This is a genomic window from Sphingobacterium sp. UBA7855 (assembly GCA_002500745.1).
Taxonomy (GTDB): domain Bacteria; phylum Bacteroidota; class Bacteroidia; order Sphingobacteriales; family Sphingobacteriaceae; genus Sphingobacterium.
Genome location: DLST01000021.1, coordinates 57,672 through 115,342, shown reverse-complemented (window position 1 = coordinate 115,342; position 57,671 = coordinate 57,672). Strand labels below are relative to the sequence as shown.

Sequence of the window (57,671 nt, the reverse complement as noted above, 5' to 3'; positions counted from 1 at the left end):
TTGTCGTCATCAAAAGGCGGCTTTGAGTAAATTATTTATGCAGGAAAATTGGCTGGCATTCTTTGACGCCAATAGGTATAATGTTCTCCTAAAAAAAGTTGCGGCACAATATGGACTGGAAGATGAACCGGCTCTGGAAAATTATTTTTCTGCACATATCAAAGCGGATAAACTTGATTTTGTCTTGAAAAACAAACAGTTAACTTCCATCGATGACTTTGACCTGGTGGAAGAATCTATTGCACCCAAAACCAAAACTCCGATCGAACAGCAGCATCATTTTGTTGTATTAACACGCAATCGGTATTACAAAAATCTGCAGGTGCTCCTCTGCCGGGCTTCATTAACAAAATCCGGTATGCTCAAAAACCCGATTTCCGATGGTGATATCCAAACATGTCTCTGGCGGAGCAGCTCAATAGAGGAAATGCAATTTTATACGGCTGTGCTTCAGCTTTCCCAAGTAGTACAACAAGATCTGGAAATTATTTCCAGCCTGAAGGCAATTGCAAAAAACCCGCTACGTATGGATTTTTATCTACATAATTATGAACAATATGAAAATATAACAGCCTCCTCCCTATCGTCCGTTCAGCTTAGTCTGAAGAAAGGTGATGTTAAGCTCTTTATTACAAAAAAAGGCTCATTTTATGCTATTCAGGGAGAAATTCATATCCATACCATAGCCTACAGTTTACAGGATTTAGTTATTCTTTTGGATCATTTCATCTCCATCAGAAATCAGCTTTTTCTGATTGAAAATAAGCTTCACCTGAAGTTGATACGTTTGTTTACCAACAAGGGTGAGCAGTTGTTGATTCATCAGCGGAAATTCAAAGAATTCAACAGCTTATTTTTGGAACCGCTCGCGCACTCGGTGGATTTGCATTTCCAGGATATTCCTAAAGCGAAAAAGCCGCAGTTGAAGGAAAATCTTTATTATGAGGACATGCAGCCACTTTTGTTTCTGGAGGAATCGGAAGATTTTGTCAACCTTATTCCTGTCATGCGCTATGGTGAAGTCGAAATTCCTATTTTAAGCAAACGAAACATATTTGGAACGGATAGTAAAGGCAACCAGTTTTTGGTAGATCGGAGGCACGGAGCGGAAACTAACATAATTTCGCTTTTACTAAAGCAACATCCGTATTTTAAGGAACAGATGGACGATGGAAGCTTCCAACATTTTTATCTCCATCGCCGTTATTTTCTAGATAAAGACTGGTTTTTAGATGCTTTTGATGCGTGGCAGCATCATGGCATACAGATTATTGGGTTTAATGCCCTTCGGGGCAATAAATTAAGTCGTTTTAAAGGCAAAATACACGTTGAGGTACTGAGTGGTCAAAATTGGTTCAATGCTCATATACAGGTTAAATTCGGACCTAAAAGTGTTTCCCTTAAAAAACTTGAAAAGGCCGTACGGAACCGTTCGCAGTTCATCACTTTGGATGATGGCACCCAAGGAATCTTACCGCAGGAGTGGCTCGATAAATTTGAGGCTTATTTTACTGCTGCCGAAACGATCACCGATGATTTCATTGAAATTCCAAAATATAAGTTTAATGAGATTGACCATCTTTTTGATCAATCTGAAATAGATCCTACCGTAGCCGCTGAGCTTAGCATGCTAAGAAATCGACTTACTAATTTTTCTTCGTTCTCCAAACTTCAGATTCCTTCATCCTTTGTGGGAAATTTACGCCCCTATCAGCAAGAGGGTGTACAATGGTTACATTTTTTGGATGGGCTTAACTTTGGCGGCTGCCTTGCCGATGACATGGGGCTTGGAAAAACAATCCAAATTTTAGCATTCTTGGCCACTCAAAAAGAATGGGGACAAAGTGCCGCAACTTTACTGGTACTTCCCACCACCTTAATCTTTAACTGGCAGCATGAAATTCAGCAATTTCTTCCGTCTTTTAAAACACTCGTCTTAGATGGTTCAAATGGCCTACAGAAAGCGCTGCAACCTGAGTCCTATGACCTGATTTTAATTTCTTATCACAACCTATTGACAGCGATCAATAGGCTGAAAAATTTAAAGTTCAATTATGTGATTTTGGATGAATCGCAACAAATAAAAAATCCAGATTCGCAGCGCTATAAAGCAGTAAACTTACTAAAATCAAGAAATCGTATTATTTTAACAGGAACCCCTATCGAAAATAATACCATGGATCTCTATGCGCAGATTTCCTTTATTGCGCCCGGTTTACTAGGAAATAAAAAATACTTCAAAGATGTTTACACCACTCCTGTAGATGCCTTCCACAACCGCAAGAGAAAAGAAATGCTGAAAGAAAAAATAAGGCCTTTTATTTTGCGCCGAACAAAGCAGGATGTATTACGTGATCTTCCAGCGAAGAATGAACTGGTTCTTTACTGTGAAATGAAAAGTGCTCAACGGCGAATTTATGATCTTTATGAAAAGGAGTTTAGAGAATTTATCTCGGCCAAGGATGGGGATGAGATCAGAAAAAGCCCTATGCATGTATTGAAAGGTTTAACGAGATTGCGTCAGATATGCAATTCTAGCAAACTGCTCCAAAATGAAGAGTTGACATCCACAGAGGACTCTGCCAAAATTGAAGTACTTATGGATCAGATTCTGCATAAAAAAGAACAGCATAAAATGATCGTATTTTCACAATTCGTAACGATGCTCAATCTGATTAAAGAGGCTTTGGATAAACAGGGTATCCGTTCATTGATGCTCACTGGGAAGTCCAAAAATCGAGGTCAGCTGGTTAGCGATTTCCAAAACGATAAGGATATACCTGTTTTCCTGGTGAGCCTAAAAGCAGGGGGCACTGGACTCAATCTTGTGGCTGCCGATGTAGTGTATCTGGTTGATCCTTGGTGGAATCCGGCAGTCGAACAACAAGCCATTGACAGGATTTATCGCATGGGGCAGCAAAAAATGGTCACTGCAGTTCGGTTGATCAGCCCAAATACCGTTGAAGATAAAATTCAAGCCTTACAGCGACACAAAAAGGAAATAAGCAAAAGTATTTTGGATGAAGGCGGGAGTTTGGGCAACTTTTATCTGGATAAAAGCTATTTAATGGATTTGCTGCGATAATTTAAGCTTTCACTTGTTATCTTAAGCTCTTTTATTCATTTATATGGTTTCTTTATCGTATATCACACAGCAACGAACTAACTATTAACGTTATTCAGCATCATTCTACGATCTGTTTCCTATACTTCGAATCAATTATATATTTTATTCCCCTAGCATCTACAAAGACAGGTTTGCCGAGGTATTGTTCGTCGATACGTCGATCGATAGCGACGCGATACCGGGTGGTTGAACTGGACGAACTGTATGTGATATTTCCAACTGATTTTGAGGGGTTACTGATTACTTCCGAACCCTGATATACCTGGTCACTTACCCTACCCTTAAAATGCTTTTTTTCCGTTGAACGTATTGCTTTATTGTGATTTTCTGTATAATCGTCCTCTATTACATCAAGATTCTCCTTGGCGGCGACCTTTGGGTTTATAGGGAAAAATGGATCTAACCAGCGATATACTCCATGAAATTCAGGTACTGACTGATAAAAAGCATGCATCTGTTGCGCTATTACACTATGGATCCCACCCACTCCTATCATCACCAACAGCAAGCAACGTCTAAAAATTATTAATTCGGCTCCTAACATATCTCTTTTTTCTTTCGTCGAAATACGTCCAAATAAAATGCCATCCCCTCCTTAGCACTACATGTTTAACACATTTTTAACTAAAGTAAATTTCAATTTACAGTTCCTACGCTATTACAAAGGCCTTACAGATTCTGGAGTCTGAGTTAACTGATATAAATTTCAGTTATATACTTGAATATGATACGATCGGAGATTGCGTACTTATCAAAGAGAATACGAAGATCATCATACAACGTTTTATTTTTGTCTTGTTCTTTTGGGAAATAGGAAGATGAACGCACTCTTCCCAAAAAAGATCGGAGATCAAAGATCTGTTGGTTTGGCAAAGTAACCTTCTTCATTGCCCGGGGTCCAAAAAAGTGTTTAAGATCGTCATCACTTATATTTTTGTGGCTGACCGGTTGATAACTGGGGATATGACTGCGTAAAAATTGTTCATACTCTTGCTGGAAGGCATCCGCGGGATCGCGCCGGTTCCAGACAATTACCATATGTCCATTTTCAGCTAAAATACGGTCAAACTCTTTTCGACATGCTTGCTGGTCGAACCAATGGAACGATTGTCCGGCAAAAATAAGATCAACACATCCGGACTCAATGGTTGTATCTTCTGCGGTGGCATTCACTGCAATTAGATTCCTGTAGGTTTTAAAATGGTGCAACATAGATTCACGCATTTCACGATTGGGTTCAACGGCAAAAACGTTATTTCCATTTTCGAGAAAGAGTTGAGTAGAGAGACCGGTGCCGCTGCCAATATCGGCGACTAACCATTGCTTATGTAACCCGATCTGTTCTTTTAGCACCTGAATAATCTCTTTAGGATAATTAGGTCTAAATTTTTCGTAATCAACAACCCGGTCTGTGAATCTATCAATACTATTTCTATCCATACTAAGCATACTATAACTAATCGATGATACCCTCATCCTTAAAACTGTAATATCCGTTATCGGTAAAGATTAAATGATCGGCAACTCTAATATCCATAATTTTAGAGGCTTCGACAATTTTTTGCGTCAGGATTTTGTCAGCATTGCTCGGATACAACGTACCTGAAGGATGATTGTGAATAAGTATAATGGCGTGAGCTTTGAGGCTGATTGCCGTTCGTAAGATTATCCGGACATCAACTGGCGTAAAATCATTACCGCCACGGCCAATGAGCTGCTTGTCCAATATTTTATATGCAGTATTCAAATACATTGCCCAAAATTCCTCATGCGGGAGGTCTTGTAATATTGGTTTCATAAGAGTATATACGTAGCGACTGCTGGCCACCTGTTTACGCTCTTCGGCGGGCAGTTCGTTTTTGCGACGAGCGAGCTCCAAGGCGGCAAGAATGGAAATGGCTTTTGCTTCTCCTATGCCTCTATACCTGCTCAGCTCTGCGACATCCATTGTGGAAAGTGTCTGCAGGCTGTTATTGGCATCAGCTAATATACGCCGACACAGTTCTACGGCACTTTCATTTTTAGATCCAGAGCCAATCAAGATCGCTAATAATTCGGCATCTGTAAGTGCCCTACGACCTTGCTTCAAAAGTTTCTCCCTCGGGCGATCAGCCTCAGCCCAATCCCGAATGACTAGTTTGTACGAGTTTGACATTTTTAATTAAGTTATAAAAGGCTAGCGTACATAAATATACAAAAAAAGCTACTTAATATGCTGAGAAATAAACAATGCATCAATTAAAAAAAATTGGCAATGGGGATTTACTTCACATTTCACTCTGAAACGTTATCTTTGTACTTCATAAAAATTTTTGAATATGAGTAAAGCGATCATTAAAACAGAAAAAGGCGACATGACTGTGGAGTTCTACACAGCCGATGCTCCAAATACAGTAGCCAATTTTATCAAACTTGCTAAATCAGGATATTATGATGGATTAGCATTTCACCGTGTGATTCCTGATTTCGTGATCCAGGGCGGTTGTCCAAATTCACGAGAAGGTGCGGCAGGAACACCGGGAACAGGTGGCCCAGGTTATAAAATTGATTGTGAACTGACTGGCGAAAATCAATATCACGATAGAGGTGTATTATCTATGGCACATGCTGGCCGTAATACAGGTGGTTCACAATTTTTCATCTGTCATAGCCGCAACAACACTGCGCACTTAGATCGTAACCATACTTGTTTTGGAAAAGTAATCGAAAACGTAGACATCGTTGACGATATCAGACAGGGTGACCGTATCTTATCAATTGAAGTTATCGAAGATTAATTCTTGGAGATTTAAATATAGTTAAAATGAATTTAAGAGCATTAGTATCCGTAACTGGTAAACCAGGATTGTTCAAATTGGTTGGACAAAATAAAGGAGGTTTTATTTTAGAAACCCTGGATCAGGCAAAAATAAAAACTGTAGTCAGTTTATCTTCGACAAAAATGGCTACTTTGGAAGACATCACAATTTATGGTGAAGAAGAAGAAATTCGATTATTGAATATTTTTGAAACTATCAAAGAGAAAGGAATTGCTTTACCGGATACGAAATCCGATGGCGAAACGTTGAGAAATTTCTTCCGTGAAGTAGCTCCCGGCCATGATGAATCACGTGTTTATTCATCGGATATTAAAAAGGTGATTACTTGGTATAATATTATCAAAGAATTTCCTTTATTTGAAGAAGAAGCTCCTGCTCCTTTAATGTAGTTTTTACCTACGTCAAATAAAAAACGGAGTTGATTATTGATCAACTCCGTTTTTTATTTGACGTACTAATGAAACACGACATCAAGCACTCTCTGTTCAATGCTATTTTGACCAGTGGGACCGTCAGCCCCATTACGCGTTTTTGTCACTTCAAATTCTTTGGGCCCGAATTGCTTTTCAACGACAGCTGTTGTTGTAAAACGCAGTAGGGAATTTTCGTCATTCTTAAGATAGGCATCGATTTCGAGGATCCCTTCGTTTTCATCAAACACATAAGGATGCAGCATATTAATTCCTTTTGGAATCCGTGGACTTTTCCAAATGACAAATTTAGGAAGTACTTTATCCTTTGGATCAATTTTATTGTAAATGGCCTGTTGGCAGGTGATGCCGGCAATTACTTTTGTTTTCCCCGTCTTGTCGATCATATAGTCTTTGGGATTTATCCGTATCTGCACCTTGGCAAATCCATGGGAATTTCCTTCTGGAAAATTAAGGGCAATATGCATGTTCTCATTTTCTCGATTTGCTAAAAAGCCCTCTCCTGAACCTTTACTGTAATTCACATAATTTTGCAACCGATAGGTTAAACCTTCAGCAATGGATATTGCTTGTTGTTGATCAAATCTAATTTCCATCTTGCGTAAGGGAACAAGCATAAGTTGCATGCGTTGGAAGGGATTTCCAATATCAAAGCTATCTGCTTCCTCTTTTTGGGATTCGGGCAGTGCGGATATCGTTTTCCACAAAACGGCAGGTGAGCTATCGTTATTCAGATTCATCAACCTGAGGAGTTCAGCAAAAGGCAAATTCGGAAAGGTAACTTTTTGTTCGATTACTGCAGCATTGATACGTTTTGAAGAACGAATGTCAGTTGTTGTATTTGATTCTTCGTGTAATTTAACTTCTTTAGGGGTAGAAGACTGACAATTGTAAAAGAGTAGCGATAGGCCAAATAAAGGGAGAGATAGGCCATACTTTATTAGATATTTTTTCATATCTATTTTTGTTTAAATGTATTTTATACAAATTTACCTTATTTGGGGCATATATCACAAAAAAGCTCCAGTAATAATATCTGGAGCTCTTTTTCTTCAATTTACCATTCGGGCTGATAAGATTATTTAATGTCCCTTTGGTTCGGCGTCGATACGCTTAATATCTGCACCTAATTTCCGTAAGCGCTCTTCGATATCTTGATAGCCGCGTTCAATTTGTTCGATGTTGTGGATCACAGACTTGCCTTTTGCCGATAAGGCTGCAATGAGTAAGGATACTCCGGCGCGGATATCAGGGGAAGTCATTTCAATACCTCTCAGGTGGTGCGATTTGTTCAATCCAATAACAGTGGCGCGGTGCGGATCGCACAAGATAATCTGAGCTCCCATATCAATCAGTTTGTCGACGAAGAACAAACGGCTCTCAAACATTTTTTGGTGAATCAATACATTACCTTTAGCCTGCGTTGCCACCACGAGCACTATACTCAATAAATCTGGTGTAAAACCTGGCCAAGGTGCATCCGAGATGGTCAGAATAGATCCATCTATAAATGTATCAATTTCATAAGAGTCTTGTGCAGGAATAAAAATATCGTCACCACGCAGTTCAAACTTGATACCCAAGCGCGAAAATACAGATGGGATAACACCAAGTTCTTCAAAACAGACGTCTTTAATGGTGATTTCAGAACCTGTCATTGCTGCCAATCCGATGAAAGAACCAATTTCGATCATGTCGGGCAACATACGGTGTGAAGTACCGCCAAGACGTTCTACACCTTCAATGGTCAACAAATTAGATCCAATACCGGATATTTTTGCTCCCATGCGGTTTAGCATCTTACATAATTGCTGTAAATAAGGCTCACAAGCCGCGTTGTATATTGTTGTTGTGCCTTTGGCCAATACGGCAGCCATTACAATGTTGGCAGTACCGGTCACTGAGGCCTCGTCCAATAAGATATAGCTTCCTTTAAGCTCTGTTGCATCAACATTAAAAAAATGATTGGTAGGATCGTAAATAAATTTGGCCCCCAGTTTTTCAAAGCCCAAAAAATGTGTATCCAATCGTCTACGGCCAATTTTATCGCCCCCCGGTTTTGGGATAGCTGCTTTACCGAATCGAGCCAACAAAGGTCCAACAATCATAATTGAGCCCCGCAACCCCCCCCCTTTTTCTTTAAATTCGGGTGATTGAAAATAGTCTATATTTATATCTTTAGCTTCAAAAACATAGGTATCCTTATCAATGCGATTGATTTTAACACCTAGCGCTCCTAACAGATCGATCAGCTTATTGACATCTTTAATATCTGGGATATTACTGATGGTCATGGGTTCTTCTGTCAGCAAAACTGCTGAAAGAATCTGTAAGGCCTCATTTTTTGCTCCTTGAGGAATAATCTCTCCCTTTAACGGTTTTCCACCGATTATTTCAAATGCGTTCATTTATTCTATAAGTGATATCTTCTTAATACATACTCTCCGCTTGTATTTCCCTTGGGTATTTGGTTTTATTGTTGCGTAAAACACCGCATTTTTTAAAAAAAGCAGGCAATTGTAAAGAAATCTGTTAATCACTTCGCAATTGCCTGCTTCTTTGAACAATTTTAAGAACTAGCCTCGTTTGTTATTATAGTTACCCTGTGGCTTTCTGTTTCTGTTATTATTACTTCCGTAACTATTGTTACTGTTACTTCCGTAGCTATTACTGTTGCTTCCGTAGTTGTTGCGTTTGGTATTATTGTTATTGTTGTTTGCCATACGGGGCTTACCACCACCTTTCGACTGATGACCGGAATTATTGTTATTGTTGTTGTTGTTATTATTTCCGCCCGAATTACTGTTGGCCGGACCTTTAACACGATTGCCTGGAGGCGGCGTTTTAAAGTCAAGTTTCGTCAAAACAGTACCTTCTGGTAAGGTCAATTGATAACCTGACAGCTCTTTGAGATCCTGAATGATCAATTCATCCGAAACAGAATCTTTATTCCAGGTCAGGTAAGCCATTTTCATAAAATTGGCAATACCGATAACCATCTGCTCCCTTTTGGCTTCGTCATTGGCCAATAGCGCCTTCTCAATCATTTTCTCTACGGTAAAACCGTAATGCTTGAATCGGATGGAATGCTGTGGATAGCCGAGGTGCTCCACTTCGTGTTTCACGCTTTTGGCAGTAGCAATTGGATAAGGCGAGTCGATATCCAATTTAAAATCAGAAATAATCTGCAGGTGGTCCCACAGCTTATGTTTGAAATCAGACACATCTCGAAGATGTGGGTTTAACACCCCCATCATATCGATTACAATTTGTGCGTGTTTATTTCTTTCTTCCTTTGTGGGTAAAGTACAGATGTAATCTACCATATTTTGCACATTGCGACCATATTCTGCAAGGATCAATTTTGGTCTAGTGCTGTTGTAGTCAAAGTTCATATAGCTAATATAAGTACCTAAGTAAACGATCAAGATGTCGTTTTGGTATTTTATTATTGAATTATTCTAAGTTTTGCAAATTTAAGCAACAATTGTTTCTGTCCCAACTCTTTAAAGAAAATAGTTGCTTTTATATCTCCTTTATTTCCTTCGAGATTAACAACTTTCCCAAATCCGAAGCGTTCGTGTTCAACTTCCATGCCGACTTGAAGGTTTGATGTATCTGAAGGAGCAAAACCCGCAGTAGGTTTGTGGGCTTTTGGCAGTATTGACGTCGTTTTCACCATCGGCTTAGGCTTAGGTTTAGAAAATGTGTCATCACTGTCCTTTTGTTGCCATGCAATTCGTTCGCCTTGAAAACTTCCGGCTGAGGCAGAAGTTTGTCGTGGTTTAAAATCCAATGCTAGACATGCCGGATTTAATTCATCCAAGAAGCGACTGGGTTCGCAATTATTGAGCGTTCCCCAACGATATCGCGAAGTAGCATACGAAAGTAGTAATTTTTTTTCAGCTCTAGTCACAGCGACATAAAAAAGTCTTCGTTCTTCCTCCAATTCCGACCTGGAATTTAAAGATAACTGCGACGGAAATAAGTTTTCTTCCAAACCAACGATAAAAACAATCGGAAACTCCAGTCCTTTCGAAGAGTGGATGGTCATTAAGGATACGGTATCAGCGTTTGGATCTTTATCATTATCGTCGTTTGTCAACAGAGCGATATCTTGCATGTATACGTCCAGTCCACGCTCTTCAATGTCCTCTCGCTCCGAAAATTCCTTAATACCATTGAGGAGTTCCTGGATATTTTCGTAACGCGCCAACCCCTCTACCGATTTGTCTTCATACAATTCTTTCAGAATACCACAGTGCTGAGCAATGTGCATGGCCGTATCAAAGGCGTTATTATTTTTGGCCAGGGCTTGAAAACTCTGTATCATCTGTGCAAAACCACCGACAGAAGTTGCACTACGTCCGTCTAGAAACTGGGCTGCATTGGCAACAACATCCCAAATGCGGTATTGATTCTGATCTGCAGCGATCATAATCTTCTCGATTGTTGTATCCCCTATCCCTCTGCGCGGGTAATTGATAACGCGCTTTAACGCTTCCTCATCGTTTGGATTGAAGGTAAGCCTAAAATATGCGATTAGATCTTTAATTTCTTTCCGTTGATAGAAAGAAGTACCACCATATATTTTATAGGGAATATTAATTTTGCGTAAGGCCTCCTCCATTGCCCTGGATTGGGCGTTGGTACGATACAGAATAGCAAAATCTTTAAAATTAAGCCCTTTTAACGATTTCTCTTCAATGATCTGGTCGGCGACGATCTTACCTTCTTCATTGTCAGAGAACGCACGTGAAACCCTGATTTTTTCGCCCTCTTCATTATCTGAAAAAACATTTTTCTCCAATTGATTCTGATTGTTGGCGATCACCGAATTAGCTGCATTCACGATCATCTTGGTAGATCGATAATTCTGCTCCAGTTTAAAGATCTTCACATCCGGATAATCTTTTTGGAAATTTAGGATATTCTGAATATTTGCCCCGCGAAATGCATAGATAGACTGTGCGTCATCCCCTACGACACAGATATTTTCGTTGACTGCTGCCAGTCGCTTGACAATAAGGTATTGTGAAAAGTTCGTATCCTGATACTCATCGACCATCAGATAACGAAACTGGTGCTGATATTTATGCAGTACCTCTGGATGTTTATTCAATAATACATTTGTTTTAAACAACAGATCATCAAAATCCATGGCTCCTGCCCTGTAGCAGCGTTGCGCATAGGTCATATAAATTTGTCCCAATTGCCCACGACCGTTGGAAATATCTTCGGCCAAGATGGCTTCATTCTTATTATATTCCTGCGGTGATATGAGGTTGTTTTTTGCCTGCGAGATCCGTCCGTACACATGATTGACGTTATACAGTTTATCGTCAAGATTCATTTCTTTTAAGATGGCACGCAACAAGCTTTTGGTATCGTCGGTATCGTAAATGGTAAAGTTTCTTGGATACCCGATCAATTCAGCTTCTACCCGAAGTATTTTTGCAAATACGGAGTGGAATGTTCCCATCCAAATATTTTTCGCTTCGCTCCCTACGACAGAAACGATACGGGCGCGCATCTCTTTGGCGGCCTTGTTGGTAAATGTCAATACCAAGATATTGAATGGATCAACACCTTTTCGAATCAAGTGTGCTACACGATAGGTAATCACCCGTGTTTTTCCTGAACCAGCCCCTGCAACAATCATCACAGGACCTTCTGTTTGCTCTACGGCTCCTCGTTGTGAAGGGTTTAAACCCGCTAAATAATCCAAATTAACTCCTTAAATTTTATAACCTGAGAATAGGGTATAAAAGTACAAATTTCCTGTCGATCCCTCAGGCTATCTTGCTAATATTTTTACACAAAAAAAACCGATAATAAAGATTATCGGTTTTTATATCAAATAAGTGCTATTTAGCCTCTGCTATTATAATTTGGTGCTTCCTTCGTAATCGAAATATTATGCGGATGAGACTCTCTCAAGCCTGCTCCTGTAATACGGACAAACTGAGCTTCCTGCAACTTTTCAATGGTGGCAGCACCACAGTAACCCATGGAAGCGCGCAATCCACCGACATATTGATAAACGACTTCAGCCAGTGTGCCTTTATAAGGAACACGACCAACAATACCTTCAGGAACCAGTTTTTTAATATCATCTTCCACGTCTTGGAAATAACGATCTTTAGACCCTTTTTCCATGGCTTCAATTGAGCCCATACCGCGGTAAGACTTAAACTTACGTCCTTCGTAGATAATGGTTTCACCTGGGGCTTCTTCCACTCCTGCGAATAAAGAACCGGCCATAATTGTGCTTGCTCCAGCGGCAATTGCTTTTGCAATATCGCCTGTCTGTTTAATACCACCATCAGCAATCAATGGTACGCCAGTTCCTTTCAGTGCTTTCGCGACTTCATATATGGCATAAAGCTGAGGAACACCGACACCTGCGATAATACGTGTTGTACAGATTGATCCGGGACCGATACCAACTTTTACCGCATCTGCACCTGCTTCAGCTAAAGCTGTTGCTGCTGCACCTGTCGCAATATTTCCAACGATTACCTGAAGTTCAGGAAATTGGGCTTTCACTAATTTCAGTTTATCGATCACCCCTTTTGAATGCCCATGTGCCGTATCAATGGTGACCACATCTACTCCTGCCTTCACCAAAGCTTCAACGCGGTCCAACGTATCTGGTGTAACGCCTACAGCAGCGCCCACCAATAAACGTCCATGGCTATCTTTAGCGGCATTGGGGTAATGCTTATATTTTTGAATATCTTTAAATGTAATCAAACCTTTCAAAATCCCTTCACTATTGACGACTGGAAGTTTTTCGATCTTTTCGTTTTGAAGAATCTCTTCAGCTTTTACCAAATCTGTTCCTTCCGGTGCCACGACAAGATTTTCTTTCGTCATCAATTCATTGATTGGGCGAAGCATATCTTTTTGAAAACGAAGGTCACGATTGGTTACAATACCGACTAACTGCCCATTTTCATTCACAACGGGAATACCGCCGATCTTGTGCTCCTTCATAATATTAAAGGCGTCTCCTACTGTTGCTGTTGCCAATAAAGTAACAGGATCCTGAATCATGCCGCTTTCCGAGCGCTTAACTTTGCGTACTTCAGCAGCCTGTTCTGCAATAGTCATGTTCTTATGCAACATACCAATACCGCCAGCTTGTGCAATCGCTATGGCTAAATCAGCACCAGTTACCGTATCCATTGCTGCAGAAACCAATGGGATATTTAATTTGATTTTTTTTGTTAGCGAAGTACTCGTATCAACGTCACGGGGTAAAATTTCAGAATAAGCTGGAATCAATAAGACGTCATCGTAAGTGAGACCTTCTGCTACGAATTTTTGTGGATCTAATTGCATGGCAAATATGTATTGGGTTTTCTATTTGCCAGGCAAATTTAAGAAAAATAAGTAATATTAAAAAATAAAGTATATAAATTACAATCGAAAGACAAATTAGAACCATTATGAATTAAACATTCCATTTTCTTTATTTCAGACGCGATTATTTTTTGGCAAGCTATTTGCTTTCGGTAACACGAAAAGTTATTTTAATTAATGAAAATATAAAGATAAGATAATTATGAAAAAGACACTACTTTCATTAGCTGCAGTCGCAGCATTAGCATTTGGTACACAAGAAGTAAAAGCTCAATCTCCTCAACGCGCTGCTATCGGTGTGGTTTTCGACGGATCGATCGGTGATTTATGGGGGGTTCAATACAAACAATCAATGGGTGGCGCAAACAATGGTCAAGCGCAGGTAATGTTTGATGACCATGTGGTAGCAGTTGGTGCTGATTGGCAACATGCAAGACCTTTCCGTGGCGCTCCAGGTTTAGGCTGGTACGCAGGTGTCGGTGCACAATTAACGTTTGTAGACGCTGGTGATAACATCACTTATGTGGGATTAAGACCGCAATTGGGTCTAGAATTTAAAATTCCATCGGCTCCTATCGGTCTTCACGCTGACTGGAAACCAAATTGGACTTTAAACCATGGTTCTGATTTTGACGCTTCAACATTTTCATTTGGTATCAAATATACATTAAGATAATAGAAGCAGTTCAAATAGCTTAAAAAAAAGGTTCTTCTCATCATGAGGAGGACCTTTTTTTATGAAATAAAATGCATAAGTATTTCTTTTTTTCTTCAATTCTCCTATTTTTATGCCGTTGACCTAATTGGCATAAATAAAACTTTTCATTCTACAAAAATTTTATACCTTTGCCATTCTTGGTAAAATGTGATTAAACAAGAACTAATTATCAATTACATAAACAGTATTTAACATTATAATTAATACAATTAATAACAGACGATGCAAGGTAAAGGGCTGATTAAACTTTTAGTGATAGTGGTGTCATTAGCGTGTCTATACTCCCTATCATTTACTTGGGTGACCCGCAATGTGGAGCGCGATGCTGAGAATTTTGCCAAGGGAGATTTGGCAAAAGAGAAGAGCTATCTAGACTCAATGGCAGGTGAAGTAGTGTACAATTTAGGGTTTGCAAAATACACCTATCGGGAAGCCAAAGCAAATGAACTCGCTTTGGGATTGGATTTGAAAGGTGGTATGAACGTAACCATGGAAATCTCGTTGGACGAATTGATCCGCAATTTGGCAAATAACCCAAAAGATGAGAAATTCAATAAAGCGTTGGAACAGGCCGTAGCAAAAAGCAAAACGAGTGCAAAAACAGTCGTTGCTTTATTTATGGAAGAATACAAATCCATCGGTGCGACAACTCCACTTTCAACATTCTTTTCAACAAAAGATAATGCTGCGCTAATTAAACCTGGTGATTCAGACTCAAAAGTTGAATCGTTCCTTCAAAAAGAAGCGGACAATGCCATCCAAAATTCCTACAAAGTACTTCGTACACGTATTGATAAGTTTGGTGTTGCATCGCCAAACATTCAAATTCAACAAGGTACAAACCGTATTTTGATCGAGTTACCTGGTGTCAAAGATGAAAGCCGTGTGCGTAACCTGCTTCAAGGCTCCGCAAAACTGGAGTTTTATGAGACCTATACTAACCAAGAAGTTTATCCATTACTGGAAAATATCGATAAAACTTTAGCATCAACGTTAAAAGCTGCTCCAGCTGCTACGACAAATGCCACAGCAGATACGAGCAAAAAATCAGATGATTTATTGTCTAATCTAACCGGTGGTAAAAAAGATGCTAAGAAAGACAGTGCTGCTGTAAATCTAGGTCAGAAAAATCCACTATTTGAAGTCTTACGTCCAGCTGTTTATATGGGCGAAAACCAACAAATGGCACTTATGCCAGGTTCAATGGTGGGTATTGCTTCGTTAAAAGATACCGCAAAAGTAAATGCATACTTGCAACGTCCTGAGGTAAAATCAATCCTTCCTGGAAACTTAAAGCTTTTATGGTCTGTTAAACCTGAACAAAAAACACCTGAGCAATTATCCTTATACGCAATTAAAGGCTCAGGACAGGACAATGGAGCAGTATTAACAGGCGATGTGATTACCGATGCTACCGCGAACTTTGATGAGAAAAATCAACCCGTGGTTGGTATGCAAATGAACAGCGAAGGTGCACGTGAATGGAAGAAAATTACCGCAAAAGCGGCTCAAAACAGAGATGCAATTGCGATCGTTCTTGACAATGTGGTGTATTCTGCTCCTTCTGTAAATGGCGAGATTCCGAATGGTAGTTCTTCAATCTCAGGTTCTTTTACGGTAGAAGACACGAAAGATTTGGCAAACGTATTAAAAGCTGGCCGTCTTCCAACAACTGCTAAAATTGTTGAAGAAGCCATCGTGGGTCCTACTTTGGGGCAAGCTGCCATCGACGCCGGTGTTAACTCGGCTGTTATCGGTATTATCGTCGTAATGATCTTTATGATTGCTTACTACAATACAGCAGGTATCGTAGCAAACATCGCGGTGTTATTAAACGTATTTATCATTATGGGGGTATTGGCATCCTTAAATGCTGTACTCACCTTACCGGGTATCGCGGGTATCGTATTGACGATGGGTACCGCAGTGGATGCGAACGTCTTGATCTACGAACGTATCCGTGAAGAACTGGGCTTAGGTAAATCGATCCGTCAGGCGGTAGCAGATGGTTACAAACATGCGTTACCATCCATCCTGGATTCACAGATCACAACCTTCTTAATTGGTATCATTCTATTCTTATTTGGTAGTGGTCCGATCTTAGGTTTCGCAACAACGTTGATGGTGGGTATTATCACTTCATTGTTTACGGCAATCTTAGTGACACGCGTGATCTTTGAATGGATGTTGGCGAAAGATTTCAAAATTAAAGTCTCTTTCCCTTGGTCTGCAAAAACCTTGCAAAATGCAAATTTCAAATTTGTTCAGAAACGTAAAATCTTCTATGCGATCTCTATCGTAGCGGTGTTAATTTCTGCTGCATCTATTTTCACAAAAGGATTTAGTTTAGGCGTAGATTTTCAAGGTGGACGTACCTATACAGTTCGTTACGATAAGCCTGTAGACTTGGAAGCTGTACGTACAAACTTGGATGATATCTTCAAGAAAACAACGGAAGTAAAAGTTTTTGGTGCATCCAATCAGTTACGTATCACAACAACCTACCATATTGAAGAAACTTCTGATGCAGCTGATAAAGAAGTGCTGGACAAATTGAATCAAGGTCTATCGAAAGTAGATGCTTCCAATAAACATGAGATCCTTTCGTCTCAAAAAGTTGGACCAAGTATTGCCACTGATATCAAGTCCAGAGCAACCAGTTCGGCAATATTCTCTATCATCATTGTTGCAGCTTACATCTTGATCCGTTTCCATAAATGGGAATATTCAATTGGGGCAGCTATTGCAACAATCCACGATGCGATTATTTTATTGGGATTATTCTCTCTCTTGGATGGTATCGTACCGTTCTCGCTTGATATTGACCAACACTTTGTAGCAGCGATATTAACTGTAATTGCTTACTCGGTGAATGATACAGTGGTTGTATTTGACCGTTTACGTGAATTCGTATCGAAACCAAATGCACATAATGAAGATCTTGGTGATGTTGTAAACCATGCGATCAACTCGACATTAAGTAGAACAATTATCACATCATTGACAATCGTGTTTGTTCTTGCTGTATTGTTTATATTTGGTGGTGAAGTTATCCGTGGATTCTCATTCGCAATCTTAATCGGTGTTATCGTAGGTACATATTCATCGATTATCTTAGCGGCACCTTCGGTATATGACTTACGTAAAGGAAAGCATTTAGCAGAAGGTAATACAGCTAAAAAAGCTGAGGTTGTAAGACCCTAATAAAGCTCTTTACAGCAAAGCAGGCGTTTAAAATTCAAATGCCCCCAAAAAGTTGAGTACTTTTTGGGGGCATTTTTTATTGCATTCAAATTACTTGTCACACTAAATATTTAAATATATTTGTTGTACTAAATATTTGTATGCTAAACGAAAAATTCGACCGCTATTCTTTTATTCTCGACCAAACAGCCAAGAAGGTAAAGCAATTTGCCCAATCCTCTTTTGCGGAGAAAGGATTTGATATCACTGTGGATCAGTGGACGATTTTAAAGGCTTTGTATGAAACGGATCAGCTTTCGCAAAAGGAACTGGCGAAACGCTGCGGAAAAGACCAGTCGACATTGACACGGATCGTTGATATCCTTCTTAAAAAAAATCTAGCTGAACGGGTCATTGACGAAACAGACCGCCGGAGTCTTTATTTGCACTTGACGGAAGAAGGAAAATTAAAAGTAGCATCGCTTTCGCCAATTGTTGCGGAGATTCGTATGAAGGCATGGGAAAATTTAACAGCGGAAGATTTCGATGCTTTTACAAGGATTCTGAACACTATATATAAAAACTTAAATATAGAATAGTTATGATAAATACGGATATCTGTATCATTGGAGCAGGACCTGTTGGCCTATTCGCTGTTTTCGAAGCTGGGCTTTTAAAAATGCGCTGCCATTTGATTGATGTGTTACCTCAAGTAGGCGGACAGCTGTCGGAGATTTACCCACACAAACCTATCTATGATATACCCGGTTATCCAAGTATAACCGCACAGGAGCTGATCGATAAGCAGCTTGAACAAATTAAACCTTTCGACCCTACTTTCACCTTAGGTGAACGTGTAGAAGAAATTACTAAACAGGACGATGGCTCTTTTATCGTGGCAACTAATGATCATACGGTTGTTCACACACAGGTTATTGTTATCGCCGGGGGCTTGGGCTGTTTTGAGCCGCGTAAACCGGAGATTCCTAATCTTCATTTCTATGAAGGAAAAGGGGTAGACTATATGGTAAAAGATCCCGCCAAGTACCGGGATAAAAAAATTATTATTGCCGGTGGTGGCGACTCTGCGCTTGACTGGACCTTTCACCTCGCAGACATTGCGCAGCAGGTAACTTTAATACATCGGAGCGACTCCTTTCGAGGTGCTCCAGACTCAGCTGAAAAGGTGTTCAAATTGGCCCAACAGGGGAAAATCAATTTATTGCTTTCCCACAGTCTGATCAACATTCATGGCAATGGCAGTTTATCCCATGTTGAAACAACCAATAAAGACAAAGAAGTTATCGCTACAGAGGCAGATTATTTTATTCCTCTATATGGACTTACACCCAAGCTTGGTCCAATCGCAGACTGGGGATTAAATATCGATAAAAATGCGATAGCGGTCAACACTTTTGATTACTCCACCAATGTAGAACGTATTTACGCAATCGGAGACATCAATACGTATCCCGGCAAGCTGAAACTGATTCTTTGTGGATATCATGAAGCTGCCCTGATGTGTCAAAGCGCTTTTAAATTTGTCTACCCAGATCAAAAATTAACATTCAAATACACCACGGTAAACGGTATAAATACATTCTAGCCATGGATAATAATCTAATTAACATTACTGTTATTGATCGGGAGGGAACCGAAAATATGCTGGAGATTCCGACCGACATCAATCTTTCACTGATGGAAATTTTAAGGGCATCAGAATATGAAATATTGGCAACCTGCGGTGGGATGGCTTTATGCGCTACCTGCCATATTGAGGTTATTGAAGGTCTAGAATCGCTGGCTTCAGCGAGCGATCAGGAGCTCGATATGTTAGACACACTCCCCGATGCTGATGATCAAAGTCGGCTCGCCTGTCAGCTTTATCTACAGAATTGCAACAACGGCATAAAGATCAAGATAAAAGGCGCACTGCAGTAGTGAAGCCATGGTGTATTTTATACACCATGGCTTCACTACTAACAGCCTTTTTTTTAGACGGCAGGAGACCGACATAAAAGACTAAAAATCAAACATCTACAAAACATATGATTGAAAGATTTAGCCTTTTCACAATAAAATTCACAACATATCGGCGCAATAAATAAATATTTTTTAGTTTTTTGAACCAAAATTTAAGATATTTGCAGCTTAATTCGATTGTACCGAATTTTTACAACAAACTATTAAAAATATGCCAAGCAATAGTTCAAATAGAAAATTCCCAAGAGTAATCATTATTGGTGCTGGATTTGGAGGAATTGAAGTTGCTAAAAAGCTTAAAAATAAGGAAGTTGATGTTCTGTTGCTGGACAGAAATAACTTTCATACTTTTCAACCTTTGATGTATCAGGTAGCCACGGGTACTCTTTCGGCGGATTCTATTTCTTTCCCTGTCCGCAAAATGTTCAAAGGCCAAGACAACTTTCACTTTAGACTTGCTGACGTAAAGAGTGTAGATAATGCGGCCAAAATTGTAAGGACAGATGTTGGTGATTTTGACTATGATTATTTGATCGTTGCGACAGGCGCTACGACGAACTTCTTCGGCAATCAACAAATCACGAAATATGCTTTGCCAATGAAAAACATACAAGAAGCATTAAACATTCGTAGCTATGTTTTACAGAACCTGGAAGAGGCGGTACGGATAGAAAATCCGGCTGATCGTAAAGCCAATCTGAACTTCGTTATTGTCGGAGGTGGTCCGACAGGTGTAGAACTTTCGGGTGCAATCGCAGAAATCAAAAACAACGTTCTTGAAAAAGACTATCCAGAATTAAAAAAATCTGAGATGTCGGTGTACTTGGTCGAAGGACTTCCGAAAGTATTGGCCAATCTGTCTGAAAAATCTTCCAAAGATTCGGAAAGGTACCTGAAAGATCTAGGTGTAGAAGTGTTATTGAATGTTCAGGTAACGGGATATGATGGTAATTCGATTACTTTCGCCGACGGCAGAAGCATTGAGACAAAAACCGTGATTTGGGGTGCCGGCGTAGCTGGACAATATCCTGATGGCTTCAAGAAAGAAATTATTCAGCGCGGAAATCGTATACAGACGGACGACCAATGTCGCGTTATCGATATGCCAGGTGTTTATGCCATTGGTGATGTTTCGGCGTTTATTACTGATGATCTTCCTCGTGGCTTACCAGGTGTTGCACCGGTAGCTCAACAACAGGGAGCATATGTTGCTAAGCACATCCTTCAAACAATTTCCAACCAACCAACTGAGAAATTCAATTATTTCGACAAAGGCTCAATGGCTACTATAGGCCGTAATAAAGCGGTAGTTGATATGGGAAAAATTCATTTTAATGGATTCTTTGGCTGGATGACCTGGATGTTTGTCCACTTGATGTCCATCTATGGATTCAGAAATAAACTCATTACTTTTGTGAACTGGTCCATTAAATTTTTCACAAAAAACAGCGGTGTACGTTTAATATTCCACAAGTACGATGAACCAATTCCGGAAAAGAATCAGGCAGAAACAGTGCAATAGTCTTTTAACAGTATTTCCCATCTGAAATAAATCAATATCCCCGACAGCGCCATGATCTTACAATCATGGCGCTGTCTTTTTTATCCCCCCTCTAATCAGCTTACCACTGGCCATAATGGTGCACTAGTTGAGTATCTCATCACACCATTAGCCTTCCACTGACTTTTCAAAACCCAACGTTCTTTATTGGATTCTTTGTTTTAACAGCCAACGATTTCAAAAAAAAACCTGTTTTATGCTTCTCTTAGGGGTATCCAATTTAAAATAACTTTGCTTAGCACGTAACATTTACAGATTATATTCGTTAAATTTAAAGACAGTTTTTTCCAGATCGAATTTACTTTCATAATATCTTTTTTTTTGATGTATAACCTCAAAAAGATTAATTTTTTTTGGTAGGTTTGCATATTATTTTAAAATAGCTTAAGGATTAGCAGATGGGCTTATTTAATTGGTTTACGCAAGAAGTTGCGATTGACTTGGGTACTGCAAATACCCTAATAATTCATAATGACAAAGTAGTAGTGGATGAACCTTCTATTGTTGCATTTGACCGCACCACAAATAAAGTGATCGCCATTGGCCGCCAAGCCATGCAGATGGAGGGTAAAACACACGACAATATAAAGACAGTACGTCCTTTACGTGATGGCGTAATTGCCGATTTTACGGCCGCTGAGCATTTGATCAGGGGAATGGTAAAATTAGTAAATAATGGCAAGAGTTGGTTTTTCCCTTCACTTCGTATGGTTGTTTGTATTCCATCCGGTATTACAGAGGTGGAAAAAAGAGCGGTACGCGACTCAGCTGAAATTGCTGGTGCTAAGGAAGTCTATTTGATTCACGAGCCGATGGCCGCTGCTGTAGGTATAGGGATTGATGTGGAAGAACCGATGGGTAATATGATTATTGATATCGGTGGTGGTACTACCGAAATAGCGGTCATTGCTTTGTCGGGTATCGTATGTGACCAATCTATTCGCGTTGCAGGTGATAACTTTGACTCTGATATCGTTCAATACATCAGACGACAACACAACATCATGATCGGTGAACGTACGGCTGAAAAAATAAAAATTGAAGTGGGAGCTGCTCTTCCGGAATTGCAGGAACCACCTGCAGATTTTGCTGTTCAAGGGCGTGATTTGATGACTGGTGTTCCTAAACAGATCACTGTTTCTTATACCGAAATAGCCCATTGTCTGGATAAATCCATCTCGAAAATTGAAGAGGCGATCTTAAAAGCTTTAGAAATTACTCCTCCAGAATTATCAGCAGATATTTATCAAACAGGTATTTACCTAACTGGCGGTGGTGCATTATTACGCGGTTTAGATCGTCGTATACAAGCTAAGACTAAACTTCCGGTGCACATTGCTGAAGATCCATTACGCGCTGTCGTAAGAGGAACTGGTATTGCACTAAAAAATATCGGACGATTTAAATTTCTGATGCAATCCTAACCGTTCGATAATTAATAACAATATTTTATTAAAGAGCGATATAATATGCAAAACTATTATATCGCTTGCTTATTAAATACCCACATTAAAAAATGAGAAACCTTTGGTTATTCCTAAGACGATATAATGCATTCTTTTGGTTTATCCTCTTTTTTGGATTCTCTTTATTTTTGGTCATCACCAATAATTCCTTCCAACGTAATTCGGTCTTAAATTCTTCGAATAGTATCATCGGAGGCCTTTATGCAAAAGTCAATTCCTGGAAAAGCTACCTTCACCTCGATGAAACTAACGATGCGCTCGCAAGAGAAAATGCGCAGTTGAGAAAGGACTTGCAGGCCTATCGGTCAACGGACAGCGTCAACATCGGTCCTGTACCGCCTATTGATAGCAGCGAATTTGGGCGTTATGAATTTATTATTGCGAATGTCATCAACAACAGCATTCACCAAAAAGCAAATACAATTACACTCGATAAAGGTAGTAAAGATGGTATCGAGCGCGGAATGGGTGTGATCGCCCCCAATGGCGTAGTAGGTATTGTCTTAAATGTCTCACCTCATTTCTCGACGGTTCAATCCTTGTTGCATCCTGACACGAGAATATCGGTTACCCTCGGTCATACTGAAGTATTTGGTTCGTTGGTATGGGGAAATAGCATGGACTATCGCGCGGCAATGGTGAAGGAAATCCCAAATCACATTAAAGTCAACAAGGGAGACAAAGTATATACCTCGGGATATTCGGGCCACTTTCCAAAAGGGATTTTTGTTGGGACTGTCATTCAGACGGGTATCTCCTCTGGAGATGCTTTTTTAGATCTTAGAATACTTTTAAGTACCAACTTCTCCAACTTACAGCATGTGTACGTTGTAAAAGACCTGTTAAATAACGAATTAAAAACACTAGAAGAATCGACAAAGGACAATGGCTAGGATTTTAATATTTAATATTATTCGATTTATCGTGTTGATAGGCATGCAAGTTTTCCTATTTCAAAACATTGGTTACTACAATCTGGTCGCGGCATTTCCTTACATTTTATTTGTTTTTTTGCTTCCAACGGGAACGCCTAATTTTTTGGTTTATTTGATCGCATTTCTAACTGGACTTACCGTAGATTCTTTTTATGATACTCTAGGCATCAATACCGCGGCCTGTGTGGCATTAGCTGCTTTCCGAATTTTCTTCATGAAAATTACACTCGAAGTGGAAGAACGCGAGTCTTTTTTCACCCCAATGTTGGGATTCATGAATATCCGTTGGTTCTTTTCTTATATCTTCTTCGGAACATTGATTCATCATACATTTTTGTATCTCTTAGAATCTTTTTCCTTCCAACACCTCCAATACACCTTATTGAGTATCGTTTTAAGTTGTATATTTACGGTAATTATCATGCTATTATTTAGCATATTATTCTATAAAAAGAAAGATCGGTTATAGTAGATCGATGGATAGAAATTTATTTCTATGAACAGTTTTTTTGCGCGCAAGTACGTCGTTTCCGGAATCTTTATCGCCATCACATTGACGCTGATGGCCCGCTTATTTTATTTACAGATCATAGACGATTCGTACATACACTCTGCCAACAGTAATGTGATGCGCAAGGTCATTGTGTACCCTGCGAGAGGCGTTATATTGGACCGGAAAGGAAAGGTGCTGGTTCAGAACGAACCGGTATATGACCTTATGGTCACCCCTCGTGAAGTAAAAGAAATTGATACGGCACTGTTTTGCAAATTGATAGATATCGATAAAGAAGGCTTTATCAAACGGATGGAAAAGGCTAGAATACATTCGCCTTATCGTGCATCTATTTTTGAAAAACAGCTTTCTGTACGGACATGGGCCCAATATCAGGAGTATCAATATCAATTTCGGGGTTTCTATGTGCAGAAGAGAACAATCAGAAGTTATCCCGATAGCATAGCGGCTCAGTTTTTGGGTTATGTCAGTGAGGTAAATGACAAGGATATTGAACGTTCCAATGGATTTTATCGCAGCGGTGACTATATCGGCCGCAGCGGCGTAGAGCGTTCCTATGAAGACCTCATTCGTGGGAAACGCGGTGTTAACAATTTGATGGTCGACGCGCTGAATCGCCCCAAGGGTGTATTTATGGAGGGAAAATACGACACCCTCGCTGTTGCCGGGGAAGGGCTGGTTTCCTCTTTGGATAAAGACCTTCAAATTCTAGGGGAAAACCTGATGAAAAATAAATTGGGATCCATAGTCGCTATCGAGCCTGCAACGGGTGAAATCTTGGCTTATGTCAGCAGCCCGAGCTATAATCCAAACATGATGGTGGGACGACAATCTGGCAATAATTATATGAAATTATTAAAGGATGAAACGAAACCGCTGTTTAACCGTCCTATTCAAGCTTCTTACCCACCCGGATCTGTATTTAAGGTAGTATCTGCATTGACTGCGCAACAAGCGGGTGTGATTGATCGCAATACGGTATTCTTCTGCCCGCATGGATACAGTTATGGTGGTGGACGTGGATGGATGGGCTGTACCCACTATCATGGATCAACGACTTTACAGCGATCGGTAGCCGTATCATGCAATACTTATTATGGTTTTACGTATGCCAAAATGATTGATGGACGTGGCCTTTCGGGACCTAAAGCTTATGATTTATGGCGCAATGCAGTGACGCAGTTTGGAATTGGTCATAAATTGGGCATTGATCTCCCCGGAGAGAAACCAGGTTTATTGCCGACATCAGATTTTTATACCAAACGATACGGTAACGATAAATGGCGTTCAAGTTTTAACATTTCTTTATCCATCGGACAAGGGGAAATGGGAATAACGCCATTGCAAATGGCCAATATCATGGCTATCGTTGCTAATAAAGGATTTTACTACAGACCGCATTTGATTAAAGGAATTGGAGAAAAGAAAATTGCCAAGAAGGAATTCACGGAAAAAATCAGTGCCGGTGTCGATGAAAAATACTATCCTGTAGTTATTCAGGGCATGAGCGATGCTGTCAATACACCTGAAGGAACAGCTTGGTCCAATCGTATTCCGGGTATTGAAATGTGCGGAAAAACAGGTACGGCTCAGAACCCGCATGGAGAAAACCATGCTGTTTTCTTTGCTTTTGCGCCGCGGGAAAATCCTAAAATCGCCATTGCTGTCTTTGTTGAAAATGCAGGTTATGGTGGAACATGGGCAGGACCTATTGCCAGTATGATGGTCGAGAAATATCTCAAAGACACCATCACTGCCCCTAAGTATATCCAGGACCGCATCTATAATGCAAATTTTCTTCCTGCGCCTAAAAAAGTGGTGGATCCAAAGGCTTCTAAGGATGTAAAAAAAACGGACTCAGTTAAATCCAAAACGGACACGTTAAAATCTAAACGGCAGCTGGCCGCTTTGACAAAACCAAAAGAAACAATTGTTCACCATAGCGAGATAAAGAGAAGATATGAATAATCAAAAAACAAGTTTCTTTGGAAAGATAGACTGGCTGACCATAACCCTTTGGCTTGCGCTATGCTTAATCGGCTTATTCAATATCCGCGCTGCTGTGTTTAACCCCGAACTTCCCAATTTCTTTACGTTGGGTACGAATTATGGAAAACAGTCTTTATATCTTGTTTCCGCTATTATCTTGGGGGTGTCCATTTTGATCATAGACGCTAAATTTTTCAGCTCAGCCTCACCAATATTTTACGGTATAACTGCTGTATTGCTTGTGATCGTGTTGGTCGTCGGACGAAATGTTGGTGGAAACCAGGCCTGGATCGACCTCGGTTTTTTCCGCTTACAGCCTTCGGAGTTTGCGAAACTTTCTACCTGCCTGTTGCTGGCCAACTTTTTAAGTTCTCAAAGCAATAAAGCTCCAACGATGCAAACTTTAGCTATGGGAGCCGGTATAGTATTATTTCCTGTATTTCTGGTGATGTTACAACCCGATACTGGATCTGCCCTCGCATTCTTTTCGTTGATTTTTGTGTTCTACCGGGAGGGCTATGTGAATAATGAACTTCTGATATTTGGAGGTCTCTGCATTTTGCTTTTCGTACTTGCTTTATTGGTCAATCCATGGATACTTATTTTGGTTTTGGCATTACTCATTGGCCTCGTGATGTGGAACTACCGCAAGAGAAGGAAATACATTATTAATCTCAGTATACTTTTTGCGGCATGTGCAGTATTTATTCTCTGTGTAGACCTCGTGTATGATCATGTCTTACAATCACATCAACGTGATCGTATTGACATCATTTTAGGCAAAATGGAAGATCCTAAGGGAAAGGGCTATAATTTGAATCAGTCTAAAATTGCAATTGGATCGGGACAGCTTTTGGGAAAAGGTTATTTACAGGGAACCCAGACAAAATATAATTTCGTACCTGAGCAAAGTACAGATTTTATTTTCTGTACGGTTGGAGAGGAATGGGGCTTTGTCGGATCGGTTACCTTATTACTAATCTATCTTACGCTACTGTTACGCATTATTCACATTGCCGAACGACAGCGTTCGGCCTTCGCCAGGATATATGCTTATGGTGTAGCCTCTATTCTATTTTTTCACTTGTTTATCAATATCGGCATGACAATAGGTATTGTACCCGTTATCGGGATACCACTACCTTTTATCAGCTACGGAGGTTCATCTTTGTGGAGTTTCACGATCTTGCTGTTCATCATGCTTAAATTTGATTCAAATCGAAAAGGAATTNNAATTCCTTTTCGATTTGAATCTTGTCTACAACATCCACTCTTTTATTGCATCCGTCACGAACCGTCTATTGCACAAGGTTGTTCTCCAAAAAGAGTTAAATGCGTCCTAGAACGAGCTGTATAGCTTTATCGACTACTTGTTCGGGCGTAGCGGAAAAATGGCCGTTCACCCTATTTGCCAAAATAGCATTGATGGATAAAGCTTGATGTCCAAATAGATTGGCCAATGCATAAATACCGGCGGTTTCCATCTCCAGGTTAGTTAAGCGTAGCGCTTTGTATTGAAAAGAATTTACTAAACTCAAAAAATTAGGAATGCTATTATTCGCCCGCAAATTACGCCCCTGTGGTGCATAAAAACCTGGTGCGGTTAATGTGATGCCCTTGGGAAGATCAAAAGCTATCTGTTCCTGAAGACTTCTACTCCCTTTGGCAACATAAGGCTGCAAGTTCAATGCCGAAAAATGCCTACCTAATTCCGCCTCAAGCTCTTTTTCCTCATCGTTATAAGTACCCTCATAATAGTTCATCAAGGCATCAAGACCTATACCGTAAGAAGAGGCCAAAATAGTTCCCATTTCTACATCTTGTTGTACAGCGCCTGAAGTTCCGATGCGTATTATATCCAGCGAGGTCAGCACGGACTTGACGGTTCTGCTGGCAAAATCAATATTTGCAAGTGCATCCAGTTCATTTAGTACGATGTCTATATTATCCGTACCTATACCGGTGGATATTACGGTCAGCCGTTTATTCCCCAAATACCCGGTATGTGTAATAAATTCACGCTTCCCCTTTTTGAGTTCAATGCGATCAAAGTGCGCCGAAACTTTCGCCACCCGGTCTGGATCGCCTACAGTAATTACGGTATTGGCCAGGTCTTCTGGCAACAAATTCAGATGATAAATACTGCCATCTGCATTCAAAACTAATTCCGATTCGTTAATCATAGCGTATATAAATAAGTTAACTGACAGCCCTCAATTTTAGTGAACCGATCAACAATTCGATTGACCTGCGTTTTTCGGACTTCAAACTCCAAATAACATTGATTGTCAAATTCCTGTTTTTCAACTCCTACGCCTTCTTCCTTAATTATCCGCATAACATCATTCATATGGAGGTAATCGAAGGTAATACCATAATGGTCATTCACTGTACGCTCGATAATTTCTGCTTGGTTCAAAGCGTCTTGGGTGGCCGATTTGTAGGCATTAATCAAACCTGGCACGCCCAACAATGTACCGCCAAAATACCGTACAACAATCACGGTAATGTTGGTGACATCCATAGACAATAGCACATTTAAAATTGGGCGTCCTGCTGTTCCCGACGGTTCTCCATCATCATTCACACGAAAGACAGCACGATCTGGCGTGAGACGATAAGCCCAACAATGGTGTCTCGCTTTCGGATGAATCGCTTTCACTTCCAAAATCAGATCTTTTAATTGCTCTTCGGATTTAAATGGAAAAGCATAAGCAATAAATTTACTGCCCTTATCTCTAAAAATTCCCTCGTATTTTGCATCAATAGTCCGGTAAGTATCTTCAAATAAACTCATAGATATGCTATGATTAAAACTGAAACAATAGAAAGCGCTATGCCTAGATAATTCAATAATGATAACCTTTCTTTAAAAAATAAGACGCCAATTAGAGCGCCCAATGAGATCACACCAATATTCATCCCAGTAAATACGACTGATGGATTGTCTGGTAGGGCACGATGCGCTTTCATATAGAATAGGATGTTACAGAAGTTAAATACGCCCAAAACCAATCCATATCCCACAGCTTGCTTTGAAAAACGTTGCTTTTCCACAAAAAGGAAATACAGCAACAGCACCATTGCAATAAACATCGCCATCACAAAGATAATAAACATGGAACTGATATAAGGTATATTAACATGCAAGGCGACCTGTTTGAAGAGGATATCAATTATGCCCATACCGATAAATACCAATAATGGATAAAGCGCTTTATAACGACTATCTCCCATCGAGCCACTATGCTCATTTTTTTGCCAGCCAATAGAACATAGGATAGCCAATAAACCAAGGGCTATTCCGAGCATCTTATGTCCCTCCATTTTTTCATGAAAGAAGAAAAATGATGCAAGCAAGGGAATAAACAACGATAAGCGTTGTGCAATCTCTGTCTTGACCAAACCACCATAGCGAATGGACAAAGCTATAAAAACAAACATCCCTGGAAGTAATATCGCCAGACTCGTATACAACGTAACCGGCATAGCATCCCATACGAACGATTTTAGATTCGGTTGCAATACAAAATAAGCCAGTGCAACCGCCATGGGGTAATTCCAAACGATAACTTGTTTGGTTTCGACTCCATTTTGTTTTGCCAATTTTAATAAAACAGCAACGGTTACGCTACAGATGACACTGAATAAAACAAAAATCATGATTCAAAATTCATTTATTTCCAAAGGCCACGTTTCTCCTGACGAGCCTGACGTTCCAATTTTACAAATAAATCTGCATATTGTACATTTGGTGCTAGCGTATAGGAACTGCATAACCCTGTTCAACCAAATCCCGATTGACGAATTTCTTTCAAATATACACATAGGCAAGAAGTCTTCCATACCGATCCCGTTTTCCAATGTCAAAGACTAACTTAACACTTTTTCCATTCAACATTGCCGTTAAATACTGCTTTGCTTCTTGACCATAGTAACCGATTTCCTTGCGTGCCGTCCGCCTCGTTTCCGGGGCATCTACCCCTATCAGCCTAACTTTCTCCCCTTTTGAGGTTCCATTTTCAATGACAAAGGTATCGCCATCGATAACGCGCTTTACCCTCGCTTCTTTTTCCTCTCCTTTAAAAGTAAAACCTGTCAATAAAAAACAGATCATACATACACATACATAAAAATTACTTCGTTTTAGCATAAAATCCAGCGTTTGTCCAAAGGTAGTAAAATACTTTTTTAACAAAACAGTCAAAAAAAACGGAAATATTAATATTAAAAACACATAAATTTAATATAAAAAAAACAGTAAAAAATCACATAAAAATAAAGCTATTTTTAACATAAAAAAACAATACAAAAACACAATTTATCATCGAAGAAAAACAACAGAACAAAAATCTAAAACACTAAAAAACAACAATATAACATAATTAAATAGAAATAAACGCTTTAAAAAGAATACAAATAAACCACTAAAATTTAATCATAAAAACCACATAAAAACACATAAAAAAACCATGAAATTAGCTTAATATTTATAATAAAAAATTATTTTTTTCTTTGATATTTCAAAAACATTCGTACATTTGAAATGTCAAACAACAACAGGATGAACAGAACATATACATATTTCTATTTTAACTTCTTTTATTTTAAAAATAAGAGCCGGGATTAGATTGTGTATAAATCATAAAAAATACAAACAAGAAGAGTCCCGGTTCAAATGATCGGGACTCTTTTTTTTGGAGACAACATAGCGAACAAAAAAACAATGAGTTTAAAAATTGCAATACAGGGAGCAAAGGCTTCATTTCATGAAGAGGCCGCATTTAAATTTTTCGGAAGAGAAGTTGAAATTGTAGAATGTGATTCATTTAAAAAAACTTGTGAATTGCTGAAGCAAAGAAAAGTCGACTATATCGTTATGGCGATCGAAAATTCAATTGCAGGAAGTCTATTACCGAATTATAATTTATTAAGAGATTACAAGTTCCATATCACTGGGGAAGTTTACCTAAACATCCAACAGAATCTCATGGTATTGCCAGGCGTTAAATTAAAGGATATTAAACACATCGAATCGCATCCAATTGCCATTCGCCAATGTGAAGAATTTCTTTCAGAGCTGGAAGGAGTACGTATAACCGAGGGATCTGATACCGCTGCAACTGCGAAAATGATTGCGGAGCGAAAATTAACGGATACTGCTGCAATCGCTGGGACATTGGCCGCTGAAATCTATGGTCTTGAAATATTAGAAAAGAGAATCGAAACCAATAAAAAGAACGCAACGCGTTTCCTCGTATTATCTAATGAGGTTGTCGAACATAAGAATGCCAATAAAGCGTCATTATCATTCCAAACAGGAAATACGGTCGGATCTCTGGCGACTATTTTACAATGCTTTGCCGAACAGAATATCAACTTGAGCAAAATTCAGTCAATGCCGGTAATCGGAAAACGCAATGAATATGATTTTTTCGTTGACGTAGAATGGAAGAAACAAACAGACTACGAAGCAGCAATACGTAAAGTACTCAAACATAGTGTCAATTTCAATATTATGGGCGAGTATGTCAAAAACGAAAAACTATAATTAACAATTTACGCATACAATATTAAAATAGATAATCAAACTTAACATGAAAAATACATTAGACATCACTCCTTTAAAATCTTGGTTGGACACAGGAGACAAACCTTTAATTATCGCAGGCCCTTGTAGTGCAGAAACAGAAGAGCAGCTGGTATCAACAGCGCATTTGTTGGCAAATACCGGAAAAGTAAATATTTTACGCGCCGGCATCTGGAAACCACGCACTCGTCCTGGAGAATTTGAAGGTATTGGTTCAATTGGCCTTGAATGGTTAAAAAGAGCGAAAGAAGAAACAGGTTTATTAACAGCTACTGAAGTTGCTACAGCAAAACACGTGGAAGAAGCTTTGGCTGCTGGTGTGGATGTACTATGGGTAGGTGCACGTTCAACTGCCAATCCATTTACCGTGCAAGAAATTGCTGATGCTTTACAAGGTGTAGATATTCCAGTATTTGTTAAAAATCCTGTAAATCCAGATTTATCTTTGTGGATCGGTGCATTGGAACGTATCAATCGTGCTGGTATTAAAAAATTAGGTGCTATCCATAGAGGTTTCTCTTCTTACGAGAAAACAGCATTCCGTAATGAACCAATGTGGGATTTAGCGATTCAGTTAAAAACTGCTTGTCCTAATCTACCGATCATCAACGACCCAAGCCACATTTGTGGAAACCGCGAATTGCTACCGTATATCGCACAAAAAGCAATGGATATGGATATGCAAGGATTGATTATCGAATCGCATATAGACCCATCTGTTGCATGGACTGATGCTAAACAACAAGTGACTCCTGCTGCATTAGCCGACTTGATCGATCACTTAACTTTACGTAAGGCGGCATCCGACAACCCTTCCTTCGAAGACAAATTAGCTGAATTGCGTAGCAACATCGACAAATTAGATGATTTGATCATCCAAAAAATTGGTGAACGCATGAAAATAGCGGAGAAAATAGGTGAATACAAACGCGATAACAACGTGACAATTTTGCAAGTTAACCGTTGGGATGAGATTGTTCAAAAACGCACCAAATTAGCAGAGGCGCTTTCGTTGGGAAGTGAATTTGCGACAAAATTCCTCGAATTGATTCACAACGAATCTATTCGCAAACAAAATGTGGTCATGAATACTCAGGAACAACCAACAGCAGAAGCATAATGAATCAACAAGTCATCACGCTGACGCATCCTTCAAAAAAAATACAGGGTACGGTTCAACTCACAGGTTCAAAATCTGAGAGCAACCGTGCTCTTATTATCCAGTCATTGAGCAAAGGACAAGTTGAAATAGCCAACCTTTCTGAAGCTGCAGATACGGTAACGTTAAACCGTGTGCTACAAATTGCTTCAGATCCGAAACCAGGATTCAACACAATTGACATCGGTCCAGCGGGAACGGCCATGCGATTCTTAACGGCTTACCTCAACCTTGTCAAAGGAAATTTTATCCTTACAGGTACTGAACGCATGCAACAGCGTCCTATAGGTATATTAGTTGATGCCATGAAAGAAATTGGTGCAGACATCCACTATGACAAGAAAGTCGGATACCCTCCTTTGAAAATTGAGGGCGGGCTGTTTCAAGAAAAAGACCGCGTCAAGATTAAAGGTAATATCAGCAGCCAATATATATCAGCCCTCTTATTAATTGCACCTGCATTAAAAAAAGGGCTTACTTTAGAGATTGAGGGTGAATTAACCTCCAGACCTTATGTATCAATGACCTTGGATATGCTGAAAAGTGTCGGGATTCAGCATGAATGGAAAAACAATGCGATTAAAATTGCGCCGCAGGCATTTGAGAAACAAACAATATATGTCGAGCCAGATTGGAGCGCTGCTTCCTATTGGTACGCTATCGTCGCACTAGCAGATGCAAACGCATCGATCGTATTGCCCGGATTAAGAAAAAATAGCTTACAGGGTGATATTGCTATTATAAGCATTATGGAGCATTTTGGTGTACAATCGAGCTTTGAATCGGACGGATTACATTTAAATAAAAAGGTAATCGGTTCGGATGTAAGCTTATTTAACTTTAAAGAATGTCCCGATCTCGCACAAACTGTAGTTGTTGTCGCGGCTGCGTTAAAACGAGATGTATCTTTTACGGGCTTGGAGACCTTAAAAATTAAGGAGACTGACCGTATCGCGGCACTACAAAAGGAAATTGCGAAATTTGGAGCCGAGCTAATTGAAGATGGCGATACCTACCATCTGAAAACAGCGCAGGTATATCAGCCTGAAGAGGTTACTTTCGATACTTACGAAGATCATCGCATGGCGATGGCGTTCGCACCACTGGCATTAGTTTTCGACCAGATTAAGATTGCTGAACCTCAAGTTGTAGAAAAATCATATCCTGATTTTTGGAATCATTTACAGGCGCAAGCTTTTGTCATTGAATAGCATATTAAAACAGGGATTAAATCAACATTAATCCCTGTTTCCACCTATTATACCCCAACAGGCTTTTCGCCTTGAACAAAATAATGAATGCAATCAGTAAGGACTAATAGACGAGAAAAATCCACAAATTTGAATCCCTTCTCAAGCTTTACAATTGCATATAAAAGCAAATTTATCTAAGTTTATTGAAATTTAATTTTTATGGCAGGAAATTCATTTGGCGACTTATTCAGAATCAGCACTTTTGGCGAATCACATGGCAAAGCTATCGGTGTAATTATTGATGGTTGCCCTTCAAATATAACAATAGACGAGGATTTTATCCAGTCTGAGCTCGACAAACGAAAACCAGGTCAATCCAAAATCACGACGCAGAGGAAAGAAAGTGATACAGCACAAATATTATCCGGTGTATTCGAAGGAAAATCAACAGGTACACCTATTGCGATTGTCATTCCAAATGAAGATCAGCGTTCGAAAGATTACACACATATCAAAGATATTTTCAGACCTTCTCATGCTGATTTCACCTACCAGATGAAATATGGTATCCGTGACTATCGTGGTGGAGGACGTTCTTCTGCAAGAGAGACTGCAGCCCGTGTCGCTGCGGGCGCTGTAGCGAAGAGCTTTCTAAAACAATTTGGTATAGAAATCTTTGCCCACGTTTCTGGAGTTGGTACTATTGAAGCTCCAAATGTGGATACAAAAGATCTAAAGAGCCTTCTTGATTTACGGGAATCCAACATCGCACGTTGCGCGGATCCAGCAACAGCGAATGAAATGGTTGAATTTATCGATTCGATCAGAAAAGCTGGTGATACTGTTGGTGGACGGATATCGGCTGTCATCAGACATGTCCCCGTGGGCTTAGGCGAACCAGTCTTTGATAAACTACATGCGGATCTTGCCAAGGCAATGATGAGCATCAATGCTGTACATGGTTTTGAATATGGTTCAGGTTTTGCTGGATCAGAGTTGCGAGGTTCCGAACATAATGATATATTTGTAGCAGATGACCATGATTTAACTCGAGTGCACACGCATACCAACTTCTCTGGAGGTATTCAGGGCGGGATTTCAAATGGTATGGATATTACGTTCAAAGTAGCATTTAAGCCTGTTGCCACTATCATGAGAGATCAAGAAACGGTGGATGTCCATGGCAACCCTGCTATTGCTAGTGGCAAGGGAAGACATGACCCTTGTGTTGTTTCGAGAGCAGTAATTATTGTGGAAGCTATGGCGGCACTTGTAATCGCGGATCATCTACTTAAAAATCAAAGTTACAAACATGCTGCAAGATAATTATGTCGTAGGTGTTGATATTGGAGGCACACATATTTCTGCCTGTATCATTGACACAAAACAATGGAATATATACTTAGAAAACGTGGCCAGAAACCACGTTTTTTCTCAAGGAGATGCTAAAACGATTTTACAAACCTGGGCATCAGCCATCAGTGATACCATAGCCACCTCTCCTGCTCCTGTTCAATTCATCGGAATTGCCATGCCAGGACCATTTGACTACGAAAATGGAATATCAAAGATACAAGGACAAAGCAAATACGACCATCTTTACGACCAAGATATTAAAACTCTGCTAGGTAATGAACTGGGACTTTCCCCTATGTCTATTCACTTTATCAATGATGCAGCGGCTTTCTTACAAGGTGAAATATTCGTACAACAACTTCAAACGAATAAGCGTATACTAGGAATTACATTGGGGACTGGACTTGGATCTGCGGTTTGGAATAAAGGCGAGAAGGCTTTTGATGCGGCTCTATGGAATAGCCCTTATGAAGATTGTATCTTTGAGGAATTTCTGGTCACACGATGGTTCGTAAAACGTTTCAAAGAAATAGCAGGTAAGGATGTGACCGGACTGAAAGAAATTTTAGATCATTATAGGGAAACTGCGGAGTTTCAAATCATCAAAGATGAATATGCTAAACATCTATTTGATTTTATGCAGTTTTTCTCAGAGAAACATTCATCTGAACTATTTATTGTCGGTGGCAATATTGCAAAAGCCCTACCTATTTTTATCGCGGATCGAAAAGAATTTGAAAAGTTCGAAATTTACACGGCCATACTTGGCGAAAAAGCGGCAATGATCGGTGCTGCAAGTATATTCAGCTGATAAGAGATTTCATTCCAACGCTAGGATCAAATAAACCCAGAAAAATATCCATCTNNAGATGGATATTTTTCTGGGTTAGCTTCATGCATAATTGAATAGACCATCTCGACGACATCGTCAGAAGATGGTTTTGAAAAATAATCTCCGTCAGAGCCGTATGGTGGACGATGCGCTTTGGCAGTGAGTGTTCGCGGCTGACTGTCTAATAGATAATAGCCATTTTGCTTCTCTAACACCTCTTGTAAGATAAAGGCTGAAGCCCCACCTGGCACATCCTCATCCACAACAAGTAGTTTATTTGTTTTTTTCAAAGATTCAACACAAAGTTTTCCTTTGTCAAAAGGCTGTAGCGTTTGCGCATCAATAATTTCAATAAATATACCCAAGCGTTCCAATTCCATGGCGGCTTCTTCAACAACACGCAAAGTGGATCCATAGGATACTACCGTGATGTCATGCCCCTCTCTTATACATTCCGCATAGCCAATTGGCACTGTAAATTCACCTACATTCTCAGGCAAGCGTTCTTTAAGACGATACCCATTCAGGCATTCAATAACAATAGCTGGCTCATCTGAGCGGAACAAGGTATTATACATACCAGCTGCCTGGGTCATATTACGCGGCACGCATACATGTAAACCTCTCAGGGCGCCTAAAATTACCGACATCGGTGATCCGGAGTGCCATATACCTTCTAATCGATGGCCGCGTGTACGAATAATTACTGGTGCTTTTTGCCCAGCAAAGGTACGGTAACTTAAAGTTGCCAAATCGTCACTTGCTACTGTAATGCCGTAAATTAGGTAATCTAAATATTGGATTTCCGCTATCGGACGAAACCCGCGGATTGCCAAACCAAGCCCTTTCCCTATAATCGAATTCTCCCGAATACCAGTATCAAATACACGATGTACGCCAAGTTTCTCCTGTAATCCTGCAAAACCTTGATTTACATCTCCAATTTTACCCACATCCTCTCCGAAAGCCAACAGCCTTTCGTCCCGTCTAAAGTTCTCCTCAAAGCACAAATTGAGGACTTCACGGCCGTCGACAACTTTAGCCTCTTCACTGTACAAAGCAGGAACAATCTTTACATGGGCAGGAGAATCGACACCAGCTGTAAACAACTTAGAGTTATAACGTTTCTCATTAACCTTCTGCTTTTCTTTGTACCAACTTAATAATTGCTGACGTTGCTCACTATGCTGTCCTTTCAGTTCATGCAGCACCTTGCGGACCTGACCGTACACCTCTTTTAAAGAAGGTTCAACCATCGATTGCAATTTTTTGGAAGCAAAATCGGCGCGTTCGTTTGGAATACCCTGAAGTAAATCTATGGCTTCCTTTGCCTCCAGGCTCAACGTTTTGATATAATCGGTCCAAGCTCGCTTCTGTTCTTGACGAACATGATCTTTAGCCTGTTGATCCAGTTGTTCCAACTCTTCTAAAGTGGCGATTCCCGAACTTATTATCCAGTCTTTCATTTTTGCAATGCAATCGAAGTCAGTCTCCCATTGTAATCTTTCCTTAGATTTATAACGCTCATGTGAACCTGAAGAAGAATGCCCTTGGGGCTGTGTCAGTTCGGTCACGTGGATCAAACAAGGAATATGTTTCTCGCGGGCAATATGGGCAGCCTTTTCATAAGTTTCACATAATCCCGCATAATCCCATCCTCTCACTTTGAATATTTCAATCCCATTGGTCAATTCTTCCTTCTGAAATCCTTGAAGCACTTCTGAAATATCTCCTTTTGTTGTTTGAATTTCGTTAGGTACAGATATGCCATATCCGTCATCCCAAATGGAAATCACTGTCGGAATCTGGTGAACCCCTACTGCGTTAATGACTTCGAAAAATACACCTTCAGAAGTAGCAGCATTGCCGATCGAGCAAAATGCAACTTCGTTTCCTTTATTTGAAAAATAAGACAGGTAATCCAAATTTCTATTCTGCTTATACAATTTGGAAGCCAACCCCAGCCCTAGCAGCCTTGCCATTTGCCCTCCTGTTGTCGAAATATCTGAAAACGAGTTTTTTTGAGTCATTTGGTTCAACCAGTTTCCCTGATCATCCACAACACGTGTCGAAAAATGGCAATTCATTTGTCTTCCTGCAGAAGAAGGATCTGCCTCTACATCGGGGTGGGCATACAGTTGAGAGAAAAAATGGTATACATCACTGATGCCTGAAGCAAATATAAATGTTTGGTCACGGTAATATCCCGATCGCCAATCTCCATTTCTGAAAACTTTAGCCATCGCGATTTGTGCCAATTCTTTTCCATCGCCAAAAATACCAAACTTAGCCTTACCTGTAAGCACTTCTTTACGTCCCAATAAACTTACGTAACGACTTTCCAAGGCAGTTCGATAATCATTCACAATAATCTTTTTGAACTCATCAAAGCTCAAAGTGGAAATAGATTCATTGTTTTGGTCAAATGTAGTATCAAACATATTCTTTTTTGTTTCAACAAATTTAACAAAAATATTATTCTATATAATTGGTGTTTGTCAAATAAATTGACAATCGACAGTCCTTATTTGAAATAGAATATTCTAATTTATCAAATTAGTACTTTTTAATAAAAATTCCTAATTTACATAGATTTTTTAATACCTATAACGACGTAAAATCAGCTTTGTCCTTTTTAATTTCTATTTTTGGATTTTATATTCATTATTTTGAATTTTTCAACACTAAAACTCGATAAATTCCTTAGCGCTAATCTTGAAAAACGAAAGCTTTTTTCGCTTACACCTGTTCAAGAAAGAGCTATCCCCGCCATTTTAGAGGGCAGGGATTGTTTAGCGATTGCACCGACCGGAACGGGGAAAACTGAGGCTTACGCGATCCCAATTATTCAACGTTTACAAACTAAAGTTACCGCTGCCCGTCCATCTGTACTTGTACTGCTCCCAACACGGGAACTTTGTATTCAAACCCAACAGCGCATAACGAATTTTATCGAAGGTATGGATTTGATCATCGCCAGCTTTTATGGCGGTGGAACTTATGAAAGTCAATTGGACGTTTATCCTCAAGCGCATATGATCCTTGCCACTCCGGGTCGTTTGCTGGACTTTCTGGATCAGGGAATTATTGATTTAGAGAGGATAGATACCTTGGTGATCGATGAATTCGATCAATTGCTTGATCTCGGTTTTGCGGCGGATATCAACAAAATCATCAATAAATTGCCTGCTGAAAGACAATCTATTTTTAGTTCAGCCACAAAAACCGCCGAAATCGAAAAAATTGTTCGAAAAAAGTTAAACAACCCGGTCGAGATCATTATTGATACAGCCTTAAAAAAAGGTCAAATAGAGGAATCTGTATTTTATGTCGACAAGAATGATAAAAAGAGTTTATTGAGCCATCTGCTTGAAAACAGGATTTCACGACAGGTCATCGTTTTCACGCGAACGGTGCAAGGAGTCGAACGGATTGAAACCGCTTTAAACCGAAATGGTGTTTCTTGTTTGGCTTTGTATGGTGATAAGTCGCAGCAAAAACGAGAAGAGATCATTGCTCAGTTTAGACGAAAAGATATACGTGTTTTAATTGCAACAGACCTCTTGGCACGCGGAGTAGATTTTCCTGATCTGGAAGCGATCATCAATTACGAAGTTCCAGATTCGCCAGAGCTATATACCCATCGGATTGGCCGGACTGGTCGTTCTGACGCTGACGGAAAAGCATTCACGTTTTGCGACGCGGAAGACAACGAAAAATGGATCAAATTGCAACTATCCTTAAAACGGCACATTAGAATTGACGATCAGCACCCTTACTTGCTAAGCTGGGAGAAAATGCTCTCCAGTAGTCAAACCAATCCGCGGAAAGGTTCTTCAAAATCGAGAAAACGTCGTTAATTAATAAATATTCTTTTACTTTTACTTGAAAATCATAAAATCACAATTCGAGATGAATACAATACATTTATTTGATGATAGTAACAACGGAGATGATAACCGTCTAGGAGACCTGGAAAAAACTATCATCGTGAATAGTCTGATGGAGATTCCTTTTGAAGATCGGGATGAGGAATGGCGGGATACATTTTTAAAAAATATTGCTGAATGTACATTGAAATTAGCCGAGACAGAAGTGGTTGTTGGTCCGGACGGATTTCCTTATTTCCAACTCGAAAGCGCTCCAAAAGATCAGAACTTTCAAGCGTTCGTCATCAAAAATCGACTAAAAGATTTTGTGTTACCAAGGGGTTTTGGTATTGCAATTAATACACAGCATGAAAATCCAGATTGGGTGTTCACCTATGGCGATTTGGTCAACTTCTTTCTGAATGAAGAATTTTACACGGATGAGAGCATTTTTTCAAAGAAAAACACACCAACAATTATTGGCAAAGATGAGGAAATATTAGTTGGGCAGCCAGCTCAAACTATTCTTCCACAAACAGTACGTACACAAATACGTGAATTTTTGGATTACTATGGTGTAAAGAATGCTAAAATTATGCTGCTGGCACGTAATTATAAAGATGAGGAAAATGCTACACAAGATTTAGCATTCAATATCGTTGCCAACCAATTCAGCACAGAAAAAGAGTTTACGAACATTATGGAAGCGATAGGCTGGTTCCTTCCTAGACATTATTCGTATATCGGATTGGACGAACTTGCTATTGACAACGGCTTTATGCCACTATAAATAAAAAAACTAAATATATACAAACATAATTAACTCATGTTTCCATTTAACGTAAGAGTGTACGGTATATTGATCAATGAAAAACAAGAGGTGTTGATCAGTGATGAAAGGACGGAAAATGTTTCATTTACCAAATTCCCCGGCGGGGGCTTAGAATATGGAGAAGGTTTATTGGACGCTTTGATCCGGGAGTATCAGGAAGAGTGTAATTTTGAAGTTGCTGTCGTTAAGCACATTTATACTACTGACTTTTATGAGAAATCAAGCTTCAATGATAGTCAGATAATATCCATTTACTATCAGGTTAAGAATACTTCACCAATTCAAATCAGAACTACGAACAGCGCTTTCGATTTTGATCCGGATCAAAAATCCGAAGACAATAAACTTCAATCGTTTCGATGGGTGCCAATTGAATCGGTTCTCATTGAAGATCTAACCTTCAAAACAGATCAAATCGCGTGGGAGGAATTCTTGAAAAGGATTAGATAATAATAATTTTTCAATTTTCATGATTTTTATTTGTATTTAAAAAATAAAGATATATCTTTACGTAAACCAATGGAAATGCTTGTTTTTTTTAAAGTATTGACCTCAATAATTACATTTTATTATTTATTTGACATCTCACATGTGATTGGGAATAATGTTGGAAGAGCGTGGGATAAGACAGAAATTGGTTTATTGAATATGTAAATTCCTAGTCCTATAGGGTTTTTAATAGTTAGTGTGATTTTATGGCGATACTCCCCGTATCGCCTTATTTATTAAAGCCCTATTTATACAACCCGCTATTTAAAGGCTACATACGAGGCGAAACATAAATTCTTGTGCAAAACATCCACATTGTTAAAACCAACATCGGTCAATAAATTGAGCTGGTAAACCAGGGATCTCGGCGTATCCTCATGTTTAATATAGTCAAAAACATGATCACGATACTCCTCATCCTTCAATTTAGTTAAATATTCACCATATTTCTCCTTATAAATTAGCTCTTGGAGATAAACGTTATTCTGTTCTATCAAATCAAAAATCCATACACTTCCACCCGATTTTAGCAGACGGAATAACTTTTTAAAAGTGATTAACCAATCCTCGTCATCCCGTAAGTGATGTAATACCGAAGTAGCAATAATGACATCGAATTTTCCCTCTTCCAAGGAAACTTCCCTAAAGTCTCCCTTTATCAACTGTATTTCTCCTTTTGTCAGCGCACTTAAACGCTCTTGTGCTCTATTTAACATGGGTTGACTTAAGTCTACAAGACTAAAATTTGGATTAGATTTCAGTTTTTGTAATAACTTAACATCGTAATTTCCTGCTCCACATCCAATATCCAATATGTTTTTTGCATTTGGATAAACACTTGCAATGGCATCTGTAATCAGCTCCATGTTCCAAACCGCATCAACTGTGGTCGCTTGGCCTGTTTCTAAATTTGAAAAACGTTCTACATCATTGTCAAACCGTGCTTCAATTTCCTGTAAAGTTGCTTTATTCATCTTTAAATTATTGTTTTTTTATTCGGACTAGCCTCATAGAGCATGACCATATGCAGAATCATTGTATTGTGGCCCACCCATTATTTTTTAACAATTTAAAGGTAAGACTAACTGAAATTCATTAAAAATATTTATTTTGTCAAGAATTCATACCAAAAAAGTATCGATGGAAATACGACATCTTATTTATTTCAAAACAGTAGCCGAAGAACTTCATTTTGGCCGAGCAGCAGAACGTCTATTTATGTCCCAACCGCCGTTAAGCCGGCAGATTAAAGACCTTGAAGACGAGTTGGGGGTCATCCTTTTTTTCAGAACCAACAAACGCGTCGAACTAACAGAAGCCGGTAAATACTTTTTGGAGGAGGTTGTGGAAATTCTTCAGAATATAGAGCACAGCAAAACAATCACGAAGCAGATCCACAACAATATTTCTGGAGAATTCAAGTTGGGGTATATTAGTTCAACGCCCAAGAAAATGCTCGCCACAGTATTGAAACACATTCAACAGAAATTTCCATACTTAAGAGTGAGTCTTTTTGAAACGTCGACACACAAACAGAAATTGGCGCTAGAAAATGGTAAACTGGATCTAGGTATAATGCGTTCCCCGATTTATTCGAGTGAATTATTGACCACTCCTCTCTTCGAAGATCCAATGGTAATTGTAGGCCCGACACAGATAGTGTTTAGTGATATTAACTTCTTTAATGAAAGTTTTATCTCTTTCAATCAAAAATATGCGTCCGAATACCATCGCCATGTTATTAATACGTGTAATCGCATGGGGTTCGAACCTAAGATTGTACATCAGAGCAACTCGATATCTTCTATTCTCGAATTGGTTTCACAAGGTCTGGGATTAGCAGTAGTCCCCGCTTCCAGTATCAAACAGTATCCACATTTGAAACTAAAAACCATGAAAATTGAAGACATAGATAGCAAAACAGAAATCATCCTGGTCTCCAATAGAAAAAGTAAAAACAGCGCATTAGGCGAATTTATGGATTGTATCCAAAAAGAATACCGTAAATTTAACGCCTCCTAAAGAATTGTTGGATTGATTATTACATCCCTATCTCTGCTGAATGATCAGTTGCATTAATCGCCCCTTTGTTTATCTGAGCTACCTATGGATAAGGTTTGCATCGTATTGAATCAATAATTATTGCTGTTCATTAGAAAAGATTTCCTTACATGCATACGATTACTAAAATCTCAACAAATCAATTGATGAGAAGCCATCTTCTCTTACTCCTTTTCTTAATTACTCAATTGCTTCCGACATTTTTATCTGCGCAGTTCACATCAGTCGAAATAGGTCTTACAGAAGTGATGCATCGGTATAAAGCAATTGGTCTCCGCGTCGTCGTTGTCAAAAACAGTAAGATTGAGTATGACAAATTATGGATATAAAAATTTTGGAACAGATACTCCGCTTTTAAAAATGACATTTTTAGAATAGCTTCTATTTCAACGTCTTTCACCCAAAGTGGGAATATGGTCTTACAGTCATCACAAATCGTTGCAATATTCCGAATTGTAAAGAAATTCAATCCCTTAGGAAAAGGTTGTATAAATGTGCTTAATGCCTGTATAAAAGGAAAATAAACATATCAATTAAAATGAGCGAATAAAAAGANNTCTTTTTATTCGCTCATTTTATCACTTTTAGTTTTTAACCCAATTTACAATTGCTGGATCGAGTGGATTGGTCGCTGAACGGAAACGGTGTACAAGCTTACCATGCTCATCAATCAGGAATTTTTCAAAATTCCACTTAATCTCCCCCTTAAAATCGGGATTATCCTGTGCGGTTAGATACTTAAATAATGGAGCCATTTGATCACCCTTAACATCCACTTTCTCTGCCATTAGAAAATCAACACCATAATTTTGTTCACAAAACTCTTGAATTTGCGCATTTGAACCTGGCTCTTGTTGTCCGAAATTATTTGCTGGGAACCCTATAATGACCAGCTTATCTCCAAAAGTTTTGTGCAATTCTTGGAGGTCTTTGTACTGTTTTGTAAAACCACATTTAGATGCGGTATTCACAATCAATATTTTTTTACCTTTGAAATCAGACATTTTGACTTCTTTACCGTCAAGCGATGTAAACTTAAAATCATAAAAATTGGGATTGCCAAATAACATTGACATATACACCATAATAGTAGCGATAATCATATTTAATTATTTTAAAGACTTAACAATGAATTACTCTCTCTTTCCAATACTGCGTCGAACAGCTCGTTAATAGGCGATTTTAAAATGGTGCCTACCTTGATCTGATGTGTATCACAGACTTCCCGTAAAATTAGATCAAAACTATATGCAATAGAACCCACAAAGTGACAGTCATATTTATTATAATCTGGATAGGTCAAAATTGATGCCTGAACAAATTCTTCAAATCCGCTCTTAACTAAATCAATAATAAAGGGATGCGTAATATTATCTGACATGAAGGGTGCAAAAGATGCTAGGAATGCATTTGGGCGCTCCTTTTGATACACATTTTTGATGACAATCTCTTTATTGATTCTATACTTGTTCGCAAATTTCTCATTCAGATCCCTGGGCATACGTCCATATAGAAAAAGTCTGACTAAATTTTTCCCGAAGTAAGCTCCAGAACCTTCATCACCTAATACATAGCCATTTCCATTGTGTGAAGGCATCAACTCTTCTCCATCAAAGAAACTGAGATCCGACCCTGTTCCTAAGGTTGCTACATAACCTTTTTTATTACCGCATGTCGCTAAAGCACTTCCAAAAAGATCATTTTCAACCGAAATATAGGCATTTTCAAATAAGGGGGTCAATGCATTAGATACCATTTCCCTACGATCAGGGGTGATGCATCCCGCACCAAAGAAATACAATTCTGTAACTTCATCAGCATATGGAATAATTTCGGGTATTTCCTTAATAACACGTGTAATTTCCTTTTCATTGACAAAAAAAGGATTAAGTCCATTTGTACTGAATGAGATAGGCGCACTATCTGGCAATTCCAACTTCCAATCCGACTTTGAAGAGCCGCTATCAACAACTAAGATCATACAAATTCTTGATTATTTTCCCCAATAAACTATTGTATCAAACTTAGCAAAAATTCTTATAAAAAACAGATTTTTTGCGTCTTTCAACAAACCTCATAAATAGGATTTCAGTCGAAAGCACCACGAATAATTGTTCAATTCATACAATATCTTTAACTGAAAAATAGTATATTGGAGAGAATTTCAATATCTCCCTATAGCGTACTATTTTATGCCTATTGCAGTTATTAAAGAACCATTAATATATTTTTTTGTTTGATTAATCATACGATACTTTCTAGCTTTGTGAGCTCATACTAAATTTATTTTTCATGGATAGTGACCATTTAAACATACCCGAAATACATTTTGAAGTAACATTTTCAGAAGTGCAAGCTCATTATATTGAGGTGAAAATGAGCATAACAAATCTTAGCCAGCCTTATGTCGACCTAAAAATGCCGGTATGGTCTCCTGGATCTTATTTGATTCGCGAATACGCTAAAAATGTAGAACGATTCCGATCACTTGACAAAACGGGAAATACAATCAACTATCAAAAAATTTCTAAAAATACCTGGCGAATACCCACAGAATCGTTGGATCAAATTGAAGTAGTCTATGCCGTCTATGGGTCTGAAGCTTCAGTACGTACTAATTTTTTTGATAGCGACCATGCTTTTATTGTACCGCCAGCGACATTCTTCTATATTGATAACCGGATCGACCATCCGACTACAGTCCGCATAAATTTAAAAGATACTTGGACGAGCATATCAACGGGGCTTGAGCAAATTGAGGAGCATAAATTTTATGCGCCAAATTTTGATATCTTATACGATAGTCCCATCGAAGTTGGTAATCAGGATATCTGGAAATTTCAGGCTGCGGGTGTCGAACATGAATGTGCCATGGTTGGAGGGGGAAGTTATGATAAAGCAAAATTGACAAAAGACATCACCCGTATTGTTGAAGAAGAAACCCGTGTTTGGGGTTCTAACCCGAATAGGCGTTATGTGATTATTACACATAATTATCAGTCTGGAGGTGGCGGGTTAGAACATCTCAATTCCACGGTTTTGGGGGCGTCAAGAAATGCCTATCTTAACGAGACCAGTTACAAAAATTACCTGAGCCTCGTGGCGCATGAGTATTTTCATCTTTGGAATGTAAAACGCTTACGTCCAAAAGCGTTAGGCCCGTTTAATTACGATGCTGAAAACTATACGACGGGACTATGGATTATGGAAGGATTCACTTCGTATTATGATAACCTAATTATTAAACGATGTGGATTCTATAGCGAAAAAGAATATCTCTCTTTGTTAGCTAACGACTTTAATACTATATTGAATCGTCCCGGGCATGCTATACAGTCTGCAGCTGCTTCAAGTTTCGATACTTGGATTAAATATTATAGACCGGATGAAAATTCAATAAATTCAGGTATATCTTACTATAATAAAGGTGCGATGCTGACGGCATTGCTGGATATTAAAATTATTGCAGCTACGGAAGGTAAACTAAAATTGGATGATGTTATTCGCGAAGCTTATGAAGAGTTTTTCCTAAAACTTGATCGAGGATTTGAAGAAAATGAATTTAAAAGTCTTGCTGAACGCATCGCGGGCACTTCCTTAGATGATATTTTCGACGCGGCGCATCAGGATGGCGAACTGGACTATAACGATTATTTTAATCTAGTTGGTTATGAAATTATTGACACAAATATCAATAACAACGCCTTAACATTAGGGATTACCACAAATAAAGTAGAGGGCTTAATCTTAGTAACAACCGTGGAAAAAGATTCTGGCGCATACGAGGCCGGATTGAATGTCAGAGATGAACTCATTGCAATCAACAACATCAGACTCGATGTTAAAGACAAAGAAATTGATTTCATTGTTCAGCACGCCAAAGAGGGGGAACTATTAAACTTTTTGGTGGCACGGGATGGATTGGTGCGTGAGATACCGGTTCAAATCAGAAAGAATACTAAAAAGATTTATGAGATTCGTCCGCTCAAGGAGCAAACCTTCCTACAGGAATTATTGGGTAAAATCTGGATGGCTTAAAACTGACATATTTCTGTGAAAAATAATAGCGGAGTTTTCCGCTATTATTTTTTCATTAAAATTTATACCTTACTGAAAAACCGACCGGGTCAAACAATTTGATACTCGATTCATTTAGAAAATCAAAATAAGGTTTTACATCCAATGAGATCTGAAACGGTGACTGTGGAACGTTAAATTCAATTCCAACAATACCATCAATACTTAGGTTGAGCTGTGAATCAAATGACTGACGTTTACCATCGAAAATTTTATCTTTCTCTTTAAAAGAACCGACGCTACCGCCAAAACCATAATACCAATTGAATCCGGCAGCCAGCGGTTTATATATTTCATATAAACCTACGACACGAAAACGGCGGAAGTCAGAATTGCTCTGAATACTCATGATACCTTCCAATGCATGATCCGAATTAAGCGTATGACGATAAGTAATTCCCTGAGCAGACCCAAATCGTCCGCCAATAGCGCCTCTATTATCCAATTGAGCGACCGCTCTATTGGATATTGCACCAAATATCAACATCCCACTAACGGCTAAAAATATTTTTTTCATAAAAATCGTACGCTTTTTTGCTTTACTTTTTTTTCAAACATAGAAAAAATGCTTTTTATATGCAATATAATTGCATATCCAGAGGGCTATTTATCAGACCTCCTCTTAGAAAGACATTTTAAGTAAAATAAATATTACATCATAGCTATAACGACATAATGTTTGAATTGTTATGAGATTAATCCCAAATTCTCCAACTTTATTTCTGATATTTTTTTTATATTTAAGACAATACAGCATGTAGTAATAACCAATAAACTCAAGTGATATGGGCAGAATTTTTGACTTTATAACCTTATATAAAGAAAATTACGCAAAGGATATTATGGTAGCGGGTCGCGATGGAAATGGCCAATGGAAAACGTATTCTACCAAAGAATACACAGATGCTATAGACTCCTTAAGCAGGGCGCTACTGAAGCTCGGGCTCAAGAAAGGTGAGCGGGTAGGAATTATGTCCGGCAACAGACCTGAATGGAATTTAGTTGATTTTGCCTGCAACCAAATAGGCCTTGCAACCGTACCCCTGTATCCTACCCTATCTGCGCAGGACCTGTCATTTATTATAAATGATTCGGATGTAAATGTCCTATTTGTTAGCAACAAGGAGTTAATAGACCGTATCGAACAAGCGATCAACGAGCATGGAATTCACCCAAAATTGTATACTTTTGATACTATCGAAAATTATACGCCTCTAAGAGCATTCATCGAAACTACCAAAGATGACATCACCGATTTAACCCCATTTCGCGATGCTGTAACGGAAGATGATCTGTTAACATTAATCTATACTTCAGGAACCACTGGGCGTCCCAAGGGAGTGTATCTCTCACACAAAAATGTGTACAGTAATGTCTTGGCTTGCAACCACCTGATTCAGCCCGACTTCAAAACGGCATTGAGCTTCCTGCCTTTATGCCATATTTTTGAACGGATGGTAGTCTACATGTACTATTCCAAAGGGATTCAGATTTATTTTTCGGAAAACCTAGACAATGTTGTTGCAGACATCAACGATGTTAAACCAGATGTATTCACCACGGTACCCCGTGTACTGGAAAAAGTATATGATAAGATCATTGAAAAAGGGAAAGCGCTAACGGGGGTAAAAAAGAAAATTTTCTTCTGGGCTGTTAATTTAGGTTTGAAATTCCAAGAATCTGAACGTAATGGAGCGCTTTATAATCTTAAACTTGCGATTGCTAGAAAATTGATATTCTCAAAATGGCAAGAAGCGCTTGGAGGAAATATTAAGATTATCGTGTCCGGCGGCGCTGCCCTTCAAGAACGGTTAGCGCGTGTATTTTGGGCGGCTGGACTTAAAGTACTTGAAGGATATGGGCTGACTGAAACTTCTCCCGTAATCGCTGTCAATTCTTACTTACCAAATGGATTGAAATTTGGAACTGTGGGTAAACCTCTGAAAAATTTAGAGGTAAAGATCGCTGTAGACGGAGAAATCCTAGTGAAAGGCCCGAGTATTACCATAGGCTATTACAAAAATGATGATGCTACCAAAGAAGCTTTTGACGATCAAGGATTTTTCAAAACAGGTGATATCGGAGAAATCACAGCCGATGGTTTTCTTAAAATCACCGACCGCAAGAAGGAGATGTTCAAAACTGCCGGAGGCAAATATATCGCTCCACAATCCATTGAAAATAAGCTCATGGAATCCACTTTAATCGGACAAGTGATGGTTTTTGGCGAAAACAAAAAATTTCCTGGAGCTTTAATCGTTCCGGCATTTGATGTGTTGTCCAAATGGGCAAGCCAAAAAGGGATTAACCTATCATCAAATGAAGAACTAATTAAAAACTCAGAGGTAATCCAAAAATATCAGGATGAAATTAACCGGTTATCCACTAATTTTGGACATTGGGAAATTGTTAAGAAATTCATTATACTTCCAAAGGAATGGACAATTAATGACGGTCAATTAACACCAAAATTGAGTTTAAAGCGAAAGATTATTTTAAAAGAGAACGAAACTGCAATCGACAAATTGTATCAGGAACAGAACCAAGAATAACAATTTGCACGATTATTGGGACTGATCACCGTATTATGAAGCACGTTACACTGAGAGATTTATTTACACTCGTTTATTGGAAAGACATTTGGCATGTTTTAGTCGATGCATTTAATGGGTTTAATGATGACAAATGCATGAAGAAGAGTGCTTCACTCGCTTATTACACTGTTTTCTCCATCGGACCACTTCTTATGATCGTGATCTGGTGTATAGGATTCTTTTATGGTGAACATCTTCAAAGCGGATCTTCGGCCCAAGATCAGGTGTTGGAAGAGGTCATGGTACTTTTCGGCCAGGATGTTACTACCCAGATCCAGTCTTATCTCCAGAAGATCACATTTGAAAATAAATCCAATATGGGAATCACGATAGGTATTGTTACACTAATCCTATCTTCCACGACCTTATTCGTTGATATACAGGATTCGATCAATAATATCTGGAAAGTAAAACCCAAGCCGAAAAAGGGATGGCTGAAATTGATCATTAACAGATTGATATCTTTTTCTATTGTTATTGCCTTGGGCTTTTTACTCATTGCCTCATTGATGATCAATGGGCTTATTGTTGCAGTGACCAATTTAGTGATGACGTATTTCCCTTTCATTCCAATTTCCCTTATTTCTTGGGTAAATACAGGTATCACCTTTTCAGTCATTGTCATCTTATTTGGATATATCTTTTCCTTCCTTCCCGATGCTAAAGTAAAATTCAGAGATATGCTTGGCGGAGCCATCTTTACAGGATTACTTTTTATGTTGGGTAGATATGGTATTTCAATCTATCTCAACGTTTCATCCACGGCTAGTTTTTATGGCGCTGCAGGATCCATTATCGTCATGCTATTATGGATCTACTATTCAGCTGCTATATTGTACTTTGGCGCAGAATTCACGAAATTTTATGCCATTAAATTTGGGTCGGGCATTGTACCTTCCGCATTTGCAGTAGCGGTCGAACAAACAGAAAAAGTTAAAAAAATTGGAAGCGATGCTGAAGCACACGTCGGAGATACAATTCAGATCTTAAAACAATAATTTACTTTTTGTCTTTTTTTCCGCTGATGGAACCATCTATACCGATGACATCAATGACTTTGTCTCCAATCTGCGTAATATCGGATTTTAATCCCACCATGACGGTGAAGATATTGACAGGGATATCCTGTATTTTTCTAAAATTATGAAGATAGCCGAGCTCCAAACCTAAAAAGAATCCATTAAACTTGTAGTCTGCGCCGGCACCTACCTTACTGGAGAAATTTAGGCGATTTTCACTCTCCATCTTAACAAGATTCTGATCCGCGAGTACACGTGCTCTCGGCTCACTTGTCAGACCAATACCAGGCCCTGCAAAACCATACATGTTTAGTCGGCGCATCTGTTTCCTAATACCTCCAGAAAATGATAAAGTATAAAAATTAGTATTGGCATCTTCTATGCGATATTCGAAATCGGGATCAATCAATGGTTGTTTGTACTTAAAAGAAAGCGTGTAAAGTGTGGGAGACACAAAAAACTTTGGATCTTTCAGGGAAATATCCAAGCCAATACTTCCAGAAAATTTTGGCGAAAGTATCTCTTTGGTTTTTCCAATCGGAAACCCCATGCCCGTCGTGCCCCAATAGTATACTTTTCTATAATGTATCGTGTCAACGCCCCCTTGAGCGAAAGCACTAGCACAAATAGCACCAAGCAAAATAAAACTTAATAGGATTCGTTTCATTTAAATACGTTTTATACTGAATAACAACAATATAAAACGCATTTTGTTCAAAAAATATGGCTAATTACAGATAACTTTTCGATTGTGGCCCTTGATTGAAGAGCAAATCGATTATACTCAGATCCGGGTAGAATCCATTCTTATCTGAAAAAACTTGATAATACTCTTTTGGATTAGCCAATATACTTTCCTTTTTGGGATGTATAGCATTACGATAATCGATCGTATCCGTGGGAGCTGACACATACTCTTGTGTAAAATTCACAGCGCGCTTAAGCTTGATAGATTTTAGAATAAGTTCCAACTGCGCCACATTAAAATCCACAAGATAGTCGAATTTTGCTTCGTAAAACTGTATAAATTCATCTTCATAGTACTCAAAATAAGCAGAACTACGATAAGCAGTCTGAATACTTAGCCAATGTAGACGCTGCCAGTCAAACTCATAACTTATACGAATATCTTTCATCGGAACACGATCTTTATTGCCATGTTGAATCGGTACAATCAAATCCTGCACACCATTCGCAGAAGCAATACGTGCCCTTGTACGATAACTTTGCTTTTGAAAATGCTCATATTTCTCGATGATTAAAGGAAGATTATGCTCTTGTATCGTATGAAAGTAAGATATCGGTGGAAGATAACATGCCGGAAGTAATAACTGCGATTCCATAAAAACTGATGATTTTTGTTATAAGTGACGCAAAAATAACTTAAATTAAGGATATTTGTAAAGAACAACTGGGAATTTTAGCTATAGCATGAAACAAAAAGCGTTAAACGCATTAATCTATATTATATCTCTTCTCCCCTATTGGTTTCTGTATTTGATCTCCGATGGGCTTTATTACATACTTTATTATATCATAGAATATAGAAAGAATATTGTATTTCAGAATTTAAAAAATGCTTTTCCTGAAAAAACGGATAAAGAGCGGCTTCTTATTGCTAAAAAGTTTTACCGTTTTTTTCCGGACCTCATTGTGGAGTCGATCAAATTGAAAACAATTACTGCTAAAGAAGTTAAAAAAAGAATGATTTTGGAAAATGCGGAAGAATTGACAAGACACCTTGAGGCCGGCAAGAATGTCATTGGGGTAACGTCACATTACGGCAACTGGGAGCTCGGTATACATCGTTTGAGTTTAATCACAAACTTTCCAACGTTGATCGTATACAAACCACTCAATAACAAAGATATTGACAAGGTTTACAATGGCATGCGGGGCCGGTTTGGTGCAGAAATGGTACCTATGAAACAGATACTCCGTCATATCGTAAAATTAAAGGGCCAACCTAATGTCAGCATACTGGTCGCCGATCAAACCCCTTTGTATTCGGATTCCGATTACTTTATTAATTGGCTAAATCAAGAGACATTGGTCTATACCGGAGCCGAAAGGCTTTCTCGAATAAGTAAAGCGCCGGTCGTTTATTGTTCAATCAACAGAAATCCTAAAAGAGGTCATTATTCCTGTAAATTTTACACCTTACTCGAAGAGCCAAGCGGCTTTGGAGAACATGAAATAACCGATTTACATAATCAGCTTGCTGAGCAGCTTATCCGTGAGACCCCAGAATATTGGTTATGGTCGCATAACCGCTGGAAAAGAAAACGTAGAAAATGAGTAAATTACCAAAAGTAGCTGTTGTTATCCTCAATTGGAACGGTCGATTTTTTTTAGAAAAATTTTTACCATCCGTATATAACAGTTCGTATCCGAATGTCGAATTTGTCATTGGAGACAATGCCTCCGATGATGATTCAATTTCATTTGTGAAACAGTACTATCCGACGATTACTATCCTTGAAAATGACAAAAACTATGGCTTCGCAGGAGGTTATAACAAAATACTGCAGCGTGTAGATGCTGATTACTATGTACTCCTCAATTCGGATGTTGAAGTGAGTCAAAATTGGATCGAACCAGTCATAGAATACTTGGAACGAAACCCATCTTTGGCAGCTGCACAGCCCAAAATACGCTCATTCCATGATAAGCAGAAGTTTGAACATGCTGGAGCAGCTGGGGGATATTTGGATTACTTTGGATTCCCTTTCTGCAGAGGTAGGATTCTACATGAAGTAGAAGACGACGAAGGACAGTACGATGAGGAATCAGAAATTTTTTGGGCCTCAGGAGCTGCACTTTTTATCCGTTCGGAAGCCTGGAAGGTTGCGGAGGGCCTAGATGAAGATTTCTTTGCGCATATGGAAGAAATTGACTTGTGCTGGCGATTGAAAAAGATGGGATATGGAATTGGCTATTGCCCCAAATCTATCGTTTACCACGTTGGAGGCGGAACGCTCAATGCTAGCAATCCCAAAAAAACCTATCTCAATTTTAGGAATAATATGGTTATGCTGCAAAAAAACCTGCCCTTAGGCAAAGCAATATTTATGATTTTCATCCGACTATGGTTTGATTTTGCTGCGCTTGCCAAATTCCTTATCGATCAAAAACCCAAAGATGCCTGGGCTATCAGCCGTGCGCATCAGTATTTCTTCCTAAATATTTTTAAAAATGCTAAAAAACGTAAAAAACACAACCATCTGGAAAATACAAAAGGACAGTACAAGAAGTCAATTATTGTGGATTTCTACATGAATAGCAAACATAAATTTTCTCAGCTAAAATCAAGTGATTTCAAATAGTTTCTTATTTCCCCAAAATACAAAATGCAAAAAAACGCATTTTAAAAATAAAGCAGTCATTACGACAAGATTCTTTATTTATTTTATTTAAACGTACTTTTTATTTGTAATTTTGCAAAATGTTGGCGATGGATATTGAAAAAAAGATAAAAGACTTAACCGCAGAACTCAATCAGTATAACTACCAATACTATGTATTGGCGAACAGTGTTATTTCTGACTACGACTTCGACCTTAAACTAAAGGAACTCGAAGCCCTGGAAGCCCAATATCCAGCGTTTGCCGATCCCAATTCCCCTACACAGCGTGTTGGCGGGGATATAACTTCCCGATTTCAAACGGAAAGACACCGCTGGCCCATGCTCTCTTTAGGCAATACATACAGCCAAGAAGAATTGCTTGATTTCGACCAGCGTATCCGCAAAATCATTGGCGATCAGTTTGAATACGTCTGCGAATTAAAATTCGATGGTTTATCCATCAGCTTGACGTATGAAAATGGCAAGCTAAGTAAGGCGGTTACTCGTGGCGATGGCACGCAGGGCGATGTGGTTACCAACAATGTTAAGACAATCCGATCAATTCCGATCAAACTCAAAGAAGGAGCTTATCCAGCGCAATTCGAAATACGCGGAGAAATATTTATGCATAAATCAGCTTTTCTGCGTTTGAACAAAGAGCGCGAAGATAATGCGGAGCCAATGTATGCTAATCCGAGAAATTTCGCTTCCGGAACGATTAAACTGCAAGACTCTGCTGAGGTTGCGAAGCGACCATTAGACTGTTTCCTTTACTTTTTGTATTGCGACAACAGAACAAATCTTTTTCACGACCATTGGAATAGCTTGAACCATGTAAAAGAATGGGGATTTCATGTCAGCGAACATAGTAGAAAATGTACCGCTATAAGCGATGTATTTGCATTTATCGATTATTGGGAGGTCGAACGCCATAATCTTGGCTATGAAATCGATGGAATTGTGATTAAAGTAAATGATTATGCGCAACAGGAAGAACTTGGCTTTACCGCCAAAAATCCAAGGTGGGCAATATCCTATAAGTTCAAGGCTGAACGTGTAGAAACCGAATTGAACTCCATCAGTTATCAAGTCGGTCGTACAGGTGCTGTTACTCCAGTAGCCAATCTTCAACCTGTACAACTTGCAGGGACTACGGTCAAACGTGCGTCCCTACACAATGCAAATGAAATTGCTCGCCTGGATCTGCACGAACATGATACAGTATTTGTGGAAAAGGGGGGAGAAATCATACCCAAAATTATTGGCGTTAATTACACCAAGAGATCGCCTGGATCAACAAGCTTTGTCTACCCAACATCGTGCCCCGAATGTGGCTCCGAACTCATACGCCAAGATGGCGAAGCGGTACACTACTGCCCTAATGAAACAGGGTGCCCCCCCCAAATTATTGGTAAAATGCAGCATTTTATCGGACGCAAAATGATGGACATCGAAGGTATGGGCGACGAAACGGTTGACAACTTCTTCAAAAAAGGCTTATTACACAATATTGTTGATATTTATGGCCTAAAAGATCATCAGGAAGATTTACAGCAACTGGAACGTTTCGGTCAGAAATCCATAGAAAATATGCTGAAAGGCATTGAGAAGTCTAAAGAAAAACCGTTTGAAAAAGTACTATTCTCTTTGGGCATACGTCACGTTGGTGAAACGATCGCAAAGAAATTAGCGCTGCACTTTAAAAATATTGATGCCTTGGCAAAAGCATCGGCAGAAGAAATCGAAAGCGTACAGGATATTGGACTTCGCATTGCCGAAAGCGTTAGAGAATACTTGGACAATCCGATTCATCAAGAACAGATTACGGCTTTAAGAAATTACGGTTTAAATTTTGAAATTAAGGAAAAAGAAATCGTTTTGACCAGCAACTTACTGGAAGGGAAAACTTTTTTAATTTCCGGTGTCTTCGCAGACCACTCGCGGGAAGAATTAGCGGCATTGATTGAGAGTCATGGCGGAAAGATGGTTTCAGCGATTTCTGCCAAATTAAGTTATCTCGTGGCAGGAGATAAAATGGGGCCTTCTAAACTTGCGAAAGCAGAAAAATTAGGCATCCCGATGATTAATGACAAAGAACTATTCCAACTCATTAATCCAAAATAAGTTTTTTAATTAAATTAATATAAACACAAAGACAAGATGAACGAGCTTCACGGCGCAGGAGTAGCATTAGTCACTCCTTTTAACTCAGATGAATCTGTTGATTTCGAAGCATTGGGTCAGCTTATTGACTTGCAGATCAACGAAGGTATGGACTATTTGGTTTCTTTAGGTACAACTGGAGAAGTTGCCACATTGACCAATGATGAACGAAAGCGCATCTGGGATTTTACTGTCAAGCGCGTGAACGGTAGATTACCTCTGGTTGCTGGTATCGGTGGAAACAATACCGCTGAGATTGTGGAGCAAATCAAAAATTTTGATTCAACTGGATTTTGTGCGATTCTATCCGTTTCTCCATATTATAACAAACCGACTCAAGAGGGAATTTATCAACATTATAAAGCTGTTGCAGCAGCATCTCCCCTGCCTATTATTTTATACAATGTACCTGGACGCACAGGGAGCAATATTTCTGCACAGACAACATTACGATTAGCGAATGATTTTTTTAATATCGTTGCTATCAAAGAAGCTTCGGGTAACTTTGCTCAGTTCAGTGACATCTTACGGGATAAACCAAAAGATTTTCTACTGATTTCTGGTGATGATCCCGTTACCTTGCCAATGATGGCTCTTGGTGCTGCCGGCATCATTTCAGTAATCGGAAATGCTTTACCGAAAAAAGTAGCAACCTTAACAAAATTATGTGCCGAAGGGAATTATATCGACGCTAGATCGATACATCAAGAACTATTGGATATTACCGAACTATGTTTTATTGAAGGAAATCCCGCTGGCGTAAAATATATACTTCAAGAATTGGGTATTGGAAAAGATATATTACGCCTTCCCTTAGTGCGTATAAGTACAAATACTCAGGCTGCTATAAAAGAAGAGTTAAAAAAAATTAAGTAAATACCGTAGCGCACACTTAAGAAAAGTTTAGATCCATAAAGGATCTAAACTTTTTTGTTTTAATGCTTTGCAACATAACAATATAATACCTACATTTGCACTTCCACAAAAGTGGATTTTT

49 protein-coding genes and 1 pseudogene (1 of these 50 only partly in view) are annotated in these 57,671 nt (G+C 39.0%); 31 read left to right on the top strand and 19 right to left on the bottom strand.

Features of this window, described 5'->3' with window-relative positions; all coding sequences use genetic code 11:
• Positions 1–3,085: the 3' portion of a DEAD/DEAH box helicase gene (locus B2107_RS21575; protein ID WP_293957815.1), read on the top strand. The gene continues 230 nt to the left of window position 1, outside the view; 3,085 of the gene's 3,315 nt are visible here — the last part of the coding sequence; the start codon falls outside the window, past its left edge; the stop codon is at positions 3,083–3,085.
• 100 nt (positions 3,086–3,185) lie between these two features.
• Here B2107_RS21575 and B2107_RS21570 read toward each other — a convergent pair whose 3' ends face one another.
• The 3 genes from B2107_RS21570 to radC all read right to left on the bottom strand — a co-directional run bounded on the left by B2107_RS21570 (position 3,186) and on the right by radC (position 5,282).
• Positions 3,186–3,671: a hypothetical protein gene (locus B2107_RS21570; RefSeq protein ID WP_293957814.1), complete on the bottom strand. Its 486-nt coding sequence runs from the start codon at positions 3,669–3,671 to the stop codon at positions 3,186–3,188.
• 146 nt (positions 3,672–3,817) lie between these two features.
• The gene (locus B2107_RS21565) at positions 3,818–4,567 is read right to left on the bottom strand and encodes a class I SAM-dependent methyltransferase (protein WP_293957813.1); all 750 of its coding nucleotides are present in this window, start codon (positions 4,565–4,567) and stop codon (positions 3,818–3,820) included.
• A 16-nt stretch (positions 4,568–4,583) separates the two neighbouring features.
• Positions 4,584–5,282, bottom strand: a complete 699-nt coding sequence (radC, locus tag B2107_RS21560; protein WP_293957812.1) for a RadC family protein — start codon at positions 5,280–5,282, stop codon at positions 4,584–4,586.
• 163 nt (positions 5,283–5,445) lie between these two features.
• Here radC and B2107_RS21555 point away from each other — a divergent pair, with 163 nt between their 5' ends.
• Together B2107_RS21555 and B2107_RS21550 are read left to right on the top strand one after the other, a co-directional pair.
• The gene (locus B2107_RS21555; RefSeq protein WP_293957811.1) at positions 5,446–5,904 is read left to right on the top strand and encodes a peptidylprolyl isomerase; all 459 of its coding nucleotides are present in this window, start codon (positions 5,446–5,448) and stop codon (positions 5,902–5,904) included.
• Between the two features lie 26 nt (positions 5,905–5,930).
• Complete coding sequence (locus B2107_RS21550) at positions 5,931–6,335, top strand: DUF5606 domain-containing protein (RefSeq protein WP_209578782.1); 405 nt, start codon at positions 5,931–5,933, stop codon at positions 6,333–6,335.
• Between the two features lie 65 nt (positions 6,336–6,400).
• Here B2107_RS21550 and B2107_RS21545 read toward each other — a convergent pair whose 3' ends face one another.
• From B2107_RS21545 to guaB, 5 genes are all read right to left on the bottom strand, one after another.
• Positions 6,401–7,333: a hypothetical protein gene (locus B2107_RS21545; RefSeq protein WP_293957810.1), complete on the bottom strand. Its 933-nt coding sequence runs from the start codon at positions 7,331–7,333 to the stop codon at positions 6,401–6,403.
• 126 nt (positions 7,334–7,459) lie between these two features.
• Positions 7,460–8,785, bottom strand: a complete 1,326-nt coding sequence (gene murA / locus B2107_RS21540; protein ID WP_293957809.1) for a UDP-N-acetylglucosamine 1-carboxyvinyltransferase — start codon at positions 8,783–8,785, stop codon at positions 7,460–7,462.
• A 168-nt stretch (positions 8,786–8,953) separates the two neighbouring features.
• Entirely contained in the window at positions 8,954–9,772 is an 819-nt protein-coding gene (locus B2107_RS21535; RefSeq protein ID WP_293957808.1) for a DUF4290 domain-containing protein, read from the bottom strand.
• 53 nt (positions 9,773–9,825) lie between these two features.
• A complete protein-coding gene (locus B2107_RS21530; protein ID WP_293957807.1) occupies positions 9,826–12,105 on the bottom strand; it encodes an ATP-dependent helicase in 2,280 nt (759 codons plus the stop codon).
• Positions 12,106–12,248: 143 nt separating this feature from the next.
• Complete coding sequence (guaB, locus tag B2107_RS21525) at positions 12,249–13,724, bottom strand: IMP dehydrogenase (RefSeq protein ID WP_293957806.1); 1,476 nt, start codon at positions 13,722–13,724, stop codon at positions 12,249–12,251.
• 223 nt (positions 13,725–13,947) lie between these two features.
• Between guaB and B2107_RS21520 the strand changes: the two genes are divergently transcribed.
• The 11 genes and pseudogenes from B2107_RS21520 to rodA all read left to right on the top strand — a co-directional run.
• A complete protein-coding gene (locus tag B2107_RS21520) occupies positions 13,948–14,421 on the top strand; it encodes a hypothetical protein (RefSeq protein ID WP_293886918.1) in 474 nt (157 codons plus the stop codon).
• 264 nt (positions 14,422–14,685) lie between these two features.
• Entirely contained in the window at positions 14,686–17,667 is a 2,982-nt protein-coding gene (gene secDF / locus B2107_RS21515; protein WP_293957805.1) for a protein translocase subunit SecDF, read from the top strand.
• A gap of 140 nt (positions 17,668–17,807) precedes the next feature.
• Positions 17,808–18,245 carry a MarR family winged helix-turn-helix transcriptional regulator gene (locus B2107_RS21510; protein WP_293957804.1) on the top strand — a complete coding sequence of 146 codons (438 nt, stop codon included), beginning with the start codon at positions 17,808–17,810 and terminating at the stop codon, positions 18,243–18,245.
• A gap of 2 nt (positions 18,246–18,247) precedes the next feature.
• Positions 18,248–19,252, top strand: a complete 1,005-nt coding sequence (locus B2107_RS21505; protein ID WP_293957803.1) for an NAD(P)/FAD-dependent oxidoreductase — start codon at positions 18,248–18,250, stop codon at positions 19,250–19,252.
• 2 nt (positions 19,253–19,254) lie between these two features.
• Complete coding sequence (locus B2107_RS21500) at positions 19,255–19,587, top strand: 2Fe-2S iron-sulfur cluster-binding protein (RefSeq protein ID WP_293957802.1); 333 nt, start codon at positions 19,255–19,257, stop codon at positions 19,585–19,587.
• 253 nt (positions 19,588–19,840) lie between these two features.
• Positions 19,841–21,151, top strand: a complete 1,311-nt coding sequence (locus B2107_RS21495) for an NAD(P)/FAD-dependent oxidoreductase (RefSeq protein ID WP_293957801.1) — start codon at positions 19,841–19,843, stop codon at positions 21,149–21,151.
• A 437-nt stretch (positions 21,152–21,588) separates the two neighbouring features.
• Entirely contained in the window at positions 21,589–22,614 is a 1,026-nt protein-coding gene (locus tag B2107_RS21490; protein WP_046671815.1) for a rod shape-determining protein, read from the top strand.
• A 92-nt stretch (positions 22,615–22,706) separates the two neighbouring features.
• Positions 22,707–23,549, top strand: a complete 843-nt coding sequence (mreC, locus tag B2107_RS21485; RefSeq protein ID WP_293957800.1) for a rod shape-determining protein MreC — start codon at positions 22,707–22,709, stop codon at positions 23,547–23,549.
• Entirely contained in the window at positions 23,542–24,060 is a 519-nt protein-coding gene (locus B2107_RS21480) for a rod shape-determining protein MreD (RefSeq protein WP_293957799.1), read from the top strand. The genes mreC and B2107_RS21480 overlap by 8 nt, the downstream gene beginning before the upstream one ends.
• Before the next feature lie 27 nt (positions 24,061–24,087).
• Complete coding sequence (gene mrdA / locus B2107_RS21475) at positions 24,088–26,073, top strand: penicillin-binding protein 2 (protein ID WP_293957798.1); 1,986 nt, start codon at positions 24,088–24,090, stop codon at positions 26,071–26,073.
• Positions 26,066–27,325, top strand: a pseudogene (rodA, locus tag B2107_RS21470) (rod shape-determining protein RodA); the annotation flags it as partial. The gene mrdA and the pseudogene rodA, both read left to right, overlap by 8 nt.
• 97 nt (positions 27,326–27,422) lie before the next feature.
• Here rodA and B2107_RS21465 read toward each other — a convergent pair.
• The 4 genes from B2107_RS21465 to B2107_RS21450 all read right to left on the bottom strand — a co-directional run bounded on the left by B2107_RS21465 (position 27,423) and on the right by B2107_RS21450 (position 30,211).
• A complete protein-coding gene (locus B2107_RS21465) occupies positions 27,423–28,277 on the bottom strand; it encodes a nucleoside phosphorylase (RefSeq protein WP_293957796.1) in 855 nt (284 codons plus the stop codon).
• On the bottom strand, positions 28,274–28,891 hold the full coding sequence (locus B2107_RS21460; protein ID WP_293957795.1) for an IMPACT family protein: 618 nt from the start codon (positions 28,889–28,891) through the stop codon (positions 28,274–28,276). The genes B2107_RS21465 and B2107_RS21460 overlap by 4 nt, the downstream gene beginning before the upstream one ends.
• A complete protein-coding gene (locus tag B2107_RS21455) occupies positions 28,888–29,757 on the bottom strand; it encodes an EamA family transporter (protein WP_293957794.1) in 870 nt (289 codons plus the stop codon). The genes B2107_RS21460 and B2107_RS21455 overlap by 4 nt, the downstream gene beginning before the upstream one ends.
• 151 nt (positions 29,758–29,908) lie before the next feature.
• A complete protein-coding gene (locus tag B2107_RS21450; protein WP_293957793.1) occupies positions 29,909–30,211 on the bottom strand; it encodes a thermonuclease family protein in 303 nt (100 codons plus the stop codon).
• A gap of 609 nt (positions 30,212–30,820) precedes the next feature.
• Here B2107_RS21450 and B2107_RS21445 point away from each other — a divergent pair.
• The 5 genes from B2107_RS21445 to B2107_RS21425 all read left to right on the top strand — a co-directional run bounded on the left by B2107_RS21445 (position 30,821) and on the right by B2107_RS21425 (position 36,203).
• Positions 30,821–31,645, top strand: a complete 825-nt coding sequence (locus B2107_RS21445; protein ID WP_046671823.1) for a prephenate dehydratase — start codon at positions 30,821–30,823, stop codon at positions 31,643–31,645.
• A 46-nt stretch (positions 31,646–31,691) separates the two neighbouring features.
• Complete coding sequence (locus B2107_RS21440; RefSeq protein WP_293957792.1) at positions 31,692–32,804, top strand: chorismate mutase; 1,113 nt, start codon at positions 31,692–31,694, stop codon at positions 32,802–32,804.
• A complete protein-coding gene (aroA, locus tag B2107_RS21435) occupies positions 32,804–34,054 on the top strand; it encodes a 3-phosphoshikimate 1-carboxyvinyltransferase (protein ID WP_293957791.1) in 1,251 nt (416 codons plus the stop codon). The genes B2107_RS21440 and aroA overlap by 1 nt, the downstream gene beginning before the upstream one ends.
• A 201-nt stretch (positions 34,055–34,255) precedes the next feature.
• Positions 34,256–35,362 (top strand): chorismate synthase, encoded by a 1,107-nt coding sequence (gene aroC / locus B2107_RS21430; RefSeq protein WP_293957790.1) that lies wholly within the window; start codon positions 34,256–34,258, stop codon positions 35,360–35,362.
• A complete protein-coding gene (locus tag B2107_RS21425; RefSeq protein ID WP_293957789.1) occupies positions 35,349–36,203 on the top strand; it encodes an ROK family protein in 855 nt (284 codons plus the stop codon). Before aroC ends, B2107_RS21425 begins: the two co-directional genes overlap by 14 nt.
• Before the next feature lie 26 nt (positions 36,204–36,229).
• Here the strand turns inward: B2107_RS21425 and B2107_RS21420 are convergent, their stop codons facing one another.
• Complete coding sequence (locus tag B2107_RS21420) at positions 36,230–38,665, bottom strand: alpha-ketoacid dehydrogenase subunit alpha/beta (RefSeq protein ID WP_293957788.1); 2,436 nt, start codon at positions 38,663–38,665, stop codon at positions 36,230–36,232.
• 228 nt (positions 38,666–38,893) lie between these two features.
• Here B2107_RS21420 and B2107_RS21415 point away from each other — a divergent pair, with 228 nt between their 5' ends.
• Genes B2107_RS21415 through B2107_RS21405 form a run of 3 tightly spaced genes read left to right on the top strand, consistent with a single transcriptional unit; the run spans position 38,894 to position 41,375 of the window.
• Positions 38,894–40,084 (top strand): DEAD/DEAH box helicase, encoded by a 1,191-nt coding sequence (locus B2107_RS21415; RefSeq protein ID WP_293957787.1) that lies wholly within the window; start codon positions 38,894–38,896, stop codon positions 40,082–40,084.
• 52 nt (positions 40,085–40,136) lie between these two features.
• Complete coding sequence (locus tag B2107_RS21410; RefSeq protein ID WP_293957786.1) at positions 40,137–40,883, top strand: hypothetical protein; 747 nt, start codon at positions 40,137–40,139, stop codon at positions 40,881–40,883.
• A 36-nt stretch (positions 40,884–40,919) separates the two neighbouring features.
• Positions 40,920–41,375 (top strand): NUDIX domain-containing protein, encoded by a 456-nt coding sequence (locus B2107_RS21405; protein ID WP_293957785.1) that lies wholly within the window; start codon positions 40,920–40,922, stop codon positions 41,373–41,375.
• 299 nt (positions 41,376–41,674) lie between these two features.
• Here B2107_RS21405 and B2107_RS21400 read toward each other — a convergent pair whose 3' ends face one another.
• Entirely contained in the window at positions 41,675–42,388 is a 714-nt protein-coding gene (locus B2107_RS21400; protein WP_293957784.1) for a class I SAM-dependent methyltransferase, read from the bottom strand.
• Between the two features lie 166 nt (positions 42,389–42,554).
• On the opposite strand from B2107_RS21400, the gene B2107_RS21395 reads away from it, so the two are divergent.
• Complete coding sequence (locus B2107_RS21395; protein ID WP_293957783.1) at positions 42,555–43,436, top strand: LysR family transcriptional regulator; 882 nt, start codon at positions 42,555–42,557, stop codon at positions 43,434–43,436.
• A 149-nt stretch (positions 43,437–43,585) separates the two neighbouring features.
• Positions 43,586–43,804: a hypothetical protein gene (locus B2107_RS21390; RefSeq protein ID WP_293957782.1), complete on the top strand. Its 219-nt coding sequence runs from the start codon at positions 43,586–43,588 to the stop codon at positions 43,802–43,804.
• 255 nt (positions 43,805–44,059) lie between these two features.
• Here B2107_RS21390 and B2107_RS21385 read toward each other — a convergent pair whose 3' ends face one another.
• Complete coding sequence (locus tag B2107_RS21385; protein WP_293957781.1) at positions 44,060–44,578, bottom strand: glutathione peroxidase; 519 nt, start codon at positions 44,576–44,578, stop codon at positions 44,060–44,062.
• A gap of 11 nt (positions 44,579–44,589) precedes the next feature.
• Positions 44,590–45,456 (bottom strand): N-acetylglucosamine kinase, encoded by an 867-nt coding sequence (locus tag B2107_RS21380; RefSeq protein ID WP_293957780.1) that lies wholly within the window; start codon positions 45,454–45,456, stop codon positions 44,590–44,592.
• A gap of 311 nt (positions 45,457–45,767) precedes the next feature.
• Between B2107_RS21380 and B2107_RS21375 the strand changes: the two genes are divergently transcribed.
• On the top strand, positions 45,768–47,513 hold the full coding sequence (locus B2107_RS21375) for a M61 family metallopeptidase (RefSeq protein WP_293957779.1): 1,746 nt from the start codon (positions 45,768–45,770) through the stop codon (positions 47,511–47,513).
• Between the two features lie 55 nt (positions 47,514–47,568).
• On the opposite strand, the gene B2107_RS21370 is transcribed toward B2107_RS21375, so the two are convergent.
• On the bottom strand, positions 47,569–48,069 hold the full coding sequence (locus B2107_RS21370) for a hypothetical protein (RefSeq protein WP_293957778.1): 501 nt from the start codon (positions 48,067–48,069) through the stop codon (positions 47,569–47,571).
• Between the two features lie 268 nt (positions 48,070–48,337).
• Here B2107_RS21370 and B2107_RS21365 point away from each other — a divergent pair, with 268 nt between their 5' ends.
• Both B2107_RS21365 and B2107_RS21360 read left to right on the top strand, forming a co-directional pair.
• On the top strand, positions 48,338–50,104 hold the full coding sequence (locus B2107_RS21365; protein WP_293957777.1) for an AMP-dependent synthetase/ligase: 1,767 nt from the start codon (positions 48,338–48,340) through the stop codon (positions 50,102–50,104).
• A 35-nt stretch (positions 50,105–50,139) separates the two neighbouring features.
• Positions 50,140–51,144: a YihY/virulence factor BrkB family protein gene (locus B2107_RS21360; RefSeq protein ID WP_209578818.1), complete on the top strand. Its 1,005-nt coding sequence runs from the start codon at positions 50,140–50,142 to the stop codon at positions 51,142–51,144.
• Between the two features lies 1 nt (position 51,145).
• Here the strand turns inward: B2107_RS21360 and B2107_RS21355 are convergent, their stop codons facing one another.
• Both B2107_RS21355 and B2107_RS21350 read right to left on the bottom strand, forming a co-directional pair.
• Positions 51,146–51,832, bottom strand: coding sequence for an outer membrane beta-barrel protein (locus B2107_RS21355; RefSeq protein WP_293957776.1), 687 nt, complete (start codon positions 51,830–51,832; stop codon positions 51,146–51,148).
• Positions 51,833–51,896: 64 nt separating this feature from the next.
• Positions 51,897–52,508, bottom strand: a complete 612-nt coding sequence (locus tag B2107_RS21350; RefSeq protein WP_293957775.1) for a WbqC family protein — start codon at positions 52,506–52,508, stop codon at positions 51,897–51,899.
• Positions 52,509–52,596: 88 nt separating this feature from the next.
• Between B2107_RS21350 and B2107_RS21345 the strand changes: the two genes are divergently transcribed.
• The 4 genes from B2107_RS21345 to dapA all read left to right on the top strand — a co-directional run bounded on the left by B2107_RS21345 (position 52,597) and on the right by dapA (position 57,550).
• Positions 52,597–53,463, top strand: coding sequence for a lysophospholipid acyltransferase family protein (locus B2107_RS21345; protein ID WP_293957774.1), 867 nt, complete (start codon positions 52,597–52,599; stop codon positions 53,461–53,463).
• Positions 53,460–54,491 (top strand): glycosyltransferase family 2 protein, encoded by a 1,032-nt coding sequence (locus B2107_RS21340; protein ID WP_293957773.1) that lies wholly within the window; start codon positions 53,460–53,462, stop codon positions 54,489–54,491. The genes B2107_RS21345 and B2107_RS21340 overlap by 4 nt, the downstream gene beginning before the upstream one ends.
• Before the next feature lie 119 nt (positions 54,492–54,610).
• A complete protein-coding gene (gene ligA, locus B2107_RS21335) occupies positions 54,611–56,635 on the top strand; it encodes an NAD-dependent DNA ligase LigA (protein ID WP_293957772.1) in 2,025 nt (674 codons plus the stop codon).
• A gap of 36 nt (positions 56,636–56,671) precedes the next feature.
• Entirely contained in the window at positions 56,672–57,550 is an 879-nt protein-coding gene (dapA, locus tag B2107_RS21330; RefSeq protein WP_293957771.1) for a 4-hydroxy-tetrahydrodipicolinate synthase, read from the top strand.
• The last annotated feature ends 121 nt before the right edge of the window (positions 57,551–57,671 follow it).

Excerpts from the sequence above, each read along its gene's own strand:
- B2107_RS21570 (WP_293957814.1), bottom strand. The coding sequence starts at position 3,671 with ATGTTAGGAGCCGAATTAATAATTTTTAGACGTTGCTTGCTGTTGGTG.
- B2107_RS21565 (WP_293957813.1), bottom strand. The coding sequence starts at position 4,567 with ATGGATAGAAATAGTATTGATAGATTCACAGACCGGGTTGTTGATTAC.
- radC (WP_293957812.1), bottom strand. The coding sequence starts at position 5,282 with ATGTCAAACTCGTACAAACTAGTCATTCGGGATTGGGCTGAGGCTGAT.
- B2107_RS21555 (WP_293957811.1), top strand. The coding sequence starts at position 5,446 with ATGAGTAAAGCGATCATTAAAACAGAAAAAGGCGACATGACTGTGGAG.
- B2107_RS21550 (WP_209578782.1), top strand. The coding sequence starts at position 5,931 with ATGAATTTAAGAGCATTAGTATCCGTAACTGGTAAACCAGGATTGTTC.
- B2107_RS21545 (WP_293957810.1), bottom strand. The coding sequence starts at position 7,333 with ATGAAAAAATATCTAATAAAGTATGGCCTATCTCTCCCTTTATTTGGC.
- murA (WP_293957809.1), bottom strand. The coding sequence starts at position 8,785 with ATGAACGCATTTGAAATAATCGGTGGAAAACCGTTAAAGGGAGAGATT.
- B2107_RS21535 (WP_293957808.1), bottom strand. The coding sequence starts at position 9,772 with ATGAACTTTGACTACAACAGCACTAGACCAAAATTGATCCTTGCAGAA.
- guaB (WP_293957806.1), bottom strand. The coding sequence starts at position 13,724 with ATGCAATTAGATCCACAAAAATTCGTAGCAGAAGGTCTCACTTACGAT.
- B2107_RS21520 (WP_293886918.1), top strand. The coding sequence starts at position 13,948 with ATGAAAAAGACACTACTTTCATTAGCTGCAGTCGCAGCATTAGCATTT.
- secDF (WP_293957805.1), top strand. The coding sequence starts at position 14,686 with ATGCAAGGTAAAGGGCTGATTAAACTTTTAGTGATAGTGGTGTCATTA.
- B2107_RS21510 (WP_293957804.1), top strand. The coding sequence starts at position 17,808 with ATGCTAAACGAAAAATTCGACCGCTATTCTTTTATTCTCGACCAAACA.
- B2107_RS21505 (WP_293957803.1), top strand. The coding sequence starts at position 18,248 with ATGATAAATACGGATATCTGTATCATTGGAGCAGGACCTGTTGGCCTA.
- B2107_RS21500 (WP_293957802.1), top strand. The coding sequence starts at position 19,255 with ATGGATAATAATCTAATTAACATTACTGTTATTGATCGGGAGGGAACC.
- B2107_RS21495 (WP_293957801.1), top strand. The coding sequence starts at position 19,841 with ATGCCAAGCAATAGTTCAAATAGAAAATTCCCAAGAGTAATCATTATT.
- B2107_RS21490 (WP_046671815.1), top strand. The coding sequence starts at position 21,589 with ATGGGCTTATTTAATTGGTTTACGCAAGAAGTTGCGATTGACTTGGGT.
- mreC (WP_293957800.1), top strand. The coding sequence starts at position 22,707 with ATGAGAAACCTTTGGTTATTCCTAAGACGATATAATGCATTCTTTTGG.
- B2107_RS21480 (WP_293957799.1), top strand. The coding sequence starts at position 23,542 with ATGGCTAGGATTTTAATATTTAATATTATTCGATTTATCGTGTTGATA.
- mrdA (WP_293957798.1), top strand. The coding sequence starts at position 24,088 with ATGAACAGTTTTTTTGCGCGCAAGTACGTCGTTTCCGGAATCTTTATC.
- B2107_RS21465 (WP_293957796.1), bottom strand. The coding sequence starts at position 28,277 with ATGATTAACGAATCGGAATTAGTTTTGAATGCAGATGGCAGTATTTAT.
- B2107_RS21460 (WP_293957795.1), bottom strand. The coding sequence starts at position 28,891 with ATGAGTTTATTTGAAGATACTTACCGGACTATTGATGCAAAATACGAG.
- B2107_RS21455 (WP_293957794.1), bottom strand. The coding sequence starts at position 29,757 with ATGATTTTTGTTTTATTCAGTGTCATCTGTAGCGTAACCGTTGCTGTT.
- B2107_RS21450 (WP_293957793.1), bottom strand. The coding sequence starts at position 30,211 with ATGATCTGTTTTTTATTGACAGGTTTTACTTTTAAAGGAGAGGAAAAA.
- B2107_RS21445 (WP_046671823.1), top strand. The coding sequence starts at position 30,821 with ATGAGTTTAAAAATTGCAATACAGGGAGCAAAGGCTTCATTTCATGAA.
- B2107_RS21440 (WP_293957792.1), top strand. The coding sequence starts at position 31,692 with ATGAAAAATACATTAGACATCACTCCTTTAAAATCTTGGTTGGACACA.
- aroA (WP_293957791.1), top strand. The coding sequence starts at position 32,804 with ATGAATCAACAAGTCATCACGCTGACGCATCCTTCAAAAAAAATACAG.
- aroC (WP_293957790.1), top strand. The coding sequence starts at position 34,256 with ATGGCAGGAAATTCATTTGGCGACTTATTCAGAATCAGCACTTTTGGC.
- B2107_RS21425 (WP_293957789.1), top strand. The coding sequence starts at position 35,349 with ATGCTGCAAGATAATTATGTCGTAGGTGTTGATATTGGAGGCACACAT.
- B2107_RS21410 (WP_293957786.1), top strand. The coding sequence starts at position 40,137 with ATGAATACAATACATTTATTTGATGATAGTAACAACGGAGATGATAAC.
- B2107_RS21405 (WP_293957785.1), top strand. The coding sequence starts at position 40,920 with ATGTTTCCATTTAACGTAAGAGTGTACGGTATATTGATCAATGAAAAA.
- B2107_RS21400 (WP_293957784.1), bottom strand. The coding sequence starts at position 42,388 with ATGAATAAAGCAACTTTACAGGAAATTGAAGCACGGTTTGACAATGAT.
- B2107_RS21395 (WP_293957783.1), top strand. The coding sequence starts at position 42,555 with ATGGAAATACGACATCTTATTTATTTCAAAACAGTAGCCGAAGAACTT.
- B2107_RS21390 (WP_293957782.1), top strand. The coding sequence starts at position 43,586 with ATGCATACGATTACTAAAATCTCAACAAATCAATTGATGAGAAGCCAT.
- B2107_RS21385 (WP_293957781.1), bottom strand. The coding sequence starts at position 44,578 with ATGATTATCGCTACTATTATGGTGTATATGTCAATGTTATTTGGCAAT.
- B2107_RS21380 (WP_293957780.1), bottom strand. The coding sequence starts at position 45,456 with ATGATCTTAGTTGTTGATAGCGGCTCTTCAAAGTCGGATTGGAAGTTG.
- B2107_RS21375 (WP_293957779.1), top strand. The coding sequence starts at position 45,768 with ATGGATAGTGACCATTTAAACATACCCGAAATACATTTTGAAGTAACA.
- B2107_RS21370 (WP_293957778.1), bottom strand. The coding sequence starts at position 48,069 with ATGAAAAAAATATTTTTAGCCGTTAGTGGGATGTTGATATTTGGTGCA.
- B2107_RS21365 (WP_293957777.1), top strand. The coding sequence starts at position 48,338 with ATGGGCAGAATTTTTGACTTTATAACCTTATATAAAGAAAATTACGCA.
- B2107_RS21360 (WP_209578818.1), top strand. The coding sequence starts at position 50,140 with ATGAAGCACGTTACACTGAGAGATTTATTTACACTCGTTTATTGGAAA.
- B2107_RS21355 (WP_293957776.1), bottom strand. The coding sequence starts at position 51,832 with ATGAAACGAATCCTATTAAGTTTTATTTTGCTTGGTGCTATTTGTGCT.
- B2107_RS21350 (WP_293957775.1), bottom strand. The coding sequence starts at position 52,508 with ATGGAATCGCAGTTATTACTTCCGGCATGTTATCTTCCACCGATATCT.
- B2107_RS21345 (WP_293957774.1), top strand. The coding sequence starts at position 52,597 with ATGAAACAAAAAGCGTTAAACGCATTAATCTATATTATATCTCTTCTC.
- B2107_RS21340 (WP_293957773.1), top strand. The coding sequence starts at position 53,460 with ATGAGTAAATTACCAAAAGTAGCTGTTGTTATCCTCAATTGGAACGGT.
- ligA (WP_293957772.1), top strand. The coding sequence starts at position 54,611 with ATGTTGGCGATGGATATTGAAAAAAAGATAAAAGACTTAACCGCAGAA.
- dapA (WP_293957771.1), top strand. The coding sequence starts at position 56,672 with ATGAACGAGCTTCACGGCGCAGGAGTAGCATTAGTCACTCCTTTTAAC.